Source organism: Halorientalis brevis (genome assembly GCF_023077655.1).
Genome location: NZ_JALLGV010000004.1, coordinates 612,915 through 668,246 on the forward strand (window position 1 = coordinate 612,915; position 55,332 = coordinate 668,246).

Below are 55,332 nucleotides of genomic sequence, written 5' to 3' on the forward strand. Positions count from 1 at the left end.
TGCGATCCTCGGGAACGGGTTCGGGCTCGGCGTAGAGCCCCCACAGGTCGCCGACGGCGGCTTTCGTCCCTTCGACCAGTCTGGACGGGTCAGCGAGGTGTGGCGCACCGATCTCGTGGATCGCGACGGTCGCGTTCGGGCACTCGGCGGCGAGGAACCCAGCACCGCCGGCGTGGTCGAGGTGGACGTGCGTGAGCGCGATGACCGCGAGGTCGTCGGGGGCGATCCCGACGTCGTCCATCGCCGCGAGGATGCGTTCGTACTCCGTGCCGATCCCGGAGTCGACCAGCGCGGGCCGCTCGCCGTCGACGATGTATACCGAGCCGTATTCGGGTGCGTCGTACATCCCGGTATCGACGTAGTAGAGGTCCGAACAGGAGCCCTCCGTCACCGCGAAGCAGTCGCCGATTGCCATACCCGGAGCACCGAGCGGCGGGGAGAAAAACGGTTCGGGCGACCCGCACAGTGAAGTCCCCGACGCGTGTTCACCGGCGTATGCGAGAGGACGGGACGACCGAGGCAGACGGGGACGACGACAACGACGAGGCCGCGTCGCCCGAACTGGCAGCGGACGACAGCGGCGTGAGCGACGAACTCGCGCGCCTGCGCGGCGAGATCGAGCAACTGTCCGTCGCGGTGGCGACCCTCCAGGAGACCGACGACGAGCGCGACCAGCGGCTCGACGCCCTGGAAACGCGCATCGAAGACTACCACCGTCGGGGCGAACGCGAGCGCGAGCAGCTGGCTGCCCAGACGCTCGCCGACTTCGCCGACCGCATGCTGTCGGTCAAAGACAGCCTCGACAACGTCCTGGGGATGGCCGACGTCGACGAGGACACGGAACGACAGCTCTCGCTCGTCCAGCGGCAGTTCGAGCAATCGTTCACGAGCGGCGAGATAGAGCGCATCGACGCCGACGGTCAGTTCGACGCCAGTAGACACAAAATGGTCGAACGCGTCAGCGACGACGCCTACGACGAGGGCGAGATCGTCCGCGAACTGGACGCCGGCTACACCATCGGCGACCGGGTGCTCCGACCAGCACGCGTCGTCGTCGCGACGGGCGACTCGTCCTGATTACGAGCCGACTTCGGCCGTGTCGCCGCCGTCGTCGGGCGACGTGCCGGTGACGTTCTGTTCGACGGTGAGCGACCCTTCGGCGTCGCCGTCGACGTCTTCGGCGGTGACGTGGAGGATGCCGTCGTCGTCGACCCGGAACGTCACCTCGATGGTCGGCTTGCCGGCCGGCGCCTCCGGAATCCCCGTCAGGGTGAACTCGTCGAGTTTCTCGTTCTCGCGGGCCTGCTCGTGTTCGCCCTGGTACACGTCGATCGCCATGATCGTCTGGTCGTCTTTCGTCGTGGTGTAGTACTTCGTGCCGGTGGCCTCCGTGATCGGCGTCCCCTTCTCGATGAGGACGTTGAAACTCCCGTCTTTGACCCGCGTCCCCAGCGAGCGGGTGACGATGCTCTTGACCGTGATCTCGCCGCGCTCTTCGACCTTCTCGCCGTGCTCGTCGGTGGCGTGGGCCGCGTCGAGGTGGTCCTGGAACCCGTCGCGGGTGTCGAAGGTCTCGCCGCACGTACAGGCGTACTGCTCTTCGACCGCGCCGCTCTTGGCGGCGTACAGCGCCGCGCCCTTGGCGACGATCTTGTCCGGCTCGAAGGTGAGTTCCGGATCGACCCCCGTGTACTCGGCCACGCGGTCCTGGATGGCGGGCATCCGCGTCGAGCCGCCCACGAGCAGGACGGTGTCGATGTCGCGGGTCGTCCGGTCGGCGTCGTCGAGGGCCTGCTCTAAGGGTGCGAGCGCCTGCTCGCGGAGGTCCTCGGTGATCGATTCGAAGATGTCGCGGGTCAGCGTCTCGTCGAGTTCGACGATCTCACCGTCGAGCTGGCCCAGCAGCGGTTCGATGAGTTCCGTCTCCTCGCCGGTCGAGAGGTCGATCTTCGCGTCTTCGGCGATCGCCCGGAGGTTCGCCCGGAGTTCGTCGTCGGCCAGCACGTCGACACCCTGGTCCCGTTCCAGCGCCGCAGCGACGTGGTCCATGATGGCCTCGTCGAAGTCGGTCCCGCCGAGGTGGTTGTCGCCGCTGGTGGTGAGGATGGTGAACGTGTCGCCGTCGACGTCGAGGACGGAGACGTCGAGCGTCCCGCCGCCGAAGTCGTAGACGACGAGCGTCTCGTCGGCCAGGTCGGCGTCGTAGCCGTGGGCGATCGCCGCGGCGGTCGGTTCGTTCAGGAGCTTGACTTCGCGGAAGCCGGCCAGTTTGGCGGCCCGCCGGGTGGCTTTCTTCTGGTCGGCGGTGAAGTAGGCCGGGACCGTCACCACGGTCTCGGTCACCTGTTCGCCGAGGTACGACTCGGCGTCGTCCTTGAGTTTTCGCAGGATCTCGGCGGATATTTCGGCTGGATCGTACGTCTCGCCGTCGATTTCGACGGTGTAGTCCTCGCCGACGTGGCGCTTGATCGTCCGGACAGTCCGGTCGGGGTTGGCGGGAGCGCGGTTCTCCGCACGGCGGCCGACCACGGGATCGCCGGCGTCGTCGAAACTGACGACCGACGGCGTGAGCGGCTCGCCCTCGTTGTTCTGTAACATCTGGACGTCGTCGCCCTCGATGAGGGCCATGCCGCTGTTGGTCGTCCCGAGGTCGATTCCCAGGACCTTCTCACTGACCATCTCGGATACACCTGCCTCGCCGCGACATATCACGCTTTCGCCCGGTGCGAGCGACGGCGACTACCAGTCACCGTCACGCTCCTCGCTCGACGCACCGCCGTCGGCCACGGCCGCTTCGGCGTCGCGCGCCTGGATCTCGAACTCCGCGAGCATCTCCTGGAGTTCCCTGGTTCGGGACGCCAGTCCGGCCGCCGATTCCGACACCTGGGTGATCGAGGCGCTGGCCTCTTCGGAGGTTGCAGCGACCTTCTCGGCCTGCTGGGTCGTCTCCTCGGAGACGCTGGCGATCTCGTCGACCATCTGCACGATCTCCTGTGCCGAGTTCGCCTGCTGGTCGGTCGCGTCGTTGATGCTCTTCAAGCCGCCGTCGACGCTGTCGACCCCGTCGACGATCGCTTCCAGCGATTCGGTCAGCTCCGCGACGGTCTCGGTCCCCTCGGTGATCCTGGACTCGGCCTCGCGGATGTCCTCGGCGCTGTCGAGCGCCCGGTTCTGGACGGAGCCGATGGTCGTCTCGATCTCCTCGACGGCCCGTTGGGTTTCCTCGGAGAGTTCCTTGACTTCGTTCGCCACCACCGCGAACCCGGACCCGGCCTCGCCAGCGCGTGCCGCCTCGATGTTGGCGTTCAGCGCCAGGATCGACGTCTGCTCGGCGATGTCGTGGATCAGGCCGGTCACCTGGCTGATCTCCTCGATCTCGTCGGTGAGCTGTTCGATCGAGTCGACGACGTCGCTCGTCTGGCGCTCGATCGACCGCATCTCTTCGATGGTCTCCTGGGCGGTTTCGCGACCCTCGGCACCGAGTTCGGCCACTCTGTCGGACTGGCCAGCCACCTCGTCCGTCGTCGAGGCGACCTCCTCGATCGTCGCCGACAGGTCGTTGACCTCGTCGGCCGTGGCCTGTAGATCCTCGGTCTGTGACTGCGCGCCCGAGGAGATCTGCTGGATGGACTTGCTGACTTGCTCACTGGCCTGCTTGACGTCGTCGGCACTGTCCTCGACGTCGTCGCTCGAAGTCGCGACGGCGTCGGCGAACTCCTGAACGTCGGCGACGGTCCGTTCGAGGTCGGCGATCATCTCGTTGAACGAGGTGGCGATCGACTGCATCGCCCCGCTGTCGGTCTCGGGGTCGAGCCGGCGCGTCAGGTCGCCGTCGGCGCAGGCGGCCATCGTCTCGCTGTAGCGTTCGGCCTCGGCTTCGAGTTGCTCGTTGAACCGCTGGGTTTCGAGTTGGCGCTGTTCGGCCTCCTCCCGTGCGCGCTCCGCATCGGCGCGGGCCTCGTCGGCTTCAGCGAGCGACTCCTTGAGCGAATCGCGCATGGCGGCGAACTCCGCGTACAGCATCCCGACCTCGTCGGTCCGATCGGTCTCCAGTTCGGTGTCGAGGTTCCCCTTGCCGATCTCGGTGGCGCGCTCTGCGAGTTGGCGGAGTGCCAGCGCCAGGTTGCCACCGATGGTGATGCCGAACACGCCGATGTTCATCGCGATGACGTACAACAGCGCCACCAGTCCGGCCGTGGCGGTGTTCCGCTCGCTGTAGATCGCCTGCGTCGGTGCGTAACTGACGACCTGCCACCCGCTGTCGGGCACGGTGGTCGCGGTCGCTGCGTGTTTGGTCCCGCCCACCATGCCGGTCGCGACGCCCGACCCGTTGGTCACCAGCCCCGTGGCGTTGGCGTCGCTCGCACGCCCGGCAGTCGACGCGACGACGACCTCTCCGTCAGCGACCAGTGCACTGCGGTAGGTGCTGTCGGCGAGGTGCGTCCGGAGGGACGCCATCGAAGCCGCGACCACGACCAGGCGGTCGTCGTCGACCGACGCGACGAACGGGACGATCCGCTCGCTGGCTCCGACTGCTTGCTGGGGCTGGCCGACGAGGGTCGCCGTCGCGTCAGTCGGGGCGTTCACGACCAGTTCCTGGCCGACTGCACTGGACTGTGAACTCGCCTGAACCGCACCGCTCTCGCGGTCGACGACGTGGACTGCGTGGACGCGATCAGGTCCCGCCGCGGTTTCGAGGCGGTCCGTGATCGCGGCCGTCTCCCCGCTCTGAACGGCGCTCGAAGTCGCCACCCCGGCAGCGAGGGCGGAATTGGACTCCGCCCACAACGCCGTGACGTTGGCGTCGTCGGCCGCGTGTTCGGTAAAGTCCGCGTTCGCCGACGCCTGGAGTTCGCCCGAGACGTTCGCGTAAAAGAACACGGTCGAGACGAGTGTGACGAGGACGAGGATGGCGAGCGTCGCCACCATCTTCATGCTGTAACTCGACTTGATCCGATCTGGAACGTAGCTGTTGAGTTTCATTGTGTCACCGGTCCACTCCCGTCAGTCAACCAGTGGTAACTGTTTCGTGGTAACAGCCCACGACTGGTAAATCGTACCGCCCGAATTATCGTCTTCGATAACATGTGTCTGTGAAGGTGTTCGGCGTCTGTGGTCAGTCGCTCGTGCTCGCGTCCGGTTCGGACGGTCGCGGCCCGTCGTCCCGGAGGACGGCGAGCAGCGACGACCGCTCGTTCGCGAGGTGTTCGATCGCGGTATCGGACCGCAGGAGGATGCCGGCGAAGCCGAGCTGGCCGAAGACGTCCATGTACGCGCCCATGTAGACGCCGGTGAACGTTCCGAGCAGTCCCATCCCCTGTCGAGAGGTCAAGCCCACGACCAGATACATGATCAGCAACAGGGCCATCAGATTGCGAAGTTTCCCGAACGCAAGCCGACGCGGACCCGAGACGGCCTGTGCTGCGCGCGTGTACGGACGGAACAGCAGCCACAGGATGCCGAGCAGCGAGCCGAGAAACAACAGTTTCCCGACGCTCTCGACGGGCGGCGCCGTCATCCAGTTGATGAGCGCCCCGAGCGAGAACGTCGAGAGCAGGCCGACACCCACGAGGATGTGCCGGCGTTCGGCGTCCGCCATCATCCCCACGTAGGCGATGATGACCGTGTACGAGAAGAAGTAGACGACGAACCGCGACAGCGGGACCGGCCGACCACTGGCAGAGTGGAGTCGCAACACCTCGTTCGCCATGCCGAAATACCCCAGCGCGAGCATCGCAGTTGTGTACGGTGCCACCAGGGCGATCCTGCGCTTGCGGCCCGAGAACTTGCGAACCCCGACCGCAGTGATGACGGTCGCGACCGTCGCCAGGGTACCGATCAGCGCGTAGAACGTCAGTTCACCGACGATCATGGATGCCTCCTCCCCCCGTTCCCCCCGCGCGACCAGAACCGGGATGCACTGTGCACCGGCTCAGTGAGGTGGAATTATGTCCGAATCGCAACATACTGTTTGGAATGAAATTGTAGATGATAAAACTGTGTCCCTGTTTCTCATTTGTGATATTGTCTCGTGCGAGAGGTCAGCACGGCCGTGAGAGCAGACTGCGAGCCAGAGCGACACGGTTTTGCCACGCCACGGAGAAGCGAGTGCCAAATGATCAGCAGGCAGTTCCTCCGTGAGAATCCCGACGTCGTCCGGGACGCTCTGGAGACGAAGGGGGTCGACGACGTAGACCTGGACCGGATTCTGGAACTCGACGAGGAGTGGCGCGACTGCAAGGCGGAGGGCGACGACCTCCGCCACGAGCGCAACGAGGTCAGCTCGAAGATCGGCCAGCTCAAACAGGAGGGCGACGAGGAGGCCGCCCAGGAAGCCATCGAGCGCTCCCAGGAGCTGAAAGCCGAACTCGAAGCCGTCGAGGACCGCGCCGACGAACTGAAGTCGGAGCTGGAGGAGGCGATGCTGGAGATTCCGCAGATCCCCCACGAGGACGCTCCCGTCGGCGACGACGAGAGCGACAACGTCGAAGCCTACCGCGAGGGGTTCGACGACGCCGAGGTCATCGACGACGTGATCCCTCACTACGACCTCGGCGAGGCACTCGGCATCCTGGACTTCGAGCGGGGCGCGAAAGTGACCGGCGGCGGCTTCTACTTCCTGCGCGGTGACGGCGCACGCCTGGAACACGCGCTCATCCAGTTCATGCTCGACGTCCACCGGGAACAGGGCTACGACGACATCTACCCGCCGGTGCCGGTCAACAGCGCGTCGATGCAGGGCACCGGCCAGTTCCCCAAGTTCGTCGAGGACGCCTACCGGATCGGCGGCCACAACGACGAACCCTACGACGACGACGACCTGTGGCTCTGCCCGACGGCGGAGGTGTCGGTCACCAACATGTACCGCGACGAGATCCTGCTCGACGACGACCTCCCGCTGAAACACCAGGCCTACTCGCCGAACTTCCGGCGCGAGGCCGGCGAACACGGCACCGAGACCCGCGGCATCGTCCGCGTCCACCAGTTCAACAAGGTCGAACTCGTCAACTTCGTCCGCCCCGAGGAGAGCTACGACCGCCTCGAAGGACTGCTCGGCGAAGCCGAGGAGGTGCTCAAGCGTCTCGATCTCCCCTACCGCGTTCTGGAGATGTGTACCGGCGACATGGGATTCACCCAGGCCAAGAAGTACGACATCGAGGTGTGGGCGCCTGGCGACGACATGGAAGACGGTCCCGAGGAAGGCGGCCGGTGGCTGGAGGTCTCCTCGGTCTCGAACTTCGAGGACTTCCAGGCGCGCCGCGCGGGCCTGCGCTACCGCCCGGAACGACACGAGTCCGCGGAGTACCTCCACACCCTGAACGGCTCGGGACTGGCCGTGCCCCGCGTGATGGTCGCGATCCTGGAATACTACCAGAACGAGGACGGTACCGTCACCGTCCCAGAGCCGCTCCGCCCGTACATGGGCGGCCAGGAAGTCATCGAAGGCCACGAGCCGGTCGGCGAGAGCGCGCTGGGATCGGGCGAGAGAGACTAGCGCACGGCCCGTCACCCACACCGCGCCGCCGAGCCTGCCCCAACCGATTTCCTCGCACGCGCCCTACGTTCTGTGTGTCTCAGCTAGCCCAAATTGCCAGCGTTCACTCGCGAGCAACGGCTCCCACCGACCCGGACCGATCGGCACCGAATCAGTCCACCCAGGGTGGACTCCTGCGAAAACTCCTGCTGATACTCGTCCTCGGAATCGTCGTCTACCTCGTCACTCGCCGCGGTGACAGCCGTCGCTGAGAGCGGGACGAAGCGGAACCGACGCGACCGCCCGGTCCCGGTCGACGTTCCTCATCTGGTGTAGGTCCGAATCGCCTCGACGCCGGCGGCGGAGAACGAGAAGACGTCGACGAACCCCACGATCCGGTCGCCCTGTGCGTCGAGGAGGCGACCGCGAACCGCGACCTCGCCGGGGTCCGACTCGGCAGCCCGGTAAACGGCATCGACGGGATGGCTCGTCTCCGTCATCGGGCGCTCCTCGCGCATGAACTGGACGAACCGGTCGCGACCCTCGATGGTCTGGTCGGGTCTGTCGTGGACGAACGCCGGTGCGAGCAGGTCGGCGAGTGACTCGTAGTCGTGCTCGTCGAGTGCGTCGTAGTACGCCCGTGCCGTCGCCTCGCGGTCTTCCATACCGTCGCTACGTGACGGCGGACCGAGAAACCGATGGTCGCGTCACTCCGTGGGATCTTTCAGGTCGAGTTCGATGTCCTCGTCGTTGGCCGCATCGTCGTCGGCCGCAGCAGACTCGTCGGCAGACCGATCGTCGTCCCCGTCAATCCTCACGGCGTCTGCCACGTCGGTCGGCCGAGCGCCATCGCCCGCAGGTTGCCGGTCGCCACGCTCGTCAACTCCCGGACCGAGGGAATCGGGCGAATCGACTTCGACGTCCTTGACGGCGGCGTCGACGTCCTCGTCGGTCTTGGGTTCGCCGGTGGCGTCGCCGCCCGGCTGCGACGTCGTCGGAGCCGTACCGGGGTCGGGCGGGACGTCGAGGTCCGCGCTGTCGTCTCCCGCCGCCGTCGCCTGGGCCGCGGCGTCGGCATCGAGGTCGATGTCGTCGGGGTCCGGCGGCTCACCGATGTCGCGGGCCACCTCCAGCGGCGCCTCGGCGTCCCGGCGGTAGTTGTCGGCCTCCTCGCCGTTCCCGCTGGCGTACTGGTTGGCCGAGTCGGCCAGCCACTCGGCGGCCTGCCACAGCGACGTGGCCTTCTCCTGGGCGCGCTCGAATCCCTGCTCCAACGGCTCGGATTCGGCGAACCGGACGGCGCTCTGGAACTGGTCGGCCGACTCCTGGAACTCGGCCATCGCGCGCTCGAAGTCGCCCTGCGCGATGAGCCAGTCCTGGTCCTCGTAGCTTCCCATGGCGCTCGTGAACGCCCGCCGACCCTCCATGTAGTGGGCGTGGCCGACCCGGTAGCGGCCGACGGCCGTCGAGTCGCCGCCGACGTTCGAGACTGCCTCGCGGACGGCGTCGACGTCGGGGCGTTCCTCCAGGTCGGTCGTCGACCAGGCGTACTGGACGACCCCGTCCTGGTCGACGACGAAGACGGCTCGCTCGGCGAGCAATTGGTCGCCCTCCTCGTCGCGCACGTCGTAGGCGTCGATCGCCTCGCCGTGCGTGTCGGCAAGCAGGGGAAGCGAGAGGGAGTATTCGTCGGCGTAGGCCCGGTGGCTGAACAGGCTATCGGGACTGACGGCGAAGATGTCGACGTCTCGCTGCATCGTAAAGAGGTCGAGCTCCGTCAGGTCACAGGACTCGTCGGTGGCGGCTGGATTGAAGTCCGCCGGATAGAAGGCGAGAACCAGGATGCCGTCCCCGACGTAGTCCGCCAGGTCGACCTCGCGCTGCGCGCCGTCGACGATCCCCGGCAGGGCGAACGTCGGCGCAGCCGTCCCTTCACCAAGCACACAGTGACGTCGAATGGAAGTGACTTAAAGCCTGACTGCGTTTTCCACGTTGATGGGCACGTACGGCCTGCACGTCCGCTACGAGGGCGACGACGACCCGAAGAAATGCAGCGCCAGAAAGCTCGCCCGCTTCGAGCTGGCGGAGCTGCACAACTCCACGCGAGCGACGCCGCCGGGGATCGTCCTCAACCCCTTCGCCGAGCAGGCGCTCTCGCCCGCCGACGGCGTCGGGACCGGCGCCCGCCACGACCGCCTCGTCGCGCTGGACTGCTCCTGGGAGACTGCAGAGCGCGAGGCGTTCGACCTCGAAGGGATTCACCGCTCGCTCCCCTTTCTCGTGGCGGCCAATCCCGTCAACTACGGGACGGCCTTCCAGTTGAACACCGTCGAGGCCTTCGCCGGCGCGCTCTGTATCCTCGGCGAGCGCGACCAGGCCGAAGAGATCCTCTCGAAGTTCACGTGGGGCCACACCTTTCTCGAACTCAACGAGGAACCGCTCCGCCGGTACGCCGAGTGTTCGGACTCGACGGAGGTCGTCGCCGTCCAGGAGGACTACCTGGCCGACGAGTGACCGGACCCCAGCGGCGGCCACGGAAAGTGTCCCGAGTAACGCGGTCCTGGAAGACACCAGCACTTTGTGGCAACGGTGTGTAGGACTCCGTATGAAGACGTCGCAGGGCACTGTCGGTCGGACAGCCAGTCCGGGAGTTGATGAGCGCGCCGCAGAGAGCGGGGGGAACGCGGCATGGTAGACCTGTTGTTCTCGGCCGGTCGGCTCCTCGCAGCGCTGTTGCTGGTCCTGTTGAACGGGTTCTTCGTCGCCTCGGAGTTCGCGCTCGTTCGCGTCCGGTCGACGGCCGTCGACCGGATGGTCGAGGAAGGACGCGCCGGGGCCACGACGTTACAGGACGCACTCGGGAGCCTCGACGACTACCTGGCCGCGACCCAACTGGGGATCACGGTCGCCTCCCTGGGGCTCGGCTGGATCGGCGAACCGGCCGTGGCCGCGCTGATCGAGCCGCTGTTGGCTCCGGTGGTCCCCGCGGGAACGCTCCACCTCATCGCGATCGTAATCGGGTTCAGTACCGTCACCTTCCTGCACGTCGTCTTCGGCGAACTGGCCCCGAAGACCATCGCGATCGCGGACGCCGAGCGCCTCGCCCTGCTGGTGTCGCCGCCGATGAAGTTCTTCTACTACCTGTTTCTGCCCGGCCTCGTCGTCTTCAACGGGACGGCGAACCGCTTTACGAGCCTCATCGGCGTGCCGCCCGCCTCCGAGACCGAGGAGACGCTCTCCGAGGAGGAGATCAGGATGGTGTTGAGCCGGGCCGGCGAAAAAGGCCACGTCACCGCCGAGGAAGTCAGCATGATCGATCGAGTCTTCGAACTCGACGACGTCACAGCGCGCGCAGTGATGGTTCCGCAGCCGAACGTGGCGACGATCCCGGCGGAGACGCCCTTCGACGAGTTGCGGACGCTCGCCGTCGAGCACGGACACACTCGCTATCCGGTCGTCGAGGGCGACGCGGGCGACGAGGTCGTCGGCTACGTCGACGTCAAGGACATCCTGCGGGCCGCCGAGTCCGGCGACACCGGGTCCCTCTCGGCGGCCGACCTCGCCAAAGACGTGCCGATGGTTCCGGAGACGACCCCCGTCGACGAACTCCTCGAGACGTTTCAGGGCCAGCAGCGCCAGATGGCCGCGGTCATCGACGAGTGGGGGACGCTCGAAGGCATCGCGACCGTCGAGGACGTCGTCGAGGTGGTCGTCGGCGACATTCGCGACGAGTTCGACGAGCGTATCGGAGAGCCGTCGATCCGAAGCCGTGACGACGGCGCGTACACCGCCGACGGTGCCCTGTCCATCCAGAAAGTTAACGACGTGCTGGAGACGGACTTCGAGAACGCGTCCTACGGCACAGTCGGCGGGCTGGTGTTCGACCTGCTCGGCCACCCGCCCGAGGTCGGAGACGCGGTCGAAGCCGGTGGCTACCGTCTCGAAGTCCAGGCCGTAGACGGGGTTCGAGTCGAAGAGGTCACGATACGGCCGCTCTCGAACGACCGTTCGACGCAATCCGAATAGTCGTGGTTGCGACCGCCCGCCATCACCACCCGAAGCCGACCGGGTCGGCCGGCGGCTCCAGCGGACTCGCCGGCAACTCGTCGGGTGGCTCGGGATCGTTGTACCCGGCAGGGGCGACGTCGTTCGGTCCGTCCGGGTAGCACAGCGAGGCCAGCGCCTGGATCTGGCCGCGGCCGACCCCGAGTTCGAACTGGCCGCCGCCGTACAGTTGGACGTCGCGCTCCAGGCAGTACTCGATGGTGTCCAGCAGCGATTCCAGGCTGCCAAAGCGCGACGGTTTGACGTTCAGCCACTCGGGATCGAAGGGGCGGTCCTCGATGCTCTGGATGCCCGTGATGGGGTGGTCCCAGGAGACCATGTCCTCGTGGTCGGCGAGCACCGCCCGCGTCTCGTCGGTGAGCGCCGGGTCCTCGACGACCGCGTCGGGGAACTCGTCGACGACTAACTGGTAGAGATCCGGGTCCGCGGGCACGTCCACGTCCGTTCCCTCGTACTGGCCTTTCAGATCGAGGATGCGCACGGTCGCCGCGTCGGCCACGTCGGCCGCGAGGTCGGCCGTCCAGTCCGGCGTCGGATCGAGTTTGAACGAGAGGTCCGGCGAGATCTCGAGCAGGCGTTTCAGCCGGTCGGTCGACGGCGGCTCGCCCAGTCGGGTGCTGACGACGAAGGAAACTGGATCGTACGCGCGGTCGAGCGCGCTCGCGAGGTTCGTGTCGGCCTGGCGAAGCGCCAGGTCCAGCGCGGCGCTCTCGAACGCCCAGCGGCGGTAGTTTCGGAACTCCGCACGGTCCGGAGCCGTGGGAAAGAGGTCGTGCTCGGCGACGACCTCGGCGAACTCCGCGACAGTGTACTCGCCGGACAGGTCGGGCGGTCCGGCCTCGACGAACTCGTGCTGGGCGTCCCGGTCGTAGGTCACGTCCTCGCCACGACCCGTCGTCCCCTCGCCGTCGAGGGCGACGGTCGTCGTCGCTCGAACGAACTCGCTGGACGTGTCCCGTTCTCGGAGGTCGAGGTCGACGGACTCGACGGTCAGTGAGAGGTCCGCGAGACGGTCGAAGAGCATGTGCCCCTTTTCACGGTCAGTCCTCAAAACATCCCTGCCGGCGAGGACAGCTAACTCGGAAATCTTAACCGCTCCGAATCGAAACTCCTCCGCATGGCTACGTTCGAAAAAGCGGAAGATCGGATTCTGGACAAGATGGTCTGCATGCGGTGTAACGCACGGAACCCGACCGGTGCCGATAGCTGCCGGAAGTGCGGCTACAAGAAGCTTCGGACGAAAAACCGCGAGCGCGCCGCCGCATAGCGCTGTCTCGACCGTCGTTTTTCTCAGCCCTGTCCGATCAGTCGCAACTGTCGGCGCGGACTCGGACCAGTTACCCTCGCAGTTCTACTCTTCGGGGTACTTCGGGTCGCGCTTCTCGGCCCGTTCCAGCGCCGTCTCGACGACGTCCCGGACGTCGCCGTGGAACACGGAGCCGTGGCCCGAGTACATGTGCTCGACGCCCTCGGGCATGCGGTCGAGCAGCGTCCGGATGCTTTCGATGAGTCGCTCGCGTGACTGGCCGGCCATGTCGGTTCGGCCGAACGAGCCGTAGTCGAACGCCCCGTCGTCGTGGACGACCACGTCGCCCGAGAAGAGGCTGGCGTCGCCCACGAAGGAGACGTGATCGTCGGCGTGGCCCGGCGTGTAGACGACTTCGCAGTCCTCGTCGCCGATCGTGACGGTGTCACCGTCGTCGAGTTCGTGGGTCCGGCGGGTGTGGTCGTCGTAGGCGTACAGGTCCGCGTCGAAGGCGTCGAGCACGGCGTCGAGCTGGGCGACGTGGTCGCCGTGCTGGTGGGTGAGTACGACCGCGTCCAGGTCGTCAGTGTGCTCGCGAACGACGTCGACGACGCCGTCCATCGCGCCGGCGTCGACGAGAACCGGACGCTCGCCAAGCGCCAGATAGGCGTTGCACGTGAACGACTCGGCGTCGGCTGTGACGTTGTGAACGTCCATAGCACTGTGTGTGACCGGCGACCCTATCAGGGTACCGGGCGGCGGGAACTTTTTGAGTCTGCAACTACTATAAACGAACATGGGGTTCGGGAGCTACGACGAATCCGAACAGGAGAATCAGGACTACGACACTGATTTTGACGACGACGACGGCGTCAACACTGCCGAAAATACCCACGACGGCGACGTCGAGTACGAGTTCAGCGCCTCGAACGACGAACTCCTCGACAAACTCGCCGACATCAAGGAGCAAGACCAAGAGAACACGTGAAATCCGGGGTCCGTGCGCTTGGCGTCGCCGAATCGTTCAGCGACGCCCGGAGCACGCTCGCCGGTGTCGTCGTCCGCGCCAGCCGCGTGGTCGACGGATTCGCCTTCGGCTCCTGTACGGTCGGCGGGACCGACGCGACCGACGCCATCGTCGCGCTGTTCGACGACCTCGGCCGCGAGGACGTGCGGTATCTCCTCGTCTCGGGCGTCGCGCCCGCCTGGTTCAATATTATCGACCTGCACGCGCTCCATGGGCGAGTGGAACGTCCGGTCATCTCAGTTTCCTACGAGGGAAGCGAGGGGCTGACCCCGGCACTCGAAGCGCAGTTCGACGGTGACGCACTGACGACGCGCCTGGAGACGTATCGCCGTCAGCCGTCACGGCGCGAGCTCGCAATCAACGACGAGACGGTGTACGTCCGGAGCGTGGGCATCGACGACGGGGAAGCCGACGACGTGGTCCGGGAGTTCACGCCCGAGGGCGGTCGCCCGGAACCGCTCCGGGTCGCTCGGCTGGCGGCCCGTGCGCTCGACCAACGGGAGAGCGCAGAGTGAGCGAGCGGGAAACGGAGTGAACCGCGAGCCGCGCGGTCGACCACGCGGGAGCCCGCGGAACACGCGAACGGTAACACCGAGAGCCACGCGGTCGATCAGCTGGATGAGCGCGAGTGACCTGTCGTCCGGAGGAGTGACGGCGCTTTCTTATTCCTGTCCGTCGCAGGGGCAGGTATGGAACACATGGAGGGACTGTCGGTGGTGGACTGCACGCACTGTCCCGCGCTGGTCGACTCCCGCCAGCAGATCGTCAACGGGACCGGCCCGGCCGACGCCGACCTGCTGTTCGTCGGAGAGGCGCCCGGCGCGAACGAAGACGACCAGGGCGAGCCGTTCGTCGGCCGGAGCGGCGCGGTCCTCGACGACGCCCTGCGCGACTTCGGCCTGGCTCGCGCGGACGTTCGCATCACCAACTGCGTGCGCTGTCGGCCGCCGGAGAACCGCGACCCGAGCCAGGAGGAGCTCTCGAACTGCCGCGGCTACCTCGAAGCCGAGATCGACCAGATCGACCCCGAGGTCGTCGTCACGCTCGGGAAGGTGCCGAGCGAGCACCTGCTGGAACGGTCGGTCGGAGTCACCAACGAAGCCGGCTCGCTGGTCGAACACGAACTCGGCGGGGAGTCCCGGACGGTGCTGATCTGCGTCCACCCGGCGGCGACGCTGTACGACCGGAGCCAGGAGGAGACGTTCGAGGAGACGATCCGCAAGGCGGCCGAGTTAGCCGGCGACGGCGGGCAGTCGAAGCTGGGCGAGTTCTGACCGGAACGGAACTGATTTCCTGGGGACACGCGAACGACCAGCTATGAGTGGGACTGCACAGACGGCTGCGGAGATCGTCGTCGTCGACTACGGCCTCGGGAACCTCCGGAGCGTGACCCGCGGTCTGGAGCGTGCGGGCGCGGACGTCGACATCGTCGAGGACCCGGCCGCGTTCGAGCACGCGGACGGCATCGTCCTGCCGGGCGTCGGCGCGTTCAGCGAAGGGATGGAGAACGCCGGTCCGTTCCGCGACGCACTCGTCGCGGCCGCCGAGGACGGCGTCCCGATCTTCGGGATCTGCCTCGGCATGCAGATGCTCCTGACCAGCAGCGAGGAGGCCGACCACGCCGGTCAGGGCGACGCCGAGGGACTGGACCTGATCCCGGGCACGAACGAGCGGTTCGACGAGGACCAGACCGTCCCCCACATGGGCTGGAACGAACTCGACGTCCAGCGCGACCACCCGCTCGTCGACGGCGTAGACGGCGAGTACGCCTACTTCGTCCACTCGTACTACGCCAGCCCCGACGACGACGGCGCGGTCGTCGCGACCACCGACTACGGCGTCGACTTCCCGAGCATCGTCGCCAACGAGGCCGGCAACGTCTTCGGCACGCAGTTCCACCCCGAGAAATCCGGCGAGACCGGCCTCACGATCCTCCGGAACTTCGTCGAGATCTGCACGGAGTAGGGCCGGCGAGCGACCTCCGGGAGCGAGCCGTTTTTCACCCACGTTTTTCAACGAGGGTTCCCGCAGGGCCGCTTTGCGGCCCGAGGAAACCCGAGGCAGAAAAAGGTGGAGTTCTACCCCGAGAAATCCGGCGAGACCGGCCTCACGATCCTGTGGAACTTCGTCGAGATCTGCACGGAGTAGGGCCGGCGAGCGACCACCGGGAGCGAGCCGTTTTTCACCCACGTTTTTGCGCGAGTGGTCGCCGTAGGCGACCCGATGTCGAAAAAGGAAGTTCGTCGAAATCGACACCGAGTACACGCTTGAGAGAGCGGCAAGCGAACCCCCTCACTTCACCTCGAATCGTCTCTCCTTCGTGCGGTTTCGGGACTGGCTATTCACTTTCACCGAGGGTCGCCCTGGTCACGCCGGTAATCTCGAAGCGTGCGCCGTCGTCGTCCGTGACGTCGACCGTCCAGCCGTGGACGCTGGCGACCTTCTCGACGATAGCCAGGCCGTAGCCGGTCCCGGTGTCGGGTGCGGTCGTGTAGCCGGCCTCGAAGACGGATTCGGCGGCGGCCGGATCGATACCTGGGCCGTCGTCGGCGACGGCGAACCCGGTGATCTCGCCATCGTCGGGCGACGCGATGGGTTCGACGCTGATCGTGACGTCGTCCCCGCCGTGGTCCACCGCGTTGACGAACAGGTTTTCGAGGAGTTGCAGGAGCAGTTGCTCGTCGGCGACGATCACGGGGAGGGAACCGATCTCCAGCGTCGCACTCGCAGTCTCGACGTGTTGCCAGGCGGTGTCGCTGCACACGTCGAGGTCGACGGCCCGGACGTCGGTCGGTTCGTTGCCCTGGGCGAGGACGAGCGCGTCGTCGATCATGGCGTCGATGCGGTCGAGCGACCGGACCAGCGCCGCCACGTTTTCGGCGTCGTCGCCGTCGGCGTCGAGCAGCGAGGCGCGCATCTGGGCGGCGTTGAGCGGGTTCCTGATGTCGTGTGCGAGAATGCCGGTCAGCAGTTCCAGTTCGTCGGTGTACTCGCGGAGCTCGATCTCGGCGAGTTTCCGCTCTGTGATGTCGAAGTGCATCACGAGCAGGTGCTCGCCGGCGTCGAACGTGAGCGCGCGTAGCTGGAACCATCGTTGCTCGCCGTCCGGGTCGTGGCAGGGGTACTCGTAGGTGAAGACGTCGCGGTCCGCGTCGAGAACGTCGCGCAGACCGGCCACGACGGCGGACGCGTCCTCGTCGTCGGTCCGGTCACACACGTCGAGGTAGTTACAGCCGACGCTCGTCGGGTCCTGCAGCCCGTTCTCGGACCCGAACCGCTCCCAGGCATCGTTCGTCCGCAGGATGACGCCCTCCGCGTCCAGGACCGCTGTCTGTGTCGGCAGGGCGTCGAACGCACCTCGAGCGAGACCCGCCTCATCAGCCGGCACCTCTGCCCTGCGTCGCATACGGACACTGGGCGCTCGACGGGTATAACTTCGCTGGCCCGATTTTCAGCGGCAAAAACAGAAGCGTTCGTCAGTAGAAGGCGATGGGGCCGGTCTCCTCGCCGTCCGTGTCGGTGATCTTCTCCAGGGCGTCCTCGAAGTCCTCGGTGGTCACCGTCGTCCGTTCGTCCCGGATCGCGAACATCCCGGCCTCCGTGGCCAGGCTGGCGAGTTCTGCCCCGCTGAAATCGTCCGTCTGGTCGGCGATCGCCCCGAGTCCGATGTCGTCCGCCAGGCTCATGTCCTGGGTGTGGATCTCGAGAATGCGCTCGCGACCCTCGCGGTCGGGGTTCGGCACTTCGATGAGGCGGTCGAATCGACCGGGCCGGAGGATGGCGCGGTCGAGCATGTCGAAGCGGTTGGTGGCGGCGATGATGCGGATCTCGCCGCGATCCTCGAAGCCGTCCATCTCAGAGAGCAGTTGCATCATCGTCCGCTGGACCTCCGCGTCGCCCGAGGTCTTGGACTCGGTGCGCTTGGCCGCGATGGCGTCGATCTCGTCGATGAAGATGATCGCGGGCTCGTGCTCGGACGCCAGCTCGAAGAGGTCGCGCACCAGGCGTGCGCCCTCGCCGATGAACTTCTGGACGAGTTCCGAGCCGGCCATCTTGATGAAGGTGGCGTCGGTCTCGTTCGCGACGGCCTTGGCGAGCATCGTCTTCCCGGTGCCCGGCGGGCCGTGCAGGAGGACGCCGCTCGGCGGATCGATGCCGACTTCGGCGAACTGTTCGGCGTTGATCAGCGGTTCCTCGACGGCTTCGCGCACTTCGCGCGTCTGTTCTTCGAGGCCGCCGATGTCGTCGTAGGTGACCTCCGGCGAGCTGTTGACTTGCATCGCCTGGGCGCGCGCGTCGGTCTCGGCCTCCAGCAGCGTCTGGACGGAAAACGAGTCGTTGATGGCGACCCGATCGCCGGCCTCCAGCTCCTCGCGCAGCTGCGGCGACACCTCCGTGAGGACCTCCTGGTTGTTGCCGTGTTGTTTGACGACGACGCCCTCGTCTGTGAGTTCTTCCGCCGTGGCGATGTACAGCGACGACGTTTTGAGCGTCTCGTTTTCCCGCTCCAGTTGGTCGACCTGGTCGCGAAGGTCGTCGCGACGGCTCTCTGCAGCGTCGAGCTGATCGGTCAGCTCGTCGTTCACCTGTTCTAACTTGAGGAAGTGCTCCCGTAACGCCTCCAGCCGCTCGGCCGGAGACATCTCCGGATCGAGGTCCAGCCGCGGCCGGTCCGGGAGCGACGGACTCCGGGACATCTGACTATCTCCACTTGTTGTTACTCGTAAAAGGGCCTTTGGGTCGCGGCCAAGTTCCGTCCCCGAAAATCAGGCAACAGCGAACGGCTCGCGGCCGACTCCTACCGGCCGCCAACGGGGCAGAGACCCCTTCAAGTGAGCGAGGCGAACTCGTCGAGGTACTCGGCGTAGACGTCGAGCGCCGCCTCGACCGGTTCGGGCGAGGCCATGTCGACGCCGGCGTGCTTGAGCAGTTCGAGCGGGTACTCCCGTGAACCTTTCTCCAGGAACTCGACGTATCGCTCGGCGGCCGGTTCGCCTTCGTCCAGGATGCCGTCCACGAGCGCGACGGCGGCACTGATGCCCGTCGCGTACTGGTAGACGTAGAACGCACGGTAGAAGTGCGGGATTCGCATCCACTCGCGCGCGATACGATCGTCGACGGCAGCCGGTTCGTAGTAGTCCGACTTCAGATCGAGGTACAGTTCGTCGAGTCGGTCTGGCGTCAGCGCCTCGCCCGACTCCGAGAGTTCGTGGGTGCGGTGCTCGAACTCGGCGAACATGGTCTGGCGATACAGCGTCGACCGGAACCGTTCGAGGTACTGGTTGAGGACGTGGCGGCGCAGTCGCTCGTCCTCGACCGTCTCGAGCAGGTGGTGGGTGAGGAGCGTCTCGTTGACCGTCGAGGCGACCTCGGCCACGAAGATCTCGTAGTCGCTGTACACGTAGGGCTGCTCCTCGCTCGTGAGCTGTGAATGGAGGGAGTGGCCGAGTTCGTGGGCCAGCGTGTACATCGACTCGACGTCGTCCTGGTAGTTCATCAGGATGTACGGCTGGGAGTCGTACGTTCCGCCCGAGTACGCACCGGACTGCTTGCCCTTGGTCTCGTAGACGTCCACCCACCGCGAGTCGAGTCCCTCGGCGAGTCGGGACTGGTACTCCTCCCCGAGCGGGGCGACCGCGTCGACGACGTACTCACACGCGTCCTCGTAGGGGATTTCCGGGCTCTCCTCCTGAACGAGTGGAACGTAGAGGTCCCACATCCGGAGTTCCTCGCCGTCGACGGCGTCGCGCTTGAGTTCGGCGTGCCGGTGGAGTTTGTCGAGGTTGTCCCGAACGGTGTCGACGAGGTTGTCGTACACCTCGGCCGGGACGTTCGGCCCGTCGAGCGCGGCCTCGCGAGCGGTGTCGTAGTTGCGCGCCCGGGCCAGTTTGCTGTCGGTCTTGACGCTGTTCTTGTAGGCCGAACCGACGGCGTTTCTCACGTTCTCCCACTCGTCGTAGAACGCCTCGTAGACCGTCTGGCGGAACTGACGGTTGGGGTTTTTCTGGAGCGTCGTGAAGTTGTTGAGCGTGATGCGCCGGGACTCGCCGTCGGGGTCCTCGACCGCGGGGAACTCCATGTCCGCGTTGGCGAGCATGTTGTACACCTCGCCCGGTGCGCCGGTGACCTCGCCCAGTTCGGCCAGGAGGTTCTCGATCTCGGCCGAGCGGGTGTGTGCTTTCATCCGCAGCACGTCGTCGAAGTAGTGATCGTAGAGTTCGAGGTCCGGCTCCGCCTCGACGAACTGGTCGATTTCCTCGCGGCTGCAGTTCTGAATCTCGGGGACGATGAACGACGCCGCGCTCTGGGCGTCCGACGACAGGGATTGTGCGCGCGCGAGCAGCGCCTGGTACTGGCCGTCGGTCGTGTCCTCGTCGCGGCGCATGCGGGCGTAGGACGCCACGTTCGAGACCGTGCGCATGATCTCCTCGCGCAGTTCCAGGACAGCGAGCAACGTCGACGCGTCCTCCGTGACGCGACCCTCGTACGCTCGCAGGTCTTCGAGCTGCTCCTCGACCGCCTCGTAGGCCTCCTCCCACGCCTCGTCGTCGGCATAGAGATCCTCGAGGTCCCACTTGTACTCCTCGTCGATGTCGCTCCGTTCGGGAACCGAACTCATAGACCGAGCTAGGGAAGACTGCGAGGTAAGCCTTCCTTCGCCGGCAGTCCAGCCACCGACGGGATCACGTCGGGCCGTGGTACTCTGTTCTCCTCACCCGGACGATCGCGACGTCCCCGAACCGGTAATCAGCGTCCTGCAGCACAAGATACTTAATCCAGACGGACGAAGCCTCTGGCAGGCACCGATTGACGGTGCCACCCCTTTCCCCCACCCCCCACCCCCACCTTTTTACTTTCCACGACTGCCAGCGGGCGCTCCGGTGAGTCGAATCGCCACCGACCCCAGCGAGTCCCGAGCCCCCAGAAACCGTGCTAGAGAACACCAATCCCTTATATTCGTTATCTCGGTTTAGGTCCAGTAATCGGATTAAAGAGTATTAACATTATAGACCATAACATTTTTTTACTGATGTATGTTTGTGGGAGATGCGTACGAACAGAAACCGCGAAACGCTGACGGATTCACATGGGACTAACTACCAACCCGGACGACCAGAAGATGTCACTCGTCGGTGACAAGCGGCCGCGTGGAGCGGCCGGCGTCACGCTGGATGGGAGCGCACGGGCGTCGTCCGGCTTTACAGCAGACAGGCGGTTCGATTCTGACGGAGAGGACAGTCGCCGTCCAGCGGGTTTCTCGCGGTTCACGAACCATGCGAACACTCGCCACTGGCGAGTCGATTCGATAGACATAAACCGACTCTACGGAAGTATCCAACTGCATTAATCATGACACAGGACTCATCAGGGGAAGACCCCGTTGCGAGCAACGTTAAGAGCACAGAGCCGTACATCAAGGACGTCGACAACAAGAAAGCGCGCGAACTGCGCGACATGCTGAACAACCAGGACTACGTCTTCGCACCTGGTCTCTACCACGCGCTCGACGCCCGCCTGGCCGAGATGGCCGGTCTGGACGCCGCGTACATGTCGGGGTACTCGACGGTGCTGGGCCAGTTCGGCTTCCCGGACCTCGAGATGGTCGACATGCGCGAGATGGTCGAGAACGCAAAGCGCATCGTCGAGTCGACGGAACTCCCCGTCATCGCGGACTGTGACACCGGCTACGGTGGCATCCACAACGTCCGCCGCGCAGTGCGAGAGTACGAGAAAGTCGGCGTTGCAGCGGTCCACATCGAGGACCAGACCACGCCGAAGCGCTGTGGTCACATCGCAGGCAAGAAGATCGTCTCCCGCGAGGACGCCAAGGCCCGCTTCGAGGCCGCCGTCGACGCGAAGCAGGACGAGGACACGGTCATCATCGCCCGGACGGACGCGTACGGCTCGTCCAACGGTGACTGGGAAGAGCACCTCGAGCGCGGTCGGATGTACGCCGACGCCGGCGTCGACCTGGTCTGGCCCGAGATGCCCGACCCGTCCCGCGAGGACGCCGTCAACTACGCCGAGACCATCCACGAGACCCACCCCGACCTGAAGCTGGCGTTCAACTACTCCAGCTCCTTCGCGTGGTCCGAGGAAGAAGACCCGCTCACGTTCCAGGAACTGGGCGACCTCGGCTACAAGTACCAGTTCATCACGCTGTACGCCCTGCACTCGGGCGCACACGCCGTCTACGAGGACATGAAGAACATCGCCGAGAACGACGAGGAAGCACAGTGGGACCTCGAAGGCCGCTACCTGGGCCACGAGACCGAGAGTCACCACCAGCTGTCCTTCGTCCCGCGCTTCCAGAACATCGAGGCCAAGTTCGACCCCGAGGCCAAGAAGCGCCAGGAGGAGTCCGCCGGCTTCACCGACGAAGGCGACGCAGTGATTCAGTCCGAGCAGAACGACGACTGATCGGGTTTCCCGCGACCGAAGTGAGTGGGTGCTCGGAAGTCGCGCGAAGCGCGTCTTCCGGTGACTCGTAAACCGACTTTTCTTTCGCGGCGCGAACGCCCAGTTACTACTGTAGGCCGCTTTTGCGGCCGCTCGCGGATGGATTCGGTCACCTTTAATAATGGTGGAGTAAACCCTACGAGTGACTACAATGACTGCAATCGACAAGCGTCTGCACGACCGAAAGTTCGTGCGGACCTTCTTCACGACGCCGACGGCAGAGAGCGGTGCAGACGACTCCGCGAAGAAGCTGCGGAGCGCCATCGAACTCCGCGGCATGCAGGCCCCCGACGTGTGGGTCCCGGACAACGAGGACGCCACCGCGCCGAACATGCGCGACGAGGGTGCCGAGAACATCGCCGAAGTCGTCGCCGAGAAGGGTGACGACTTCCCCGGCGAGATCCACCCCCGCGTCGTCTGGCACCGCGACAGCCCCGAGACGCGCTACAAGGGCTTCCAGCACATGCTCGAGATCGCCGACCCCGAGAACGGCGCCGTCGAGAACATCGACGGGTTCGTCATCCCGGAAGTCGGCGACATCGACGACTGGAAGAAGGCAGACGAGTTCATCACCATCGTCGAGAACGAGTACGACCTCGAAGAGGGCTCGCTCGCGATGAGCGTCATCATCGAGTCCGGCTCCGCGGAACTGGCCATGGGCAAGCTCCGCGAGGAGATGGGCAAGGCCGACAACAACCTCGAGCGTCTGTTCCTGCTCGTCGACGGTGAAGTCGACTACACGAAGGACATGCGCGCCATCACGCCGACCGGCGCGCTCCCCGAGTGGAAGGAACTGCGCCACAACACCTCCCGCGCCGCGAGTGCGGCCGGCTGCATCGCCGTGGACGGTCCGTTCGACGACATCCGCGACGTCGAGGGCTACCACGACCGCATCACCGCCAACAACGCGATGGGGATGCTCGGCATCTGGTCGCTGACCCCCGGACAGGTCGTCGAGGCCAACCAGAGCCCGCTCCCGCCGCAGGACGGCTACTGGACCATCGAAGCCGACGGTCGCACGGTCGAACTCACCGAGGAAGACGGCGTCCAGGTCTACAACGGCGACCGCATCGAACTCGAGAAAGAGGGCGACACCTACGAACTCGAGATCGGCAGCGAGGAACTCCAGCTCAGCGAGGAAGAACTCGTCGAAGAGCTCGTCGACCTCACGGCCTACGTCCCGAGCATGGACGACATCGTCGACTCCATGGAGGAGTTCGAGGCAGCGAAGGAAGCCGGCAAGGGCGCGATCGCGATGACCCGCGCGACGACCGTCAGCATCGACGGCGTCGAGATCGACATCAGCAGCGACCGCATGTGGGACGAAGCGACCTACCAGGCGATGATGGCACCCGTCGCCCTGTTCCAGGACGTCTACGAGAACCGTCCGGACCAGCACGACGACCTCGCGGAACTCTACAGCGAGGACGTCGTCGAGCGCGCGATGGAAGTCGGCAACTAAGCGACTCAGTACACGTCTTTTTTCAGAGCCACCCCGAGAGGTCAGCCGCCGGTCCGTCCGCCGCGAAGGGCGTCTCGTCGACGTGCACGGGCTCGAACCCGTCCTGATCGGCGAGCAACGACGCGGCCCCGGCGCGCGTCGCAGTGCCGGCGTCGACGACGCCCCACGGCGGCCAGAACGCGACGTACACGTAGCTACCGCCGGTGCTGTCCCACCGGACGTACAGGTCGGCCTCGTCCTCGGGTGCGACCAGACAGATCGACCCGTCCGTGACGGCGAGGACCTCCAGATAGTCCTGCACGTCGAGCGGCGGGGCGTCCCGACTGTCGTCGAGCGCCGTCCAGAGGAGGCGACAGGGCCGGCTGTCGGAGTGCTGAAACAGAACCTCACGGATCGCATCCCGAGCGGCCATGAGTATGAGTAACGCGGCCACAGTCCATAAGCATCCGGGTCGGGCCACAGCACCGCTCTCGCAGGAGCCTCGTCGGTCCACGGGGAATCGATGCCACCAGGGGTAGTGTTTTTACGTGTGATGGCATACCACATACCATGAAGTTCGTCATCGTCGGTTTCGGCCGAGTCGGGATGCGCACCGCACGGACGCTCAAGTCGGAGGGCCACGAGGTGGTTCTCGTCGAGGTCGACCCCGACAAAATAGACCGCGCGAAGGCGGAGGGGTTCGAGGTTATCGAGGGCGACGGGTCGAACGAGGACGACCTCACGGACGCCGGCCTCGGCGACGCCGACGCGGTCGCGGCGCTCACGGGCGACCTCAACACCAACTTCAGCGCGTGTATGGTCGGCAAGCACCACGGCTGTCGCACCGTGTTGCGCATCGACGAGGACTATCGCGAGGAGATCTACGAAAAGTACGCCGAGGACGTCGACGAGATCGTCTACCCGGAGCGACTCGGCGCTGCGGGCGCGAAGACGGCGCTGCTCGGCGGCAATTTCAACGTGCTCGCGGACATCACCGAACGGCTCTCGGCGGCGACGGTGAAGATTCCAGCGGGTGCCCCGGTCGTCGGCGAGCGCGTCGTCGCCCTCGAACTCCCGGGCGACGCCCGCATCTACGCGCACGGGCGGGCAAACGAGCCGATGACGATTCCGCTCCCGCAGACGGAAATCGAAGCCGGCGACAGCGTCGCGATCATCGCACACCCGGATTCGCTGGCAGGCGTCAGAGAGCAACTGCGCGGCGAAGCCGCGGCTGCGTGACCTGAACGGACGATAGGAAAGGGTGGGGTGGGGTCAACAGTGTCCGGGCGCGCCGGGAGGATGGGAGACTGAGGCCGTCTGCTGCGCGCCCGTACTCCAGCAGACGGGAGGAAGCCACTTAAAATCGCGTCAGACAACCGTCATACCGTCAGTCAGAGGGTGACTCTGCGCTCTTGTTGCTGTTGTTCGCGCCGGCCTGCGAGTCGACGCGAGCCGTCGTCACGTAGACGCTCGGCCGACCGAACACGACCTCGTCCATGAACGAGACGACGTACACGACGCTCTGGAGCGCCAGATAGAACCAGAGGGTCGCCGGCGCGAGGTACTCGCGCCAGTCGTGGGAGAACCCGTCGCGGTAGTCCTGAACGAACACGCATCCGACCGCGAGGGCCGGCGTCACCGCCAGCAGTCGCCACAGCCACTCGCCGTAGGGCAGGTACGTGTCCGTGTTGACGCCGAACAGTTCCAGTCCGAGTATCGGGATCGTAAAGGCGACGAACACCGGAACGAGCGCGTAGAAGAACGTGAATGCCGAGTCGAGGCGAGCGATCGTGGAGACGTTTTCGCTGCGCGGGAGCCGAGTCAGGTACCGGAACGCGACCTGCATCCAGCCGCGCGCCCAGCGCTTGCGCTGGCTCCACCACGACTGGAGCGTCGCGGGGTTCTCCTCGAAGGTGACGATCGAGGGGTCCACGTGGAGGCGTTTGCCGTGCTCGTGGATCTTCGACGACATGTCGATGTCCTCGACCAGCACGTCCTCGTCGAAGTCGCCGAGTTCGTCGAACAGTGTCGCGCGGAAAAAGGCCTGCCCGCCGCCGAAGATGGTGAAGCCGCCGAACACTTCGCGCGCGAACAGATCGCCTTTCTCCGCGATGTGGCGTTCGACGGTCGCGTGCAGCGACAGCAGCGAGTCCTCGGCGTTGTCCCCGTAGCAGCGTCCCTTCACGCACCAGATGTCGTCGTCCTGCTGGAACCAGGCGACGGCGCGGCGGATCGCGTCGGGCTTGAACCGGTGATCCGCGTCGATGCTGGCGATGATCTCGCCAGTGGCGTACTGCAGCGCGTAGTTGGTCGCCTTGGCCTTGCCACCGCCGGGCTCGTCGCGCTCGACGGCGACGAAGCGATCGTCGTCTGCGGCGGCCGCCTTACAGATGGCTTCGGTGTCGTCGACGGAGTCGGCCTCGTAACAGAGGACGATCTCCAGTTTCTCGGCGGGGTACTCGAGGTTCCGACAGGCGTCGATGGTGGCCGGAAGGACCGCGGCCTCGTTGTACGCCGGGATGACGACGCTGACGTCCGGGAGTTCCGCCTGGCGGTCGAGTTCCGGTGTCGCTGGCTGCGCGAACGCTAACACTGCCGAGAGCAGTGCGCGACCGGTGAGTCCGAGGAGCGCAACGAGCAGCACGGTCGTCAACACTCGGATCCACGACGGCGCGAAAACCGCCGGCACGTATAACAGCCCCATGATACAGAGCGTCGCGGCGAGGTATCGGACCCCCTCCCGTATCGAGAACTGTTGGCTCTCTGCTGTCTCCACTTCCATGACCATTAGTGTATAGGTTATAGACAAGTATCTGGTGATTTAGGGAATCCATACCATCAGTATGTGGTTCCTTGGCAACGGAGACCGTTACAGCAGCTGAGACAGTTACGAGGGCGAGAGTCAGTAACCGCACGCAGTTACTGCGAAGATTGATTGCCGACGGTCACGATCCCACGAACGTGGCCGTCACGTCCCGCTTCGACTTCGATGGCAGGCTCGAACTGTCCCTCGGCGAGGTGACCGGTGCGCTAGGTGATTCAGTTACCGTCCTGCCGATCGTCGTCGCACTCGGGACGCTCACTCCGGTGTCGATCGCACACGTCTTTCTGTTCTTCGGGCTGTTCCAGATCGTCTGGGGAGTCCGGTACGGGCTTCCGCTGTCGGTCGAGCCGATGAAAGCGCTCGCGGGGCTGGCGATCGCCGGTGCGCTCACCTACGGCGAACTCGTCGCGGCCGGGTTGCTCGCGGGGACCGTTCTCCTGGTCGTCGGTGCGACCGGGACGCTCGGCTACGTCGAGCGCTACGTCGGCCAACCGGTGATCCGCGGCGTGCAACTGGCCGTCGCGCTCCTGCTCGTGGAAGCCGGCCTCGACCTCTCGATGGGACGGCCGTCGATGGCCGTCGCCGGCGGCGCCATCGCCGTCGTCATCGCTGCCGTCGGGTACTGGCGGTTCGCCGGCCTGGCCGTCCTCGGCGTCGGCACGCTCTGGACGCTAGTCGTCGCACCCCTGCCGGCGCTCTCGCTCCCGACCCTGACTGTGTTTCCGACGGGCGACCCCGCGTTCACGGTCGGGGCGGTCGAGGGAACGCTCGCGCAGCTCGCGATGACTGTCGGGAACGCGGCGGTCGCCACGTCGCTGTTGCTCGGCGACTTCTTCGACGCCGACGTGTCGGCCGACCGGCTCTGCCGGAGCATGGGCACGATGACACTCGCGGCCGTCCCGCTCGGTGGGTTCCCCATGTGTCACGGCAGCGGCGGGCTCGCCGGCAAGTACGCCTTCGGCGCGCGAACCGGCGGGGCGAACGTCGTCCTCGGCGTGCTGTACCTGGGCGCGGCCCTCGTCGCGGGTCTGTGGCTCGGCTTCCCGCTGGCGATGCTCGGTGCCCTGCTGTTCGTCGTCGCCGCGCAACTGGGCCGGGTCGCGGCCGACACCGACCACCCGGTGTTGGTCGGCGCCATCGGCGTCCTCGCGGTCGTGACCAACGTCGGCGTCGCCTTCCTCGGCGGCCTGGCCTACTGGCTCGTCACACAGCGCGCCTGACCGGTGGACTTTCCACCGTCCCGGCCGTCTCCCGACCATGACCTGGGCGGCACTGTTCGAGCGTGCGATCGACTACGAAACCGACGTCGAGACCATCCAGCAGGCGCTCGCGGAGCGACGCGATGACTGAGACGCCGCCGGACCCGAACCCGGCGCGGTTCGTCGCCGACGCCGACGTGCTGGCCGCGGACCTCCTCGTCGGCGGTCCCGCCCGCGAGGCGCTCGACCTGGCACGCGACCACTCCTGGGTGACGCTCGTCGCCAGCGACGCGCTCCTCGACGACGCCGCGGCGGTCATCGCACAGTGTTCGACGCCCAACCTGGCCGCCGACTGGCGCGAGCACGTCGAGACGCTCCGCGAGCCGGTCGACCAGCCCGAGGGCGACCATCCGGCGTTGGCCTCAGCCTACAACGGGGACGCGGTCCACCTGCTCTCGTTCGACGACCGCCTCGGCAGCGCGCAAGCCGGCGCGAGCCTCCGGAAACACATGGACGTCAGCGTTCGCGAACCGCGGGCGTTCGTGACGTTGTTCGATCCCGAGTCGCTGTACGAGGTAGTGGTCGGCGGTGAGTACCCCGGTCCGGACCAGGACGCCCGCGGAAACTGAGTTTCGTACTCGCCCGGGCTACTGCGGCCATTCGACGGCGACGAGCGCGTGCCCCGTGTCTTCCTGATGGACGGTAGCGATCGCCTCGATTTCGGCGCGGCCGATGGCCGTCTGTTCGAGAGTGCAGTCCTCGCACTGCACGAGGAACTGCTTCGATTCCTCTTTGTCCGAAGCCGGTTCACTCGTGGCCATATCGCTTGCTCACCGTCGTCTCCCTTGAGAGATGGCCCAAAAGGATTAGGCTCAGTCGACGGCCACGGACGAACCGCGTCTCGTCCAGTTCCAGTCGCTAGCGCTCCTGGAACCACTCCGCGAACTTCGCCAGCGCTCGCCCGCGGTGGGAGACGGCGTTTTTCTCCGCGGCGTCCATCTCCGCGAAGGTCGTTCCGTCGTGCTCGAAGATGGGGTCGTAGCCGAACCCGCCCTCCCCGCGGGGCGCGACGAGTTCGCCTGGGACGTACCCCTCGAAGATCTTCACCGGGAGGTCGCCCTCCTGGACCTGGTCGTCGGTCGTCGCCGTCGCGCGCTCGTCGGCCGCCTGGTCCTGTCCCCTCCGCTCGCGATTCACCGGTTCCGGCGTCGCCGCGAAGTCCTCGCCGTCGCAGTAGGCGATGACGCTCCGGAACGACGCCGACCGGTCCGATTCCATCTCGGCGAGCTTCCAGACGCGTTCGATCCCGAGCGTGTCCTCCGCGTACGCAGAGTACGGCCCGGGGAACCCGTCGAGGGCGTCGACGAAGAGTCCGGAATCCTCGACGATGACTGGCTCGTCGACGTGCCGATAGGCCTGGCGGGCGCTGTGGGCGGCGACGGCCGCGATGTCGTCGGCCTGGATCTCGGTGGTGTCGAAATCGAGCTGTCGGACCTCGGCGTCGGCCCCGAGGTACTCGCGGGCCTCCCGGAGTTTCCCCTCGTTGGTGGTGACGAACCGGAGCATACGCCCCGCTCGGTGTGGCGGGACAAAAGAGGCGTCGCTTCACGTGCTGCCGGACAGACTCGTGGGTCGTTCAGGACATCTCCCGGCAGATACACCTCGACAATCGGTTTCTACGCGGCCACCGGCTGTGAAAATCCTGTCCGGCAGTATCAGTCGACGATGACTTCGACGGGCTCGTCCTGTTCGGTCTCGCTGCCACCGTCGTCGCCGCCGCGCTGCTGCCAGAAGAGTGCGCCGGCGACCGCCACCACGATCCAGGACCGCCAGTTCGCGAGATTCAGCGTATAGCCGATGCCGAACGGCTTCTCGACGAGCATCCCTTCGCCCGGCCGCCAGTACGACGAGAGCAGGCGCTTGATGGACGGTCGCTCGAAGTTGTACGGCACGCCGAAGATCTCTCCGGACTGCGGTTTGTCAGCCATGTGTGCAGTTATGATTGGGCGCGTAATGAACGTTTGTCCCCCACTTTTTACAGCACGGGGGTGTCCTCGGCCTCAGGCCTGCGGGCACCCCCGTCTGCAAAACCTGTTCCCGTGAGCTTGCGAACGGGAGCTTGGAAGACGAGCAACGCGAGTCTTCCGGTGGACTAAAACACCCTCCAGACTAACTTCGTTCGTCTGGAGTGAACCGCGCCGCTCCGCGGCGCGGATGCTGGTGTGTTCACTCCACAACCTGTACTTATCACCAGTATCCGCGCGAGCAGAGCGGGACCGGAGGTCCCGCAGGCCCGTAGGACCGAGGATACCCGACTTGGAAAAAGATGGCGGGCTACTGATATCGACCGCGACCCTCGACCTCGCGCAGATGCGCGAGCACCGCCTCGTCACCGACAGCCCTGTACGCGTCCTCGGCGGCCTCCAGCAGCGTCTCGGGGTCGTCGGCCGTGCCCGCGAGCGACTGGGCGAACACGTGGAGGTCCATCGCGTAGTCCTCGACGTCGTCGGTGTAGTAGCCCAGTCCGAAGTCGATGAGATACGTGCGGTCGTCCGCGGCGTCGTTGCCGAGCCCGGCGACGCGGACGTTCCGCGTCGTCGGATCGCCGTGGACGAACCCGGCCTCGTGGATCGTCGCGAGGTGGCGACCGACGTTGCGAACCCGCTGCTCGGTCAGCGCCCCCCGCAGATCCGTCTCGCCGACGCGCTCGAAGACGATCGTCGCCTCCTGGGGATCGACGTCATAGATGGCCGGCGTCGGGACGCCGTGCTGGCGCGCCTCGCTCGTGAGCCGCGTCTCCTCGCGCGTGCGTTCGATTCGGAGTCGCTCGTCGAGCGCAGGATGGCGGTACGAACGCGGCACCCGCCGTTTGACGACCCGATCCGGTTCGATGGTGACCGTCGCCTCCGCGCCCTGCACCTCGTCCTCGTCGGTGACTGGCTGGGAGACCGATTCGCCCGACCGCCACGTCACTGGCACCTGGTCCGGGCGGAAGTTCGAATCGATCTGCGAGTCCTCGATCGCCAGCGTGTCGCCGGCCGCGTACATCTTCGCGCCCAGGACGGCGATCATCCCGGCGTTGTCCCGCAGGAACCGGTTGTCGGGCGCGTAGAACTGGGCGCCACGTTGGGCGCACATCTCGCCGAGCATCTCTCGCAACCGTTCGTTCTGGCCGACGCCGCCACCGAGGACGAGTTCGTCGCTGCCAGTCAGCGACAGCGCGCGCTCGGCGACCTCCGTCAGCATCGCGAAGACGTTCTCCTGTAAGGCGAAACAGACGTCTTCGATCTCCTCCCCGCGGTCGTACGCCTGCTTGGCCGCGCTCATGATGCCCGAAAAGGAGAAGTCCATTCCCTTCACGACGTACGGGAGGTCGAGGTACTCGCCGTCTTTGGCGGCGTTCTCGACCTTCGGCCCGCCGGGATGCGACCAGCCGACGTGGCGGGTGAACTTGTCGATGGCGTTGCCGACGCCGGTGTCCATCGTCTCGCCGAGGACGCGGTAGCGACCGTTCCGGTAGCCCAGAATGTGCGCGTTCGCGCCGCTGGCGTTCAGACAGACCGGCGAGGCAAAGCCCGACTGGTGACGACCGATCTCCAGGTGGGCGACCATGTGGTTGACGCCCACGAGGGGTACGTCGAACCGCTGGGCCACCGAACGGGCGGCCGTGCCGACGATCCGGAGACACGGCCCGAGGCCGGGGCCGCGCGAGAACGTGACGCAGTCGACCGGTGGATCACCGTCCTCGTGGGTGGGGTCCTCGGCCGCGAGGTCGCGAGCGTGCGCGAGTGCAGTCTGGACCACCTCGGGGACGTGCTCGCCCATGTGTTCGGCGGCCTCGCGCGGGTGAATGCCGCCGCTCTCGGGCTGGTAGGCGTCGGTCTCGATGAAAACGGACTCGTCCTCGGATTCCGAATCGCCTTCGCCGTCGTAGACGGCCGCGCTGGCCGCCCAGGCTGTCCCTTCGATACCGAGAACGCGCATCTAGGGGTCTATTTCCACTCGGTGTAGCTGCACCGACCGCAGTGGAGGCGGTCGCCGTGGTCGGCGAGGAACGCGTCGCCACAGCGGGGGCACTGCTCTTTCTCCGTGGTGCCGTCGTCGTCGTAGAACTCGTGGCGGGGCATCTTATGCCTCCTCTGCCTCTTCCTCGGCCTCGTCGGCGTCGGCCGTGATCTTGTTGCGCTCGAGCATGTGGTCCTGCTCGACGTCCTTTGCGTCCTCGGGCGAGTCGTAGACCTTCGCGTAGCCGACGGTCTTGCGCATCCCATACTTCGTGTCGAGTTCGTGGACGACGACCTCGTCGGAGTCCTTGTTCAGTTTCGCCGCGAGACTGTCGCGAACGGAGAGACGAGACGGCGTTGCGTCCTCGTGGACCATCTCGAACCGGACGTCGGTCCGGTGCAACATCGGGTTCTCGTCTTCCTCGATGATATCGATATCCATGGTTCGTTGCCCTTACGTCTCCGCGAAACGAGTAAAAGGATTTCGAAGGGACCGCTACACGTCGACAGTCGATCCGGCACCGTCCGTGAGGCCCCCGGGGAGCCACGGTTTTCAATATTGAGCATTGGTGCCATGCCACGCAGGTATCGGCCCGTTAGCGTCGACTGCAGGGATAACTGATACATATCATGGGTGATAACGTCCGGTATCGATGGGCAGGACCACGCACGGCTGGGTCGAATATCGCCACGTGGACTGGTCGGACGATCAGTTCGAGGGCGACGGCTGGCGCGCGCTCGTCAACCTCCAGGAGATGATGGGCGGCCGCGCGCCGTTCTCCGGGTATCTGTTCGGCGTCGAGAACGACGCGAAGTTCGAACCGATCGCCCCCGACCGTGGACTGCCCGACTCGATGAGCCGCGTTGCCCGGCTCGACTACGAGGACGTCTCGAGCGACGACGCGTCCTGGGTCTCGCTGCGCGAACTCGAACGCGCCGACTGGGACGCGGTGCCGGAGTTGACGGCGGTCACCACCCGGGAAGAGTGGGAGGCGGCCGTTCGTCGCACCGAGAAGTTCACCCCGCAGGGGCGGCTCGTCGAACGCGACGTCGATGCCTGGACGGAACTACCAGCGGACACCGTGGAGACGCTCGCGACCGAACAGACGATCCGGTACGACGACTACGTCTACCGCGTCGTCCCGAAGCGGCTGCGCGAACTGGCCACCTACGACTGGCCGACGCTGTGGTCCTGGCTCACGGAACTCCGCGACCGCTGGGAACTCGATTCAGAACACGTTCGGCTCGTCGTCTGGTTCGTCGAGGATTAGTCCGCGACGCCGAGCAGCGACCACAACCGGTCCGCGTCGCCGTCCATGCGACCGAGGAGGTCTCGCATTCGCTCGACTGACTCGCCAGTACAGGTGACCAGCACCATCCCTTCGTCGGGCTGTCCGTACACGACGCTCGCGCCCGTCGGCGCGGCGACGACGGCCGGCAACGCAGCCAGATCTTCTTCGCCATCGACGACGATCACCGTCGAGGTACCGTCCGCTGTGCCGTCGAGTGCCGCACGCAGCGCAGTCACCAGCGGTTCCGACAGCGTCGCTGCCGGATTCGAGACGTGTCGTTCCCGGTCGAACGCGTCGCTGTCGATCGCGTTCTGGATGTGATCGTCGACGGCCGAGCGTTTCGTCCGGCCGTCGACGAGCGCCACGTCCGGCGTCCGATCGGCCTGCATCAGGTGGTAGGTGACGATGTCGCCGACGGCGACGAGCGGCTCGGCGGCGTCGGCCAGGAGCGCCTCCGTGTCGGTGTAGATCGGGCCGACGGGCTCTTTGAGCTCTGAGCGGAGTGCAGCCTGCAGCTCGACGACGACCGCCGTCTCGTCGCCGTCCGCACTGGAGTGGTCGTCTGTCACGGCCTCAGCGGACTTTCAGGGCGTACTTGCCCGGTTCGGTGACCTGCATCTCCGAGGCGATCTCGCTCTCGTCGGGGTGGCTGATGATGACGTAGCCGGCCCAGTCCTCGGTCAGCGACGACGAGCCACACGCCACGCAGGCCTCTTCCTCACCGGACGACTGGACGCGGTGACACTCACGGCAGACGAGTCTATCGGCCATGATTACTCACCTGCAGTCGCCTCGCGCTCTTTGCGCTCCTCGTCGAGCCAGCCGTGCTTGCCGAGCCCGACCTGTTTCGCCGTCAGGCCGATCTTCGAGTCGCGGGGGTTGCGTTCGTCGATGCTCTTCGTGACGATGCGCGCCCGCACTGCGTCGCCCACGCCGAGCGTGCGATTCGAGTCTCGGGAGGCGAGCTGTTGGTTCTCCTCGTCGTACGCGAGGTACTCGTCGGAGATCTGGCTGACGTGGAGCAGACCGTCGACCGGTCCGATACCCACGAAGGCACCGAAGTTGACGACCTCGACGATCTCGCCGTCGACGACCTCCTGCATCTTCGGATCGAAGGTGAGTGCGTCGAACTCGGCCTCGTAGTAGACGCCAGGCTGGTTCGGCAGGACTGCACCTTCCCCGATGTCGTGCACCTCGATAACCGAGACGACGCTCCCGACGTCTTCGTCCATGCGTCCCTCCAGCTTGTCCTGGAGCAGGCGCTTGACGAGCCCGGGAGTTACGTCAGCGAGGTGCTCGGGCGGCACCTCGACCGTGTCGCGAAGTTTAACCCGTTTGTACATACTATGGTTGAGTGATGGCGAGTTTGTGCTGACCCCTTAAACCAATTACTGGAACGCCTCGTTCGAGGAGGCGGTCTCGCAAGGGGTGGTCTCTCGTGACGACGTAGTCACACTCGCCTGCGGCGGCGAGTTCGACCAGCGCGTCGTCGGCGTACGATTCCTCGTGCTCGAGTATCCGGCAGCGCTCGGTCGCCAGGTCGTGCCCGACGCTCGCTGCCGTCCCCTCCGCACCGTTGTTGCCGTCTGCGAGTTTCGCCAGCTCGTCGACGACGGCCCGCGGTGCGGCGAGGTCATCCGTGGTGAGCAGCCGATCGAGTTCCTCGAACACCCGCACGTTGCATTCGACCGGCATCATCAACGCGCTGGTGTCCATGCAGACCGTCATCCACGCAGCGTACCGACGCCGATCAGCCGCCAGCGCGCACCGACCCGGCGGTTGATGGCGATCTTGGCGCCGTCCTGGGCGCAGACCGGCCGCTTCAGTGCGACTTCACATTCGCCGGTGCGCGCGCTCGTGACCGATCCGACCGTCGTGGCCGTGCCGACCGTCAGCATGAGCGGTTCGCCGGTGCTGATCTCCTCGACTTCCTCCTCGACGTCGCCGACGATCCGTTCGAGCAGTTCCACGTCCATCGTGAACTGCTCGTGGACCGGCGGCAGCGTGCCGGGCGGGCCGGCGACCTGCCCCGCGAGGGCGTCGCCTTTCGTCAGCGACGGGTCCAGTCCCGTCCCGACGCCCAGGAGGCCGCCGGGCGAGGCTTCCTCGACGTCCTCGCCGCCGGCCTGGATCGACCTGACGGTCGTCTCGACGGGACGCCACTCCGTCTGGCCGCCTTCCTCGACCTCGCGGCCGGGACGGAGTTCGAGGTCGTCGCCAGCCTCGAGGCGGCCCTGCGTGAGGCTCCCGCCGAGGACGCCGCCCATCAGCGAGTCCCACGTGGTACCCGGGCGGTTGATGTCGAAGCTGCGCGCGACGAGCATCTGCGGATCTTCGCTCGGGTCGCGGTCGGGCGTCGGGATCTCCTCCTCGATGGCGTTGATCAGTACGTCCATGTTGACGCCCTGCTGGGCGCTCGTCGGGATGATCGGGGCGTCTTCCGCCACCGTCCCGGACACGAACTCCTTGATCTGTTCGTAGTTCTCGGCGGCCTGTTCGCGGTCGACCAGGTCGATCTTGTTCTGGGCGATGACGATGTTGTCGATGCCGATGATGTCCAGCGCCATCAGGTGCTCTTCGGTCTGTGCCTGCGGGACGGGTTCGCTGGCCGAGACGACCAGTACCGCGCCGTCCATCAGCGAGGCGCCCGAGAGCATCGTCGCCATGAGCGTTTCGTGACCCGGTGCGTCGACGAACGACACAGTCCGAAGCGGTTCGCTCGGCGAGCCGTCCGGACACTCGTCCTCGACCGTGTACTTGTCGGGTTCGTCGAGGTCAGGGCAGTGCCGGAACGTCGCGTCGGCGTAGCCGAGGCGGATCGAGATTCCGCGCTTCATCTCCTCGGAGTGCTGGTCGGTCCACTCCCCCGAGAGGGCCTGCACCAGCGTCGTCTTGCCGTGATCGACGTGGCCGACGAGTCCGATGTTCACCTCCGGTTGTCGGTGTTCGTCTGTCATTTCGGAAGTAATCTTATCGTGTCTTCGCCGCCTGCGGGTGATAAAGTTGCTGTTCTCCCTTCCGCAGTGACAACGGTCGCACCTGCCCCGCCACGGCGTCTGTCAGTGCTGTCGTCACCCGGACAGTCGGCCTGACGTGCAGAGAAATCAACAAGACGAAATGACAGCGCTGAAAACCTCACTGCTGATGTCCGATTCACCTCCAAATCGGCGCGAGTTCCTGCGCGCGACGGGACTCGCGGCCGCCCTGACCGGCATCGCCGGCTGTGTTCAAGACCGTGCGCCCGGCACGGCCGAACCGAACAGCACGACAGCAACGGACGAGCCAACTGCCACCGCGACGGCCCCCGAGAGCACAGACGCACCAACCGCAACGGAGACCGAGGTCGAAGAGACCACCGAGGCGGAGACGACGGAAGAAGAACCCACCGAGTCGATCCCCCCGCTCACGGCGGACGGGTCCTCCACGATCTACCCGATCGCGAACAAAGCGGCATCCTACTGGAATTCGAACGTGCCCGCTGACGACCGAGAATACTGGCCTCACGCCGAGTACGGCATCGAGACCGACGAGAACCTCGCCGACTACTGGGCCGGAAAGAATGGTTTCGAACCGACCGGCGAGCGCTCGACGCCGCCGTACGTCGTCAACGTGGGGTTGAGCCACTCCGAGAGAGGCGTCAAGAGCGTCCAGAAAGGCCGCGTCGACATCGGGAACTCCTCGGCGCCCGTCGCGGCCGAACTCCCCGACGCCGATCAGTCCACGCTGGATTCGTTCGTCGATCACGTCGTCGCCGTCGACGGCCAGCCGATCGTCGTCTCCCGCGAGATCTACGACGCCGGCGTCACGAAGCTCACCGGCGACGAACTGAAGAAGATCTACACGAAGGAGATCACCAACTGGAGCGAACTCGGCGGCCCGGACAGGGAGATCCAGGCCATCGCCCGCGCCGAAGGCTCCGGGACCGACACCGCGTTCCGCGCGAACCTCTACGGCGATCCCGAGGCACCCATCGAACCCGACGTCAGGAAGGAGATGAACCAGCAGGTCAAGCAACTCGTCGAACAGTCCGACAACGCCATCGCTTACCTCGCGCTCGCGTTCGTCGAACCCGACGGCCCAGTCCCGCCGGTCGCCCTCGAACTCGACGGCACGACCTACGAGTACGGCGAGAACCTCGGGGCCAAGGAGTACCCGCTCAGTCGCGACCTCCACTGCTACACGTGGAAGGACACGTCCAAGAAAGAGGCCGCCTTCCTCGACATGGTCCTCTCGGAGTTCGGACAGGATACGTTCGTCGCCGACAACCACTACCTCACGCTCCCCGAGAACCGGAGAGCGACTCAGCGCCGACGCCTGCCGAGTCGGAACTGACGGCCCAGCGCCACCGATTTTCGCAGCGTGACTCTGTCGGTAGATATACGTGCCACCACACACCATTATGCGACCATATTGTCATATACTCGACTATATTTCAACAATGAACTATCGTGATAAAATCAAGTCGACGCTCGCCCGCTTGCGAGGCGCCGCGGAGCCACGGGCGGAGAGCCGTCGCGACGAGGGAGCCGGAACCGTGACGCCAGTACCGGACGGTGGCCAGATCCCGGGGTCGGAGGACGGGCCGGCGTCGCTGGACGAGATCGGGCTGCGAGCAGGGGTCGACGACGAGCAGTTGCTGTCGGCGCTCGGTCTCGACGTCGCGGAGATGGACTGGCGAAAGGAGTTCGTCGGCTTCGACGACGGCGACGCAGAGCGGCTGGCGGAGCTGACGCCCCTGTTCGAGGACGTCGCCGACGATCTCGCCGACCACTTCTACGATCACCTGGGCCAGTACGAACAGACGCTCGACGTGCTCGACCGCTCGGACCGGTCGGTCGAGCAGCTCAAGTGGACCCAGCGCCGGTACCTGCTGAGCCTGGGTGACCATCCGTACAGGCCAGGTGGGACCGCCGGCTACGGGCGGGAGTACTTCAAGCAGCGGGCGGTCATCGGGAAGCTCCACGAGCGCCTGGACATGCCGCCGAAACACTACATCGGCATGTACCAGCACTACCACGAGCAGATCGTCGGTGAACTGTTCGACCGGCTGGAAGCCGAGCTCGGCGACTCGGACGACGACGCGGCCGCCCTCGAGCGGACGCGCGACCAGCTCCAGTCGTTCCTGCGGATCACGAACGTCGACATGCAGATCGCGATGGACGCGTACCTCCAGTCGGGCGAGCAGATCTGGGTCGACGCCCTGGAGGAACTCCTCCAGCCGGTCATCGTGCTCGACCGGGAGGCCGAGATTCTCCTGTTCAACGAGGCGATGGAGGAGCTGACGGGCGTCACCGAGGCGGAAGCCCGGGAGATGCCACTGTGGGAAGTGTATCGAACCGACGAGACCCACGACACGAAAACGACGATGCTCGAAGTGGTTCTGGAGAGCGAAGACCCGGTCCGCGAGCAGGAGTTGGAACTGCTGACCCACCACGACGAGCGGCGAAACGTCGTCCTGTCGAGCGTCCCGCTGTACGACGACCACGGCGCCCTCGTCGGGGGGACCACCGTGATCCAGGACATCACGGATCTGCGCCAGCAGGAAGAAGAGCTCGAACGACGCCAGGAGACGGCGGCGGAGATGAAAGCGGCGATCGCGGAGTTGCGCGACGCCACGGCCGCCGTCGCCGACGGGAGCGACGAGATCGCCGACCTCGCCGACCAGCAGCGCGACGACGTCGAACAGGTGGCCAGCGAGGTCTCGAACATGAGCGCCTCGATCGAGGAGGTCGCCGCCAGCGCTGAGCAGGTCCGCGAGACGAGCCGTGACGCCGCGTCTCTCGCCGACGACGGCCGTGAATCCGCCGACGAGGCCCGCGAGCTGATGACCCGACTCGACGCGGACCGCCAGGGAATGCTCGACAAGGTCGAGAACCTGCAGGACGCCGTCGCGGAGATCGGCGACATCGTCGACATCATCGACGACATCGCCGACCAGACGAACATCCTGGCGCTGAACGCCTCCATCGAGGCCGCCCGCGCCGGAGAAGCCGGGGAAGGCTTCGCCGTCGTCGCCGACGAGGTCAAGCAACTCGCCGAGGAGTCACAGGCACAGGCCGCCGAGATCGAAGCGCTCGTCGAGAGCGTCCAGGCCGACACCGCGGACACGGCCGAGAGCCTGCAGAACACGGGCCAGCGCATCGGCGACGGCGTCGAGCGCGTCGAGGCGATCCTGTCGAAACTCGACGAGGTCGTCGCCGCCGCCCAGGAGACGGCCGAGGGGATCGAGGAGGTCGCCGACGCGACCGACGACCAGGCGTCGAGCACCGAAGAGGTCGCCGCCATGATCGACCAGACGGCCACGCAGGCCCAGGACGTCGCCGACGAGATCGAGGACATCGCCGACGCGGCCCAGTCGCAGTTCGCCCAGGCCCAGACCATCGAAGAGGGAATGGAGGAGCTCGCGGACGAGGGCGCCGAGTAACCCGCCCGGAGCGCGAGACTTTTGCGCGCACCGTCCCTGGTCTCGCCCGTGCAGGAGTTCGCCTTCGAACTCGCCCTGGCGGCCCACCTCGAAGCGGACGGCGAGGCCATCGTGAGCCGCCAGCTCGGCACCGCAGTCCGCGGCCGGCGCATCATGGACCTCGTCCTGGTCGACCCCGGCCCGAAATTCGCCGAGCGCGCAGCGATCACGCCCGATCGGATTCCGACCCCCGCGATCGAGAGCGACGTGGGCACCGGTCGCTTCCGCTACTGGAAAGACGCGTTCGACCGCCATCCCGACCACGCCGAGTCGATCGTCGAGCGGGCGGTGGACCTCGGCTTCTTCGAGCGCGAACGCCGCCGCGGCCGAACGTACGTCCGCCAGACGGCACGGTACCCCGAGGACTGGTTCGGCCGCCTCGTCGGCGTCGAGAACAAGCCGGACCTCGCCCGGCCGGGCGATCTCCAGACCCAGCTCCAGAAGGACGTGAGCCTCGGTCTGCTCGACGCGGTCGTCCTCGCCACGGAGTCGTACGTCACCGGCGCACACCTGAACCGCATCCCCGAGGAAGTCGGCGTCTGGCGGTTCGATCCCGAGAGCGGCGACCGGGAGGTGCTCCGCGAGCCGACGCCGCTCTCCCCCGACGAACCCGGTATCGACATCGTCGAGGAGCGGACCGCGCGGACTGACGTCGAAGTCGTCAGCGCCGCCGAGAAGGCCCGGTACCGCCGTCGGGTGGCCGAGCGCGCCTACGGGAAAGGCTGGCGGACCTACGAGTTGCCCGCGTGTGCCGAGAGCGAGGCCGGCGAGCGGTTCGGCACCGCGTGTCTGCCGTTCTGTCGGTGGAAGGGCCGGCTCGTCGACGCGGCGAGCGAGTGCGGCCCCGACTGTGCGGGGTTCGCGGCGGCCGAAGCGCCCGACGTGGACCTGGTTGCCGAGCGGGACCGACGACAGCCCTGGGACCCAGATCCCGAGGGCCGCCAGCGGCGCCAGTCCGGGCTGGACCGGTTTCTGGATTAGAGCGCCAGCCAGACGCCGACCATCACCAACCCAGCGCCGACGAGACGGCGCCCCACTCCTTGTTCCCCGAACAGCGCCCCGCCAGCGAGCACCGTGAGCACCAGTGACACCCGGAGGACGACCGTCGCCTTGGCGGCCGCGACCAGCGCGAACGCGGCGAAGATGAGGACGCTCCGGAGCGTGGTCATCGCCCCGAGCGCGAGAAAGCGCCGCTGGCCGAGCGCGCGCGTCGGCAGGGTGCCGTCACGGCGTCTCAGCAGGACCCCGAAGGCCAGCGCCATCTGGACGTAGAGCAAGAACGTGAACAGCAGCGACGGCACCCGGACCACGACGAAGCGGGCGGCGACGGAGGCGACGGCGTACAGCCCGGCCGTCCCGAGTGCCAGCAGCGGCCCCGGTTCGGTGACCCGGGCCAGCGGCGAGGAAAGCGATTCATCGGCGAGAATGACGTACCCGCCCAGGGTGGCGGCGAAGGCGCCCAGGATAACGCTGGGGCCGAACGCAGTGGCCAGCACCAGCGGTTCCAGCACGGCGACCAGCAGCGGCGTCGACTGCCGAAGCGGCGAGACGACCGAGAGGTCCGCCTGCGTCAGTGCAGTGAGAAACGCGTACAGCGCGAGGACGTTCGCGACGCCGGCGACGAGCGTCCCGGCGACGACGGTGAGGGTTACCGAGACGGGCTGCGTAGAGAGCACCCAGAGTGCGACCGGAAACAGGAGCAGACTACCGAGGATCGACGTGACGTAGCTCAGCCGGAGCGCGTCGACGTCGGCGGTCAGGTGCTTCTGAAGCGTCTCGTAGCCCGCCTGGACGACGGCGCCGGCGAGCGCGACGGCGACCCAGAGGTCGACGAGTGTCATCTATCCGACTGCGAGCGTGCCGCTGTCTTCAGTGTCCCGCACTCGTTCAGCAGTTGCGTCACAACTCGTAGCGCTCGCCGTCGACGGCCAGCGGGTCCTCGAACGCCTCGTCGGCGGGGACGTAGTGCGAGACGTGGACGACCCGCGTGTCGGCGGCGTTCAGTTCCTCGCCGAGGGATTTCGCACCCTCGATGGTCATGTGTTTGGTGCCGAAGGTGCGCGGCACCCCCGAGTCGTCCTCGTGTTTCCCGCCGTAGGGGTGGTGTTCGGACATGTGGGCGGGGACGATCCCGTCGGCGAGCAGGAGGTCGGCGCCTCGCAGGCGCTCGCGGGAGGACTCGGGAATGCCGAAGCTCGTGTCGCCGGACAGCGAGAGTTTCGCGCCCGTCTCGGGGTCTTCGACGACGAGCCCGTAACAGACCAGCGGCGGGTGGTCGACGGGCAGGAGCGTCACCTCGAAGCCGCAGGTCTCGAACGGCTCCAGCGGCGTCTGGGGGTGCGCGGTGATGGCGTCGAGGTAGTCGAAGCGGCGTTCGACGGTGTCGGCGACGCTCTCCGACGTGTTGGGGTCAGTCTCGTCGGCGGCGTACACCGGGAGCGACGAGAGCAGGCGGTACGCGTTGCCGAGGCCGTCGAGGTGGTCGAAGTGGATGTGGGTGATGACGGCGGCGTCCGGGAGGTCGACGTCGCGTTCGAGGAACTGGTATCGGAAATCCGGGCTGGCGTCGACGAGCAGGGACTCGCCGGTGCGCTCGTTGTGGACGTGGACGGAGTAGCGCGTGCGCTCGACGTCGTGCTCGCGAGCGTACTCGCAGGTGTCACAGGAACAGCCTGCCGTGGGCGTCCCGGTCGTGTCTCCCGTTCCCAGCAACGTGACCTGCATCGTTCACGGAGTGATTCCCCGTGGAGAAAAAGCCCTCCCCTCAGAGTGGTTCAGTCGTGTGAGTGGTCGTGTGCTTCGCCGTCGTGACTGTGGTCGTGTGACTCGTCGTTGCCCGCACCGGAGATGTCGCCGCCGGCGACCAGGGCGTCGGCGTCGCCGTCGATCATGTCCAGGTTCTTGAGGTTGTCACGTTCCTCGAAGTCCGCGACGGCGTCCTCCAGGTCCTGCTGGGTGAGCGTCGTGCGCTCCTCGGTCAGCGCCGAGAGCACGGCTTCCCGGAGCACCAGGCGGAGGTCGCTGCCGGTGAGGCCCTCGGTGATCTCCGCGAGCGTGTCCGGGTCGAAGTCGATGATCTCCATGTCCCGGGTGACGACCTGGAGGATGTCCGAACGCATGCTGCGGTCGGGCTTGGGGAAGTTGACGATCTCGTCGAAGCGTCGCCAGGCCGCGGCGTCTAACTGATCGGGGTGGTTGGTCGCGCCGATGAGCAGGACGTCGTCGTCGATGAGGCTGATGTCGTCGATGCTCTTCAGGAGCGTGTTGACCGCCCGCTTGATCGCCGCGTGTTCGTCCGAGGAGCGGGTCTTCGCCACGAAGTCGAACTCGTCCATGAAGAAGATACAGGGCGCGAGCCGCCGGGCGACCTCGAAGGACTTGTCGACGTTCTTGGCAGTCTCGCCGAGGTACTGGCTGGTGATCATCGAGAGCTTCACCTCGACGAACGGGAGTTCCAGGTCGTGCGCCAGCGCGCGGGCGACGGACGTTTTCCCGGTGCCCGGCGGCCCGACGAACAGGAGCTTCCCGATCTCTCGGAGACCGATCTGTGCGAGGTAATCGCGGTGTTCGATGGCTTTGACGATCTTGTGGATCTCGCCCTCCTGGTCGGGCGTCAACACGAGGTCGTCCATGGTCATCTCGACTTCCTCGGGCGCGCGGATGTCCACGAGGTCGAGCATCTCCTCTTCTTCCTCCTCGTCGAAGTACTCCTCGAGGAGACTGTCGATCCAGGCGCGGTCCGCGCGGGCCGGTCGGTTCACCTCGCGGGCGGCCTCGTGGCTCACGTCGAACTCCTCGCCGTACGCGGCCGCGAGGGCGGGGTTCGCGCGGATGCGATCCTCGTCGGCGCGGTCGAGGAACCACTCCTCGGCCAACTCCTGGTCGGTGAACTCAATGTCGCCCGAGAAGTCGTCGCGCTGGGTGAACATCAGGTCCCCCACGGCGTCCCAGGGACGGTCCACGTCAGTCGCGTCGGCGGCCGTCTGGCCGGTCGCCGACAGCGGCCGCTCGATCCGGCCGTCCGTCCAGAACACCTGCCGGTAGGCCGGCGGCAGGTCGTCCTCGTCCAAGTCGCGGTCCCCATTGTACACTGCTGTCGTCAGCAGGAACTCGACAACGTCCAGCTCCGGGTTACTCATTCCCAACTCGGTTACCGCGCGACGGATATAAGCCCCCCGGACTCGATCGCAGGTGTGAGAGACAGCCACCCACACAGGAACATCAGTTGTTAACCACACATCTCACAGAGTTAACAACCACAAAGCGGCGGTTGTCGTCCCCACCGGGAGGTCGGACGGGCGAGACAACTGTTCGTGCAGGTGTTACCAGTTCTACGGCATTTAACATCGTGGACCCTGATTGGGTGTGTATGGCAGAGAACACACCTGTTGTCGTGCAGGCTTACCGAACCCCACAGGGCAAAGAAGACGGCGTCTTCGCGGACGTGCGCAGCGAGGACCTGTCGATTCCACTGATCAACGAGATGCTCGCCGAGACCGGTCTCTCCGGCGAGGACGTCGACGATCTCATCTGGGGCTGTGCCCAGCAGCGCGACGAACAGGGCAACAACATGGCCCGCGTCATCGCGCTCCTGTCCGACCTGGGCGAGTCCGTCCCCGCGACGACGGTCAACCGCTGGTGTGCGTCCTCGGCGCAGTCGATCATCTCGGCCAGTGACGCAATCCGCGCCGGCCAGCGCGAGTGCATCATCGCCGGCGGCGTCGAGAGCATGTCCCGGGTCAAGATGGGCCAGAACACCCCGAACGTCCACCCGAGCATGAACGAGGACTACAACGTCGCGGAGCTGGACATGGGGATGACCGCCGAGAAGGTCGCCGAGGAGTACGACATCTCCCGCGAAGAGCAAGACGAGTACGCCGCTCGCAGCCAGCAGCGCGCCGTCGCGGCCACCGAGGAAGGTCGCTTCGACGACGAGATCATCCCGATCCAGGGCCACGACGAGGACGGCAACGAGATCACCGTCGAGGAAGACGAGGGACTCCGCCCGGGGACGACCGCCGAGAAGCTGGCCGAACTGCCGACCGTGTTCAAAGCGGACGGGACCGTCACGCCCGGCAACGCCAGCCAGGTCTCCGACGGGGCGGCCGCGACGATGATCACGAGCAAGGAGTTCGCCGAAGAGCACGACCTGGACGTCCTCGCCGAGGTCGGCGGCAACAACGTCGCCGGCGTCGACCCGACCGTCATGGGAATCGGCCCGGTTCCCGCGACCCGCGGCCTCTGTGAGCGCACGGGCCGTGATCCGGAGGACTACGACCTCGTCGAACTCAACGAGGCCTTCGCCTCCCAGTGTTACTACTCACAGCAGGAACTCGGCTTCGACGACGACATCTTCAACGTCAACGGCGGCGCCATCGCCATCGGGCACCCGCTGGGCGCCTCCGGTGCTCGCCTGCCCGTGACGCTCATCCACGAGATGAACAAGCGCGACGCCGAACTCGGCCTCGCCACCGAATGCGTCGGCTTCGGCCAGGGCGCTGCGATCGAGTTCCGACTGCCCTGAGCAGCGACCCAGTGCACTCTTTCTCCTGACGCGCCGGCACCGACGAAGAGCGCCGAACGAAGCACTCCCAGTGACCGGGGCCCTACGCTAGGAACTGCGTATGCCGCGCTCGGCCCGATAAGCAGGTCTTACGGTCGCGGGGTCGGCGCGAGGGGACGCCCAATCGATACATAACTACGGCACTGGCGCGGGTGGATAGCACTGGAGGTGGATACACGAGCAGTGTTCGCTCGCGCACCGACGCTTCACCTACTCCCCGAACTAGCATCACCGACGCGTCATCCGAGCGTCGTCCACGACCACCCGTCACGTCCGCAGCGCTCCGCCGCGCTGCCAGGATACCCTCGTCGTCGCTCATGACCCATCGCGGCGCTCGGGTCCCCGGCGATGCCCATCTCTCCCCCTTCCACACGTTCAACGACCGCGAGCGGCGACTGTCAGGCGGCAGCACGGTTATAGTGACCCGCATTCCACCACCAGTATGCACCGCGTCGACGGATTCGAGCACCGGCCGGGCAACCACTGTGGGTCGACCTCCCTCCGGAACCTCGCCGACTACTACGGATGGGGATACGACGAACTGACCTGTTTCGGCCTCGCGTCCGGCCTCGGCTTCACCTTCTTCGAGCTGCCGGAGAGTCCGCATCGCGCCTTCTTCGGTCGCCCGCTCTGGCTCGAACGCGCCTTCTTCGAGCAACTCGCCATCGGACACGACCACCGGAGCGGACAGGACTGGGCCGACTTCCTGGCGTCGCTCCGGACGCGGATCGACGAGGACGACCCGGTCCTGGTGTTCACCGACATCTACTATCTGGACTACTATCAGACGGACACCCACTTCGCTCCCCACTCGCTGCTGGTGATCGGCTACGACGAGACCGAAGAGACGGTGCTGCTCGCCGACAGCGAGTTCGAGACGCCACAGGAGTTACCGCTGGCACGCCTCCGCGCGGCGATGACCTCCGAGTACATGCTGCCGGACACCACCCGCTCGCTGGTCGTCACGGAGCCGAAGCCGAACAGGACGTTCGCCGAGGCGGCGCCGACGGCTATCGCCCGGACGGCCAGATACATGCTCTCGCCGTCGGCGGTCGACCGCGAACTCGGCCCCGGCACGCACGGGCTGGCGGGGATTCGCGCGTTCGCCGACGAACTCACCGAGTGGACGGCCTTCGACGACCCGCAGTGGACAGTCAGGTTCGCCTACCAGAACGTCGAACGCCGAGGCACCGGTGGCGGCTGTTTCCGGCGGATGTACGCCGAGTTCCTCGACGCCGCGGCCGAAGCCGTCCCGGCGGTTCCGATGGCCGCGGCCGACGAGATGGCCGACGTCGCCGCCGACTGGACGGCGGTCGGCGAGACGCTCAAAACGGCCAGCGAGTGCGACGACGCCGACGCGATGGCTCCGTATCTGGCCGAGGCGGCCGACGCGGTTCAGGAGTTGGCCGACCGCGAACGGCGGCTGTTCGAGGACCTGCTGGCGGCGGTCAGGTGACGGTCGCGGCGATGATGCGGGCCTCGATGCGGTTGAGGTGTTCGCCGACGGTGCCGACGGTGCAGTCGCACGCGTCGGCGATCTCCTCGTAGGTGGCCTGGCGGGGCACCTCGTAGTAACCGAGTTCGACGGCGGCCTCTAACACCTCGCGCTGGCGCTCTGTGAGGGTGGCGATGGCGCGGCTGTCGTCCGGCTGGAACGTGCCCATCTCGGTCGCTTCGGCCTTGATCGAGTCCGGGACGTTGGCGAGCGCTTCCTGGATGTTGTCGTCGCTCCCGATGACGGTGACGCGGAGCCACCCCTCGCTGGTGAACTGCAAGGGCAGGTCGAGTACGAGACGGTACTCGTCGAGCAGTTCCAGGAGCCCGACGGCGGGGTCGCTGTCGTCGAAGTGGACGTAGGCGTAAAAGCCCGAGTCGCCGGGGATCAGCTCCCAGTCGAGCGCGCTGGGATGCTCGTCGAACACCGATTCGGCTGCGGACTCGTCGCCGCGGAGGCCGACGAGGACGATCCCGGTCTTGTCTTCGCGGAGACTGATGTACTTCAGCTGCTCCGGCGAAAGGTCGGGGTGCTCTTTGAGTGCCGCGATGATCGGGTGGAAATCTCGCTCTTCCAGCGGGATGAGCGAGAAGGTGAAATAGCGCATCGTCATGTGCGTGTCCCCACTCCGGTCGGTCGCTGCTGTGCTGGCTGCGTGGCGATACCTCGTGCTGACTGTCGGGTACGAGACGCGTTCGATGATGTCATGCTCTCTGCGTATCGTGGCGAAACGACAGTCGGTCCCTTTTCCCCCAGGCCCGGCAGCGCGGCCCGCCACGACGTGTGGTGTGACACCGTATGTGTTCTGAACCCTTATTTCCCGGTGGTCACATGTTGCTGCATGGACGTTACTGAGATGTTCTCGTATATGCCCTTCACGGACCTGCTCGGCATCGAACTGACCGAAGCTGCCGACGGGTACGCGGCGGGACGTGTCACGATGCGCGAAGAGTTGTCGTCGGTCCCCGGTGGCGACGTCGCCCACGGCGGCGTGACCTACTCGCTGGCCGACACGGTCGGGGGCGCCGCGGTCATCTCCCTCTCAGAGGACGTCTCGCCGACGATCGACATGCGGATGGACTACCTCGCGCCGGCCACCGACGACCTCGTCGCCGAAGCCGAAGTGCTGCGCATGGGCGGGAGCGTCGCCGTCGCCAGCATCGACGTCTGGGACGTCGAGGACCACCACGTCGCGACGGCTCGCGGCGTCTACAAGACGGGCGGTGACAGCGAGAACACGCCGTGGCTCGACGGCGACGGCGTGGAGACAGCGGCCGAAAACCGAGACACGGCCGGGAACGGCGACTAGAGCTCCCAGAACCGTCGGAACCCGCCGAGGTCGATCGAGAAGTCGAAGACGAAGTAGAGCGACTGGACGGCTTCCGGAACGACGTAGGGGATTTCGCGGGTGCGCGTGTTCCCCGGCGCGATCTGCTTCCGCCGCTTGAGCGCGTTCGGGAGCGCTTCGCGTGCCGCAGCGTCGATCCGGAAGGCTTGCCCACGGTCGTCTTTGAGGCTCGTGTGGCTGATCTGGCGGACGAGTTTCGGGGCGTCGGCCCCGTTTTCGATGCTCAGTTTCGGGATCACGTACACCCGTCCGTCGCCGGCGGCGCCCGCGCCGTCGATCGACTGGACGATGCGGAAGTCCTCGAGCGTCACGGACAGGCCCTCCTGGGTGACCGTCTCGCCCACGTCGTAGGTCACCACGTCGAGCGTCTGCTCGAACCGCGTGGCGAGTTCGACCGACTCCCCGAGGTCGACCGTCACTCGATCGAACGAAACCGAGGGCGTCTCGAACGTGAACACGGCGCTGGCACTGCTCGGGTCGGCCGGCGCCTGGAACGGAACCGAACTCCAGACGACTTCGCCGGGCGCGAGCTGTTCGTAACTGACCTCGGCGCCGACGTCAGTGCCGAACCGCCAGTGGCGATACGTCTCCCCCTGCTCGTCCTCGAGGTGCATCCGCATGTTGCTGAAGGAGATGTACTCGCCGACGGTTCGGTTCTTGATGCCGAGGTCGAGCATGAGCAACTCTTGATCCAGCCCCTGGGCCGATTGCCGCTCGAACCCCCTGACGACGAGGGCGAGTTTCTCGTCGGCGACGATCTCGCCCACCGTCGCCGTCGGTTCGGCCTCGTCGACCGTCGTGTACTCGACGGGCGTCTCGGTCTCGGTGGGTGCCGGTGCGTCTCCCCCTCGATCCTCCTGGCTGAACGGCCGGTTCGTCGGCGTGGACGAACCGCCACCGGAACAGCCGGCGAGCGCGAGGGTGCCGAGCGCGGCACCCGACTGGAGCAGTCGGCGACGTGAGAACGGCGTCTCTGCGGTCATGTGGCCGGCCGTAGGAGAACACTCCGTATAAGCTTCCTGTAACAGAGCGAGGGGCTCAGTCGCCGGCGGCAGACGAACCAGCGATCTTCTCGTCGGGAACGGTGCCGTCGGCGTTCCAGCCGCGCTGTTCGTAGTAGTTCGACAGCTCCGCCGCCAACCCCTCGATCTCGTAGGGGAGCGACTCGTCGTCGGCGCGGTCTCTCCCGCGCTGGTTGTTGAAGTGCCGTTCGAGCTCGACGATGCGGCTGCCCACGTCCATGAGCCGGTCGTACTCGGCCTGGAACAGCGCTTCCGTACGCTCCTCGGTCATGTTCGAGAAGGAGAACTTACAGAGGACGCCGCTGTCTTTGACCGCGTTGAGGTTCTCGTGTTCGATGAGCGTCGCCGATTTGCCGTCGACGCCCTCCTTCGGGAGCGCCTCGTTGGGCGCGACCAGGGGATACTCGAGGTTGTACATCTCGGCGTACATGTGGTCCGCACCGCGGTTCGAGGTCGCAAACGACAGCGCCTGGCCGTTCAGCGTGCGCCCGTCGTGCGCCGAGAACTCCATGCCTTTCATCGTCCAGTTCTCCACGCCCAGGTCGTCGTGGATGCGGTCGATTCCCTCAGCGAGCAGGTCGCCCTCGTCCTCGCGGTAGGCGATCTTTTCGACGAGTTCGAGCAGCAGGTCGTCGTTGCCAAACTCGTCGTTTGCGGCGAGATAGGCGGCGATGGTGTCCCCACACGAGATGGTGTCTAGCCCGAGCTGGTCGCACTTGTCGTTCGCCGTCATGATCGAGACGAAGTCGTCGACCAGCGCGTTCGACCCGAACGCCATCACCGTCTCGTACTCGGGGCCTTCCGTCGTGAACCCGGTCTCCTCGTCTTTCGTCGGGAGTTTGCAGGCGAACGCACACGACGAGCAGGTGCCGTTCTCGTACTTGTGGTCGATGACCGCCGACGAGCCGATCGACTCCATCCGGTCGAAGGACTGCTCCGCGAAGTACTTCGTCGGGATCGCCTCGACGGCGTTGGCGTACGACGAGACCGACACCGTGCCGGCGTCTTTCATCGGGCTATCGGAGGTCGCCGCTTCCTGGTGGACCGCGCGCGTGATCTCCTCGTCGAGGTCGTACTCCGGTCGGGAGTCCCCGTCGAATGTGACGAACTTCACGCCTTTCGCGCCGAGGACGGCGCCGAGGCCCCCGCGGCCGAACGCGCGCGACTCGGAGGTGATGATCGCCGCGTAGCGCACCTCGTTCTCGCCGGCCGGCCCGACGATGGCGGTGTGCTCCATCCCGAGGTCGTGTTCTGCGTCGACGTACTCGACGACCTCGTCGATCGTCGCTCCGTCGAGGTTCGATACGTCTTCGAACGTAACGCAATCGTCCCAGACGTGGACCCCGACGAGGTCGTCGCTCGCCCCCGTGATCTCGACGGCGCCGTAGCCCGTCTCGACGAACGGCCGGGACATGTACCCGCCCGCGTTCGAAGAGAGCAAGCCGTCGGTCAGCGGCGACAGTCCCGTACAGTTCATCCGCCCGGTGAAACTCATCGTCGCCGTCTGGAGCGGTCCCGTCGCGAAGACGAGCCGGTTGTCCGGCCCGAGCGGGTCAGCGTCGAACGGAATCCGGTCGTGCGCGAGTTTCGTCCCGACCCCTCGACCCCCGATGAACGACTGGAGGACGTCGTCGATGTCTTCTTCCGTCGTCGTTCGATCCCCGACGTCGATACTGAGCAGCGGCCCTTTCCCGTGAATCATTACCAATCATGTCAATGTATGCCGAACTAATAAATCGACGGCAAGTATTTTCAGGATAGTTATTACAGCGTTAGCGATCGCGGGCGTCGGTTGAGAGCAGGTAGCTCCCGCGCCGCACGTGTACTCTGACGGACGGAGATGAAACTCCGCGTCGTTGGTTCGTGAAAAGAGCCTAGGCCGGAATTTGAACCGGAGGAAGACTCGCTATGCTCGTCTTCCAGGAATTCAAATTCCGCTCGGCACACACGCTCACCCTGGGGGACGGAGATACAACTCCGTTCCATATCGTTCGCGAGAAGAGCCTAGGCCGGAATTTGAATCCGGGGTCTCGTCCTTACCAAGGACGCGCTTTACCGCTAAGCTACCCAGGCATACCGTCGTTGTGTCCGCAATACACGGTAACAGGAGATTGTCTTTAGGCGTTTCGATTTAGTGGTCGGCCGAGGTCCGCGCTTCACCGGTCGGCGAGGCGTCGGTTCCGACGAGGCCGTCGAGCCGGTCGCGGACGGCCTCGGTGAGCACGGCATCGGCCGGTGGCAGCCCGGTCCCGGCGTCCGCGAGGTCGGTGACGAACTCCCGGAGGTGGACCGGTGCGCTGCCGCCGGCGGCGGTCGTGCCGGCGACGACGGCCAGTTCGAGCACGTCGGTTTCGAGGTTGTGGTCCAGCGTCGGGTCGGCGGTCTCGCGGCGGACGGTCTGGTCGCGGCCGAACGATCGGACGACCGAGACGGCGGCGTCGGCGGCTTCCGTCCGGGCCAGCAGGTAGAACCCCCGAGCCACGAGGATGTCGGCGACGAGAACGTCCACGTCGGCGGCGGCGGCGCGTCGCGACTTGCCGTCCGAATCGGGTCGGTCGGCGGTGACCGGGACGGCCTGCCAGGCGCCGGTCGACTCGCCGGTGTCCCAGGGGCTCTCGTGGGCCAGTGCACGGGTCAGGCGCAGGCCTTCGTAGATGAGCTGTACGCCGGCAGCGCGGTCGTCGATGCCCTCGGAGCCGATCGCATCGTCGACGGCCGCTGCGCTGAGAAGCGTGAGCGCCCCGGGGGCCATCGAGCCGGCCTCGACGCGCTGCTCGATGCGCTCGAAGAGCCGGGCGGGGTCGACGTCATCGACTGCTTCCAGCGCCGCTCGCCGGACCGCAGCGGCTTCCTCCATTACCGCGACCTAGCGGCGGGAAAGGCAAAGACCTTTGGAAACGACCGACCAGGAGTGTCCAATGCTTGCCACGACTGACGAGGAGTCCCTTCGGGTGATTACGCTCGACCGCCCCGACCGGCGGAACGCGCTGACCCCCGACGGACTGGACGCACTGCAAACGGCCGTAACCGAGACCGACGCCCCCGTGATCTACCTCCGGGGTGCCGGCGACGCCTTCTGTGCCGGTGCCGATCTGGACGTGGTCGCGGACCTCGACGGGGAGGCGGCACCAGCCTTCGCCGAGCACGGGCAGGCGGTCGCGCGGGCCATCGAAACCAGCGACAGCGTCGTCGTCGCTGGCGTCGACGGCCCGGCGCGAGGCGGCGGCGTCGAACTGGCACTGGCCTGTGACCTGCGCGTGGCGACCGAACGCGCGACGTTCGCGGAGACCGGCGTGACGCTCGGACTGTTCGGCGCCTGGGGCGGCACGGTTCGATTGCCCCGCGTCGTCGGCGAGGGCGAGGCGATGGACATCGCGCTGTCCGGACGCGTCGTCGACGCCCAGGAGGCGCTGCGCATGGGACTCGTCTCGCGCGTCGTCGACGACCCGAAAGCCGTCGCCGAGTCGCTGACCGACAACGACCACGCCGCACTCTCACTGCTGAAAGACCGGATGCGGGATACCGCGGCGCAGGAGACTCAGGAGGCCCGCGAGGCCGAAACGTTCGCGACGCTCATCGAGCGGGCGGATTTCGACCGCTGATGACCGATGAATCCCGCAGCGAGGGAATATCACGTGAACCGAAAGGATTGAATCGTAGACTCGCCAAGCAATTGAGACGACAAGGGAGAGCACATGCCGGATTGTAACTACTGTGCGGAGTCGTTCGCCGACGAGGACGCCTACCTGGAGCACCTGCACGCGGCGCACGACGAGGGGGAACTCAGCAGAATCGACAGGCGACGCGTCGAACAGCACGTGGGTGACGACGGCGGCGAGTTCCCGACCGGGCCGGTCGTCCTCGGCGGGTTGCTCCTGTTCACCGTCGGCGTCATCGTCTACGTGACGTTTTTCGTCTGGGGCGGCAGCAGTGCCGCGACCACACCGATGGGTGACGTCGCACAGACTCCGACGAACGTGGGCGACGTCCACGAACACGGCCACATCAACGTCACCATCGACGGACAGACGCTCGATTTCAGCCAGCCCAAGTTCCAGAAGCCACAGCAGTACCCGGGATTCCACTTCGAGGCCGGCGACGGGTCGGCATGGCACGTCCACGCGAAGGGCGTCACCCTCGAGTACGCGATGGCGACGCTGGGCATCGACGTCACCAGGAGCACGGTGACCTACGACGGAACGACCTACCGCGACAGCGATCCCGGGACGAACGTCACGGTCCAGGTGAACAACGAGTCCGTCAATCCGGCGACGTACGAACTCGAAGGCGTCGGCCCGGACAGCGGCGAGGGCGGCGACTTCGTCCGCATCCTCGTCGAAATGAACGAATCGGCGTAGCTCAGTACAGCGGCTCGGGGCCTGGGGGGACCTGCCGTTTGTGCGCGCTGCGTTCGTACAGTTCGCGGACGTGCTCGATCAGGTCTTCGTCGACGTCGAGCGTCCGGACGGTCGCGGACGTCGAGAGCGGTCCGTCGACGTGGAGTGCGAGGATCGAATCGAGCGTGTCGTAGTCGACGCCGAGTTCCTCCGCGTCGGTCTGCCCCGACCACATCTCGGCGCTGGCGGTCTTCTCGGCGAGGTCGTCCTCGACGCCGAGGTGTTTCGCTAGCTGGCGGACCTGCTGTTTGTACAGGTTGGCGATGGGGTGACAGTCCACCGCGCCGTCGCCGTACTTCGTGAAGTAGCCCACGAGCGCCTCGCTGCGGTTCCCCGTCCCCAGGACCAGGGCCTGCCGACGGTTCGCCGCGAAGTAGTTGAGGACTGCCCGCGTCCGCACGCGAAGGTTCCCGACGGCGGTCTTGAGGGGATCACTGCTCGTGTCCGCGTCCGCGTTGACGCTCGGGACGGCCGTCAGCATTGCGTCGACGATGGGTTCGATCTCGATGACGTCGTAGGAGATGCCCAGCGTCTCGGCGACGCGTTCGGCGTCGCTCATGTTCCGGTCGCGGTTGACTTCGCTCGGGAGTACGAGTCCGTGAACGCTGTCGGCTCCGAGCGCCTCGACGGCCAGGTACGCAGTGGTCGTGCTGTCGATGCCCCCCGAGAGCCCGAGAACGGCTTCCTCGACGCCCGCGGCGTCGAGTTGGTTCCGGATGAACGCGACGATGTGTTCGCGATGGCGTTCCAGTTCAGCCGCCGACAACGAGAGATCGAGTGGCTCGCCAGCGCGCTCGACCGAACTCGATTCAGACATGCCGACGGCTACGTCCGGGAGGGACTATACGCTTTCCATCCGGGGAATTACGCCAACATTATCGCACAATCGTCGCAAGAATCGGAAGAGCGTCCACTTACTGGAAAAAATGGCGGCCGTTCGGAGATGCGCTATCGGCGGTTGCCCTCGCGACTGCAGGACGCTGCTTTCACATCGGCGGGCCTTGGCCCTGGCCCTGTCCGGGCTGATCGGCGGTCTCGTCTTCCAGGACGAGGACCCGGAACGTCTCGTTGCCGGCGGCCTCGTCGGGGTTGAGGTAGCCGGTCGCGATGCCGGTGTAGGCCTGTCCGCCCTCGACGGAGACGTCGACGGTCGTCACGACCTCGCCGTCGTTGTTCGCCGTCGCCGGACGGACTTCGAGGGTGTAATCGCCCGGCGGGACGGTCTCGTAGTCGGTCGCGTTGCCGAAGCTCACGTTGTCGAACAGCACGTCACCGCTCTCCGCGACGGTCACGTCGACTGTCGGCGCGTCGGGAGAGAGGTGTGCGAGGCGGACCATCGCTTCGTCCTCACCCGGTTGCGCGTCGTCGGCGAGCAGAACCGGCGTGAAGGCGCGTTCCGCGCCGGGGGTGACTTCACCCGCGGCAGCGATGGTGTACTGTCCTGGTTTGACCGGGATGTCCTGCTGGAACACCACGTTGGTGGCGTTGCCAGCTTCCGTGATCGTGACGTTGTGCATCCCGGGCTGGAGCTCGACGTAGTCCGTCGCGTTCCCGAACGCGAGGTCTTCGACGGCCGGTTCACCGTCGACGTAGATGTCGACCGGCGGCGCGTCGGGGGACGCGTGAACGAGCCGGACCTGTGCCTGTCCCTGTGACTGGTTCTGCGCCTGCGATTGGTTCGGGGTCTGTTCCTGTGTGGCCGCCACTGCGCCACCAGCGATCGCGATGCTGCCGATCGCGACCGTTGCCAGCGTGAGCGCCACCAGTTGTACTGCAGTCAATCCTCTGTTTTCGCTGCCAGACATGCACCGCACACATTGGCCGACAGCACCTTCGTTATGAGTGAGGTATTCCAGACCGCCAGACGGCGCCCAGTGAACGGTCACTGGAAAGACTGGATTTCCGAAAAATCGTAGCAACGTGCCCCGCATCCGACAGGGGCCAGGAGAAACGAGTGCGACAGCGACCGGTCCGTATGTCCACCGAGTTCGTCCCCGTCCCGGAGTATCGGT

The 55,332-nt window shown here is 66.1% G+C and carries 56 protein-coding genes and 1 tRNA gene (2 of these 57 running past the window's edge); 23 read left to right on the plus strand and 34 right to left on the minus strand.

Annotated features, from left to right (window positions below):
* Window positions 1-415, minus strand: the 5' portion of a protein-coding gene (locus tag MU553_RS11310; RefSeq protein WP_247376786.1) for an MBL fold metallo-hydrolase. 506 nt of this gene lie to the left of the window's left edge; 415 of the gene's 921 nt are visible here — the first part of the coding sequence; the start codon lies at window positions 413-415; its stop codon lies off the left edge, out of view.
* 80 nt (window positions 416-495) lie between these two features.
* Between MU553_RS11310 and MU553_RS11315 the strand changes: the two genes are divergently transcribed.
* On the plus strand, window positions 496-1,077 hold the full coding sequence (locus tag MU553_RS11315; protein ID WP_247376784.1) for a nucleotide exchange factor GrpE: 582 nt from the start codon (window positions 496-498) through the stop codon (window positions 1,075-1,077).
* Here MU553_RS11315 and MU553_RS11320 read toward each other — a convergent pair whose 3' ends face one another.
* The 3 genes from MU553_RS11320 to MU553_RS11330 all read right to left on the minus strand — a co-directional run bounded on the left by MU553_RS11320 (window position 1,078) and on the right by MU553_RS11330 (window position 5,872).
* Window positions 1,078-2,679, minus strand: coding sequence for an Hsp70 family protein (locus tag MU553_RS11320; protein WP_247376782.1), 1,602 nt, complete (start codon window positions 2,677-2,679; stop codon window positions 1,078-1,080). It lies immediately after the preceding gene.
* A 60-nt stretch (window positions 2,680-2,739) separates the two neighbouring features.
* Complete coding sequence (locus tag MU553_RS11325; protein ID WP_247376780.1) at window positions 2,740-4,983, minus strand: methyl-accepting chemotaxis protein; 2,244 nt, start codon at window positions 4,981-4,983, stop codon at window positions 2,740-2,742.
* A 133-nt stretch (window positions 4,984-5,116) separates the two neighbouring features.
* Entirely contained in the window at window positions 5,117-5,872 is a 756-nt protein-coding gene (locus MU553_RS11330) for a bacteriorhodopsin (RefSeq protein WP_247376777.1), read from the minus strand.
* A 243-nt stretch (window positions 5,873-6,115) separates the two neighbouring features.
* Here MU553_RS11330 and serS point away from each other — a divergent pair, with 243 nt between their 5' ends.
* Entirely contained in the window at window positions 6,116-7,495 is a 1,380-nt protein-coding gene (gene serS / locus MU553_RS11335; protein WP_247376775.1) for a serine--tRNA ligase, read from the plus strand.
* Between the two features lie 302 nt (window positions 7,496-7,797).
* On the opposite strand, the gene MU553_RS11340 is transcribed toward serS, so the two are convergent.
* Together MU553_RS11340 and MU553_RS11345 are read right to left on the minus strand one after the other, a co-directional pair.
* A complete protein-coding gene (locus MU553_RS11340) occupies window positions 7,798-8,139 on the minus strand; it encodes a nuclear transport factor 2 family protein (protein WP_247376773.1) in 342 nt (113 codons plus the stop codon).
* Window positions 8,140-8,181: 42 nt separating this feature from the next.
* Window positions 8,182-9,417: a redoxin domain-containing protein gene (locus tag MU553_RS11345; protein ID WP_247376771.1), complete on the minus strand. Its 1,236-nt coding sequence runs from the start codon at window positions 9,415-9,417 to the stop codon at window positions 8,182-8,184.
* Window positions 9,418-9,469: 52 nt separating this feature from the next.
* On the opposite strand from MU553_RS11345, the gene MU553_RS11350 reads away from it, so the two are divergent.
* A complete protein-coding gene (locus MU553_RS11350; protein WP_247376769.1) occupies window positions 9,470-9,988 on the plus strand; it encodes a DUF367 family protein in 519 nt (172 codons plus the stop codon).
* 174 nt (window positions 9,989-10,162) lie between these two features.
* The gene (locus tag MU553_RS11355) at window positions 10,163-11,500 is read left to right on the plus strand and encodes a hemolysin family protein (RefSeq protein WP_247376768.1); all 1,338 of its coding nucleotides are present in this window, start codon (window positions 10,163-10,165) and stop codon (window positions 11,498-11,500) included.
* Window positions 11,501-11,522: 22 nt separating this feature from the next.
* Here MU553_RS11355 and MU553_RS11360 read toward each other — a convergent pair whose 3' ends face one another.
* Window positions 11,523-12,563, minus strand: a complete 1,041-nt coding sequence (locus tag MU553_RS11360) for an enolase-like domain-containing protein (protein ID WP_247376766.1) — start codon at window positions 12,561-12,563, stop codon at window positions 11,523-11,525.
* A 93-nt stretch (window positions 12,564-12,656) separates the two neighbouring features.
* On the opposite strand from MU553_RS11360, the gene MU553_RS11365 reads away from it, so the two are divergent.
* Entirely contained in the window at window positions 12,657-12,806 is a 150-nt protein-coding gene (locus MU553_RS11365; RefSeq protein WP_247376764.1) for a 50S ribosomal protein L40e, read from the plus strand.
* Between the two features lie 84 nt (window positions 12,807-12,890).
* Here MU553_RS11365 and MU553_RS11370 read toward each other — a convergent pair whose 3' ends face one another.
* Window positions 12,891-13,502 (minus strand): MBL fold metallo-hydrolase, encoded by a 612-nt coding sequence (locus MU553_RS11370; RefSeq protein WP_247376762.1) that lies wholly within the window; start codon window positions 13,500-13,502, stop codon window positions 12,891-12,893.
* 79 nt (window positions 13,503-13,581) lie between these two features.
* Between MU553_RS11370 and MU553_RS11375 the strand changes: the two genes are divergently transcribed.
* The 4 genes from MU553_RS11375 (at window position 13,582) to hisH (ending at window position 15,777) form a co-directional block, all read left to right on the plus strand.
* Complete coding sequence (locus MU553_RS11375) at window positions 13,582-13,773, plus strand: DUF5786 family protein (protein ID WP_247376760.1); 192 nt, start codon at window positions 13,582-13,584, stop codon at window positions 13,771-13,773.
* The gene (locus MU553_RS11380; RefSeq protein ID WP_247376758.1) at window positions 13,770-14,327 is read left to right on the plus strand and encodes an endonuclease dU; all 558 of its coding nucleotides are present in this window, start codon (window positions 13,770-13,772) and stop codon (window positions 14,325-14,327) included. Before MU553_RS11375 ends, MU553_RS11380 begins: the two co-directional genes overlap by 4 nt.
* A 174-nt stretch (window positions 14,328-14,501) precedes the next feature.
* Window positions 14,502-15,086: a uracil-DNA glycosylase gene (locus MU553_RS11385; RefSeq protein WP_247376756.1), complete on the plus strand. Its 585-nt coding sequence runs from the start codon at window positions 14,502-14,504 to the stop codon at window positions 15,084-15,086.
* A gap of 43 nt (window positions 15,087-15,129) precedes the next feature.
* Complete coding sequence (gene hisH / locus MU553_RS11390; protein WP_247376754.1) at window positions 15,130-15,777, plus strand: imidazole glycerol phosphate synthase subunit HisH; 648 nt, start codon at window positions 15,130-15,132, stop codon at window positions 15,775-15,777.
* A 373-nt stretch (window positions 15,778-16,150) separates the two neighbouring features.
* Here the strand turns inward: hisH and MU553_RS11395 are convergent, their stop codons facing one another.
* From MU553_RS11395 to pepF, 3 genes are all read right to left on the minus strand, one after another.
* On the minus strand, window positions 16,151-17,218 hold the full coding sequence (locus MU553_RS11395) for an ATP-binding protein (RefSeq protein WP_247376752.1): 1,068 nt from the start codon (window positions 17,216-17,218) through the stop codon (window positions 16,151-16,153).
* Between the two features lie 70 nt (window positions 17,219-17,288).
* Complete coding sequence (gene pan2 / locus MU553_RS11400) at window positions 17,289-18,509, minus strand: proteasome-activating nucleotidase Pan2 (RefSeq protein ID WP_247376750.1); 1,221 nt, start codon at window positions 18,507-18,509, stop codon at window positions 17,289-17,291.
* Between the two features lie 131 nt (window positions 18,510-18,640).
* Entirely contained in the window at window positions 18,641-20,431 is a 1,791-nt protein-coding gene (gene pepF / locus MU553_RS11405; protein ID WP_247376748.1) for an oligoendopeptidase F, read from the minus strand.
* Between the two features lie 731 nt (window positions 20,432-21,162).
* Between pepF and aceA the strand changes: the two genes are divergently transcribed.
* Both aceA and aceB read left to right on the plus strand, forming a co-directional pair.
* Window positions 21,163-22,233 carry an isocitrate lyase gene (gene aceA / locus MU553_RS11410; RefSeq protein WP_247376746.1) on the plus strand — a complete coding sequence of 357 codons (1,071 nt, stop codon included), beginning with the start codon at window positions 21,163-21,165 and terminating at the stop codon, window positions 22,231-22,233.
* 199 nt (window positions 22,234-22,432) lie between these two features.
* Complete coding sequence (aceB, locus tag MU553_RS11415; RefSeq protein ID WP_247377557.1) at window positions 22,433-23,734, plus strand: malate synthase AceB; 1,302 nt, start codon at window positions 22,433-22,435, stop codon at window positions 23,732-23,734.
* A 22-nt stretch (window positions 23,735-23,756) separates the two neighbouring features.
* Here aceB and MU553_RS11420 read toward each other — a convergent pair whose 3' ends face one another.
* Entirely contained in the window at window positions 23,757-24,146 is a 390-nt protein-coding gene (locus tag MU553_RS11420; RefSeq protein ID WP_247376744.1) for a hypothetical protein, read from the minus strand.
* Window positions 24,147-24,283: 137 nt separating this feature from the next.
* Between MU553_RS11420 and MU553_RS11425 the strand changes: the two genes are divergently transcribed.
* Window positions 24,284-24,952 (plus strand): potassium channel family protein, encoded by a 669-nt coding sequence (locus MU553_RS11425; protein ID WP_247376742.1) that lies wholly within the window; start codon window positions 24,284-24,286, stop codon window positions 24,950-24,952.
* A 148-nt stretch (window positions 24,953-25,100) separates the two neighbouring features.
* Here MU553_RS11425 and MU553_RS11430 read toward each other — a convergent pair whose 3' ends face one another.
* The gene (locus tag MU553_RS11430) at window positions 25,101-26,495 is read right to left on the minus strand and encodes a glycosyltransferase family 2 protein (RefSeq protein ID WP_247376739.1); all 1,395 of its coding nucleotides are present in this window, start codon (window positions 26,493-26,495) and stop codon (window positions 25,101-25,103) included.
* 179 nt (window positions 26,496-26,674) lie between these two features.
* Here MU553_RS11430 and MU553_RS11435 point away from each other — a divergent pair, with 179 nt between their 5' ends.
* Entirely contained in the window at window positions 26,675-27,757 is a 1,083-nt protein-coding gene (locus tag MU553_RS11435; RefSeq protein ID WP_247376737.1) for a putative sulfate/molybdate transporter, read from the plus strand.
* 122 nt (window positions 27,758-27,879) lie between these two features.
* Window positions 27,880-28,365, plus strand: a complete 486-nt coding sequence (locus MU553_RS11440; protein ID WP_247376735.1) for a DUF7384 family protein — start codon at window positions 27,880-27,882, stop codon at window positions 28,363-28,365.
* An 18-nt stretch (window positions 28,366-28,383) separates the two neighbouring features.
* Here the strand turns inward: MU553_RS11440 and MU553_RS11445 are convergent, their stop codons facing one another.
* From MU553_RS11445 to MU553_RS11470, 6 genes are all read right to left on the minus strand, one after another.
* Window positions 28,384-28,557, minus strand: a complete 174-nt coding sequence (locus tag MU553_RS11445; protein WP_247376733.1) for a hypothetical protein — start codon at window positions 28,555-28,557, stop codon at window positions 28,384-28,386.
* Between the two features lie 97 nt (window positions 28,558-28,654).
* Window positions 28,655-29,302: a non-canonical purine NTP pyrophosphatase gene (locus MU553_RS11450; RefSeq protein WP_247376731.1), complete on the minus strand. Its 648-nt coding sequence runs from the start codon at window positions 29,300-29,302 to the stop codon at window positions 28,655-28,657.
* Window positions 29,303-29,451: 149 nt separating this feature from the next.
* Entirely contained in the window at window positions 29,452-29,724 is a 273-nt protein-coding gene (locus tag MU553_RS11455; protein ID WP_247376729.1) for a DUF5808 domain-containing protein, read from the minus strand.
* Window positions 29,725-30,070: 346 nt separating this feature from the next.
* Window positions 30,071-31,720 carry a bifunctional N(6)-L-threonylcarbamoyladenine synthase/serine/threonine protein kinase gene (locus tag MU553_RS11460; protein WP_247376727.1) on the minus strand — a complete coding sequence of 550 codons (1,650 nt, stop codon included), beginning with the start codon at window positions 31,718-31,720 and terminating at the stop codon, window positions 30,071-30,073.
* 8 nt (window positions 31,721-31,728) lie between these two features.
* Window positions 31,729-31,863, minus strand: coding sequence for a 30S ribosomal protein S27ae (locus MU553_RS11465; protein ID WP_247376725.1), 135 nt, complete (start codon window positions 31,861-31,863; stop codon window positions 31,729-31,731).
* Window position 31,864: 1 nt separating this feature from the next.
* Window positions 31,865-32,182, minus strand: a complete 318-nt coding sequence (locus MU553_RS11470) for a 30S ribosomal protein S24e (protein ID WP_247376723.1) — start codon at window positions 32,180-32,182, stop codon at window positions 31,865-31,867.
* Between the two features lie 211 nt (window positions 32,183-32,393).
* Here MU553_RS11470 and MU553_RS11475 point away from each other — a divergent pair, with 211 nt between their 5' ends.
* Window positions 32,394-33,011 carry a hypothetical protein gene (locus MU553_RS11475; protein ID WP_247376722.1) on the plus strand — a complete coding sequence of 206 codons (618 nt, stop codon included), beginning with the start codon at window positions 32,394-32,396 and terminating at the stop codon, window positions 33,009-33,011.
* On the opposite strand, the gene MU553_RS11480 is transcribed toward MU553_RS11475, so the two are convergent.
* Genes MU553_RS11480 through MU553_RS11500 form a run of 5 tightly spaced genes read right to left on the minus strand, consistent with a single transcriptional unit; the run spans window position 33,008 to window position 35,989 of the window.
* A complete protein-coding gene (locus MU553_RS11480; protein ID WP_247376719.1) occupies window positions 33,008-33,601 on the minus strand; it encodes a GTP-dependent dephospho-CoA kinase family protein in 594 nt (197 codons plus the stop codon). The genes MU553_RS11475 and MU553_RS11480 overlap by 4 nt on opposite strands.
* A gap of 4 nt (window positions 33,602-33,605) precedes the next feature.
* The gene (gene spt4, locus MU553_RS11485; RefSeq protein WP_345893365.1) at window positions 33,606-33,806 is read right to left on the minus strand and encodes a transcription elongation factor subunit Spt4; all 201 of its coding nucleotides are present in this window, start codon (window positions 33,804-33,806) and stop codon (window positions 33,606-33,608) included.
* On the minus strand, window positions 33,806-34,375 hold the full coding sequence (locus tag MU553_RS11490) for a DNA-directed RNA polymerase (protein ID WP_247376715.1): 570 nt from the start codon (window positions 34,373-34,375) through the stop codon (window positions 33,806-33,808). Before MU553_RS11490 ends, spt4 begins: the two co-directional genes overlap by 1 nt.
* A gap of 1 nt (window position 34,376) precedes the next feature.
* Window positions 34,377-34,748, minus strand: coding sequence for a PIN domain-containing protein (locus MU553_RS11495; protein WP_345893362.1), 372 nt, complete (start codon window positions 34,746-34,748; stop codon window positions 34,377-34,379).
* Between the two features lie 8 nt (window positions 34,749-34,756).
* Entirely contained in the window at window positions 34,757-35,989 is a 1,233-nt protein-coding gene (locus tag MU553_RS11500; RefSeq protein ID WP_247376712.1) for a translation initiation factor IF-2 subunit gamma, read from the minus strand.
* A 187-nt stretch (window positions 35,990-36,176) separates the two neighbouring features.
* On the opposite strand from MU553_RS11500, the gene MU553_RS11505 reads away from it, so the two are divergent.
* The 3 genes from MU553_RS11505 (at window position 36,177) to MU553_RS11515 (ending at window position 40,476) form a co-directional block, all read left to right on the plus strand.
* Window positions 36,177-37,364 (plus strand): substrate-binding domain-containing protein, encoded by a 1,188-nt coding sequence (locus MU553_RS11505; RefSeq protein WP_247376710.1) that lies wholly within the window; start codon window positions 36,177-36,179, stop codon window positions 37,362-37,364.
* Between the two features lie 106 nt (window positions 37,365-37,470).
* Complete coding sequence (locus MU553_RS11510; RefSeq protein WP_247376708.1) at window positions 37,471-39,456, plus strand: methyl-accepting chemotaxis protein; 1,986 nt, start codon at window positions 37,471-37,473, stop codon at window positions 39,454-39,456.
* 48 nt (window positions 39,457-39,504) lie between these two features.
* Window positions 39,505-40,476 carry a DUF5787 family protein gene (locus MU553_RS11515; RefSeq protein WP_247376706.1) on the plus strand — a complete coding sequence of 324 codons (972 nt, stop codon included), beginning with the start codon at window positions 39,505-39,507 and terminating at the stop codon, window positions 40,474-40,476.
* Here MU553_RS11515 and MU553_RS11520 read toward each other — a convergent pair.
* The 3 genes from MU553_RS11520 to MU553_RS11530 are packed head-to-tail and all read right to left on the minus strand — an operon-like array spanning window position 40,473 to window position 43,634.
* Window positions 40,473-41,336 (minus strand): DMT family transporter, encoded by an 864-nt coding sequence (locus MU553_RS11520; RefSeq protein WP_247376705.1) that lies wholly within the window; start codon window positions 41,334-41,336, stop codon window positions 40,473-40,475. The two genes, MU553_RS11515 and MU553_RS11520, sit on opposite strands and share 4 nt — an antisense overlap.
* 58 nt (window positions 41,337-41,394) lie before the next feature.
* Complete coding sequence (locus MU553_RS11525) at window positions 41,395-42,219, minus strand: MBL fold metallo-hydrolase (RefSeq protein WP_247376703.1); 825 nt, start codon at window positions 42,217-42,219, stop codon at window positions 41,395-41,397.
* Between the two features lie 50 nt (window positions 42,220-42,269).
* Entirely contained in the window at window positions 42,270-43,634 is a 1,365-nt protein-coding gene (locus MU553_RS11530; RefSeq protein WP_247376701.1) for an ATP-binding protein, read from the minus strand.
* A 230-nt stretch (window positions 43,635-43,864) separates the two neighbouring features.
* On the opposite strand from MU553_RS11530, the gene MU553_RS11535 reads away from it, so the two are divergent.
* A complete protein-coding gene (locus MU553_RS11535) occupies window positions 43,865-45,019 on the plus strand; it encodes a thiolase family protein (RefSeq protein WP_247376699.1) in 1,155 nt (384 codons plus the stop codon).
* A 481-nt stretch (window positions 45,020-45,500) separates the two neighbouring features.
* A complete protein-coding gene (locus MU553_RS11540; RefSeq protein WP_247376698.1) occupies window positions 45,501-46,514 on the plus strand; it encodes a BtrH N-terminal domain-containing protein in 1,014 nt (337 codons plus the stop codon).
* Here the strand turns inward: MU553_RS11540 and MU553_RS11545 are convergent.
* Window positions 46,507-47,166, minus strand: a complete 660-nt coding sequence (locus tag MU553_RS11545; RefSeq protein WP_247376696.1) for a helix-turn-helix domain-containing protein — start codon at window positions 47,164-47,166, stop codon at window positions 46,507-46,509. The two genes, MU553_RS11540 and MU553_RS11545, sit on opposite strands and share 8 nt — an antisense overlap.
* Window positions 47,167-47,394: 228 nt before the next feature.
* Between MU553_RS11545 and MU553_RS11550 the strand changes: the two genes are divergently transcribed.
* Window positions 47,395-47,862 carry a PaaI family thioesterase gene (locus MU553_RS11550; protein ID WP_247376694.1) on the plus strand — a complete coding sequence of 156 codons (468 nt, stop codon included), beginning with the start codon at window positions 47,395-47,397 and terminating at the stop codon, window positions 47,860-47,862.
* On the opposite strand, the gene MU553_RS11555 is transcribed toward MU553_RS11550, so the two are convergent.
* The 4 genes from MU553_RS11555 to MU553_RS11570 form a co-directional block, all read right to left on the minus strand.
* Window positions 47,859-48,884, minus strand: coding sequence for a DUF4352 domain-containing protein (locus MU553_RS11555; RefSeq protein WP_247376693.1), 1,026 nt, complete (start codon window positions 48,882-48,884; stop codon window positions 47,859-47,861). The genes MU553_RS11550 and MU553_RS11555 overlap by 4 nt on opposite strands.
* 55 nt (window positions 48,885-48,939) lie before the next feature.
* Complete coding sequence (locus MU553_RS11560; RefSeq protein WP_247376691.1) at window positions 48,940-50,625, minus strand: aldehyde ferredoxin oxidoreductase C-terminal domain-containing protein; 1,686 nt, start codon at window positions 50,623-50,625, stop codon at window positions 48,940-48,942.
* A gap of 299 nt (window positions 50,626-50,924) precedes the next feature.
* Window positions 50,925-50,996: transfer RNA gene (locus MU553_RS11565), tRNA-Thr, on the minus strand.
* Window positions 50,997-51,054: 58 nt separating this feature from the next.
* Window positions 51,055-51,780: a DUF7114 family protein gene (locus tag MU553_RS11570; protein WP_247376689.1), complete on the minus strand. Its 726-nt coding sequence runs from the start codon at window positions 51,778-51,780 to the stop codon at window positions 51,055-51,057.
* A gap of 61 nt (window positions 51,781-51,841) precedes the next feature.
* Between MU553_RS11570 and MU553_RS11575 the strand changes: the two genes are divergently transcribed.
* The gene (locus MU553_RS11575) at window positions 51,842-52,525 is read left to right on the plus strand and encodes an enoyl-CoA hydratase/isomerase family protein (protein WP_247376688.1); all 684 of its coding nucleotides are present in this window, start codon (window positions 51,842-51,844) and stop codon (window positions 52,523-52,525) included.
* Window positions 52,526-52,618: 93 nt separating this feature from the next.
* Window positions 52,619-53,281 carry a hypothetical protein gene (locus MU553_RS11580; protein WP_247376686.1) on the plus strand — a complete coding sequence of 221 codons (663 nt, stop codon included), beginning with the start codon at window positions 52,619-52,621 and terminating at the stop codon, window positions 53,279-53,281.
* A gap of 1 nt (window position 53,282) precedes the next feature.
* Here MU553_RS11580 and MU553_RS11585 read toward each other — a convergent pair whose 3' ends face one another.
* Together MU553_RS11585 and MU553_RS23950 are read right to left on the minus strand one after the other, a co-directional pair.
* A complete protein-coding gene (locus MU553_RS11585) occupies window positions 53,283-54,137 on the minus strand; it encodes an NAD+ synthase (protein WP_247376683.1) in 855 nt (284 codons plus the stop codon).
* Between the two features lie 169 nt (window positions 54,138-54,306).
* Window positions 54,307-55,332 carry the 3' portion of a DUF4397 domain-containing protein gene (locus MU553_RS23950; RefSeq protein ID WP_465262011.1) on the minus strand. 297 nt of this gene lie beyond the right edge of the window, so only the last 1,026 of its 1,323 coding nucleotides appear in the window; the start codon falls outside the window, past its right edge; it ends in the stop codon at window positions 54,307-54,309.

Bases quoted from the DNA above. Each gene is read 5' to 3' on its own strand.
- MU553_RS11315 (WP_247376784.1), top strand. From the start codon at position 496: ATGCGAGAGGACGGGACGACCGAGGCAGACGGGGACGACGACAACGAC.
- MU553_RS11445 (WP_247376733.1), bottom strand. From the start codon at position 28,557: ATGGCCACGAGTGAACCGGCTTCGGACAAAGAGGAATCGAAGCAGTTC.
- MU553_RS11440 (WP_247376735.1), top strand. From the start codon at position 27,880: ATGACTGAGACGCCGCCGGACCCGAACCCGGCGCGGTTCGTCGCCGAC.
- MU553_RS11455 (WP_247376729.1), bottom strand. From the start codon at position 29,724: ATGGCTGACAAACCGCAGTCCGGAGAGATCTTCGGCGTGCCGTACAAC.
- MU553_RS11420 (WP_247376744.1), bottom strand. From the start codon at position 24,146: ATGGCCGCTCGGGATGCGATCCGTGAGGTTCTGTTTCAGCACTCCGAC.
- MU553_RS11350 (WP_247376769.1), top strand. From the start codon at position 9,470: ATGGGCACGTACGGCCTGCACGTCCGCTACGAGGGCGACGACGACCCG.
- MU553_RS11470 (WP_247376723.1), bottom strand. From the start codon at position 32,182: ATGGATATCGATATCATCGAGGAAGACGAGAACCCGATGTTGCACCGG.
- pan2 (WP_247376750.1), bottom strand. From the start codon at position 18,509: ATGTCCCGGAGTCCGTCGCTCCCGGACCGGCCGCGGCTGGACCTCGAT.
- MU553_RS11490 (WP_247376715.1), bottom strand. From the start codon at position 34,375: ATGTACAAACGGGTTAAACTTCGCGACACGGTCGAGGTGCCGCCCGAG.
- aceA (WP_247376746.1), top strand. From the start codon at position 21,163: ATGACACAGGACTCATCAGGGGAAGACCCCGTTGCGAGCAACGTTAAG.
- MU553_RS11560 (WP_247376691.1), bottom strand. From the start codon at position 50,625: ATGATTCACGGGAAAGGGCCGCTGCTCAGTATCGACGTCGGGGATCGA.
- MU553_RS11395 (WP_247376752.1), bottom strand. From the start codon at position 17,218: ATGCGACGCAGGGCAGAGGTGCCGGCTGATGAGGCGGGTCTCGCTCGA.
- MU553_RS11385 (WP_247376756.1), top strand. From the start codon at position 14,502: ATGGAACACATGGAGGGACTGTCGGTGGTGGACTGCACGCACTGTCCC.
- MU553_RS11375 (WP_247376760.1), top strand. From the start codon at position 13,582: ATGGGGTTCGGGAGCTACGACGAATCCGAACAGGAGAATCAGGACTAC.
- MU553_RS11520 (WP_247376705.1), bottom strand. From the start codon at position 41,336: ATGACACTCGTCGACCTCTGGGTCGCCGTCGCGCTCGCCGGCGCCGTC.
- MU553_RS11360 (WP_247376766.1), bottom strand. From the start codon at position 12,563: ATGCTCTTCGACCGTCTCGCGGACCTCTCACTGACCGTCGAGTCCGTC.
- MU553_RS11430 (WP_247376739.1), bottom strand. From the start codon at position 26,495: ATGGAAGTGGAGACAGCAGAGAGCCAACAGTTCTCGATACGGGAGGGG.
- MU553_RS11525 (WP_247376703.1), bottom strand. From the start codon at position 42,219: ATGCAGGTCACGTTGCTGGGAACGGGAGACACGACCGGGACGCCCACG.
- MU553_RS11325 (WP_247376780.1), bottom strand. From the start codon at position 4,983: ATGAAACTCAACAGCTACGTTCCAGATCGGATCAAGTCGAGTTACAGC.
- MU553_RS11425 (WP_247376742.1), top strand. From the start codon at position 24,284: ATGAAGTTCGTCATCGTCGGTTTCGGCCGAGTCGGGATGCGCACCGCA.
- MU553_RS11570 (WP_247376689.1), bottom strand. From the start codon at position 51,780: ATGGAGGAAGCCGCTGCGGTCCGGCGAGCGGCGCTGGAAGCAGTCGAT.
- MU553_RS11545 (WP_247376696.1), bottom strand. From the start codon at position 47,166: ATGACGATGCGCTATTTCACCTTCTCGCTCATCCCGCTGGAAGAGCGA.
- MU553_RS11465 (WP_247376725.1), bottom strand. From the start codon at position 31,863: ATGCCCCGCCACGAGTTCTACGACGACGACGGCACCACGGAGAAAGAG.
- hisH (WP_247376754.1), top strand. From the start codon at position 15,130: ATGAGTGGGACTGCACAGACGGCTGCGGAGATCGTCGTCGTCGACTAC.
- MU553_RS11550 (WP_247376694.1), top strand. From the start codon at position 47,395: ATGGACGTTACTGAGATGTTCTCGTATATGCCCTTCACGGACCTGCTC.
- MU553_RS11370 (WP_247376762.1), bottom strand. From the start codon at position 13,502: ATGGACGTTCACAACGTCACAGCCGACGCCGAGTCGTTCACGTGCAAC.
- MU553_RS11580 (WP_247376686.1), top strand. From the start codon at position 52,619: ATGCCGGATTGTAACTACTGTGCGGAGTCGTTCGCCGACGAGGACGCC.
- MU553_RS11355 (WP_247376768.1), top strand. From the start codon at position 10,163: ATGGTAGACCTGTTGTTCTCGGCCGGTCGGCTCCTCGCAGCGCTGTTG.
- MU553_RS11500 (WP_247376712.1), bottom strand. From the start codon at position 35,989: ATGACAGACGAACACCGACAACCGGAGGTGAACATCGGACTCGTCGGC.
- MU553_RS11460 (WP_247376727.1), bottom strand. From the start codon at position 31,720: ATGCGCGTTCTCGGTATCGAAGGGACAGCCTGGGCGGCCAGCGCGGCC.
- MU553_RS11320 (WP_247376782.1), bottom strand. From the start codon at position 2,679: ATGGTCAGTGAGAAGGTCCTGGGAATCGACCTCGGGACGACCAACAGC.
- MU553_RS11575 (WP_247376688.1), top strand. From the start codon at position 51,842: ATGCTTGCCACGACTGACGAGGAGTCCCTTCGGGTGATTACGCTCGAC.
- MU553_RS11535 (WP_247376699.1), top strand. From the start codon at position 43,865: ATGGCAGAGAACACACCTGTTGTCGTGCAGGCTTACCGAACCCCACAG.
- MU553_RS11330 (WP_247376777.1), bottom strand. From the start codon at position 5,872: ATGATCGTCGGTGAACTGACGTTCTACGCGCTGATCGGTACCCTGGCG.
- MU553_RS11495 (WP_345893362.1), bottom strand. From the start codon at position 34,748: ATGGACACCAGCGCGTTGATGATGCCGGTCGAATGCAACGTGCGGGTG.
- MU553_RS11555 (WP_247376693.1), bottom strand. From the start codon at position 48,884: ATGACCGCAGAGACGCCGTTCTCACGTCGCCGACTGCTCCAGTCGGGT.
- MU553_RS11585 (WP_247376683.1), bottom strand. From the start codon at position 54,137: ATGTCTGAATCGAGTTCGGTCGAGCGCGCTGGCGAGCCACTCGATCTC.
- serS (WP_247376775.1), top strand. From the start codon at position 6,116: ATGATCAGCAGGCAGTTCCTCCGTGAGAATCCCGACGTCGTCCGGGAC.
- MU553_RS11505 (WP_247376710.1), top strand. From the start codon at position 36,177: ATGTCCGATTCACCTCCAAATCGGCGCGAGTTCCTGCGCGCGACGGGA.
- MU553_RS11365 (WP_247376764.1), top strand. From the start codon at position 12,657: ATGGCTACGTTCGAAAAAGCGGAAGATCGGATTCTGGACAAGATGGTC.
- MU553_RS11450 (WP_247376731.1), bottom strand. From the start codon at position 29,302: ATGCTCCGGTTCGTCACCACCAACGAGGGGAAACTCCGGGAGGCCCGC.
- MU553_RS11540 (WP_247376698.1), top strand. From the start codon at position 45,501: ATGCACCGCGTCGACGGATTCGAGCACCGGCCGGGCAACCACTGTGGG.
- pepF (WP_247376748.1), bottom strand. From the start codon at position 20,431: ATGAGTTCGGTTCCCGAACGGAGCGACATCGACGAGGAGTACAAGTGG.
- MU553_RS11530 (WP_247376701.1), bottom strand. From the start codon at position 43,634: ATGAGTAACCCGGAGCTGGACGTTGTCGAGTTCCTGCTGACGACAGCA.
- MU553_RS11510 (WP_247376708.1), top strand. From the start codon at position 37,471: ATGAACTATCGTGATAAAATCAAGTCGACGCTCGCCCGCTTGCGAGGC.
- MU553_RS11475 (WP_247376722.1), top strand. From the start codon at position 32,394: ATGGGCAGGACCACGCACGGCTGGGTCGAATATCGCCACGTGGACTGG.
- MU553_RS11340 (WP_247376773.1), bottom strand. From the start codon at position 8,139: ATGGAAGACCGCGAGGCGACGGCACGGGCGTACTACGACGCACTCGAC.